Source organism: Chthonomonas sp. (assembly GCA_016788425.1).
Lineage (GTDB): Bacteria > Armatimonadota > Fimbriimonadia > Fimbriimonadales > Fimbriimonadaceae > JAEURQ01.
The window spans coordinates 56039-113464 of record JAEURQ010000002.1 but is presented as its reverse complement, the minus strand read 5'-3'; the positions used below and the strand labels follow the sequence as shown (position 1 = coordinate 113464).

The 57426-nt window shown below is 61.1% G+C and carries 54 protein-coding genes and 2 tRNA genes (2 of these 56 only partly in view); 25 read left to right on the top strand and 31 right to left on the bottom strand.

What is annotated here, in order from left to right; genetic code table 11:
- Positions 1–752 carry the 5' portion of a protease complex subunit PrcB family protein gene (locus JNJ45_02395; protein MBL8047509.1) on the bottom strand. It extends 166 nt beyond the left edge of the window, so the window shows 752 of its 918 coding nt (coding positions 1–752); the start codon lies at positions 750–752; its stop codon lies off the left edge, out of view.
- A gap of 53 nt (positions 753–805) precedes the next feature.
- Between JNJ45_02395 and JNJ45_02390 the strand changes: the two genes are divergently transcribed.
- Positions 806–2314 (top strand): family 20 glycosylhydrolase, encoded by a 1509-nt coding sequence (locus JNJ45_02390; protein MBL8047508.1) that lies wholly within the window; start codon positions 806–808, stop codon positions 2312–2314.
- Positions 2315–2318: 4 nt separating this feature from the next.
- Here JNJ45_02390 and JNJ45_02385 read toward each other — a convergent pair whose 3' ends face one another.
- From JNJ45_02385 to JNJ45_02360, 6 genes are all read right to left on the bottom strand, one after another.
- Positions 2319–2660, bottom strand: coding sequence for a VOC family protein (locus JNJ45_02385; GenBank protein ID MBL8047507.1), 342 nt, complete (start codon positions 2658–2660; stop codon positions 2319–2321).
- Entirely contained in the window at positions 2657–3670 is a 1014-nt protein-coding gene (locus JNJ45_02380; protein MBL8047506.1) for a beta-lactamase family protein, read from the bottom strand. The genes JNJ45_02385 and JNJ45_02380 overlap by 4 nt, the downstream gene beginning before the upstream one ends.
- On the bottom strand, positions 3667–4545 hold the full coding sequence (locus tag JNJ45_02375; GenBank protein ID MBL8047505.1) for a serine hydrolase: 879 nt from the start codon (positions 4543–4545) through the stop codon (positions 3667–3669). Before JNJ45_02375 ends, JNJ45_02380 begins: the two co-directional genes overlap by 4 nt.
- A 22-nt stretch (positions 4546–4567) precedes the next feature.
- Positions 4568–5770, bottom strand: coding sequence for a DUF4349 domain-containing protein (locus JNJ45_02370; protein ID MBL8047504.1), 1203 nt, complete (start codon positions 5768–5770; stop codon positions 4568–4570).
- The gene (locus JNJ45_02365; GenBank protein ID MBL8047503.1) at positions 5767–6261 is read right to left on the bottom strand and encodes a sigma-70 family RNA polymerase sigma factor; all 495 of its coding nucleotides are present in this window, start codon (positions 6259–6261) and stop codon (positions 5767–5769) included. The genes JNJ45_02370 and JNJ45_02365 overlap by 4 nt, the downstream gene beginning before the upstream one ends.
- A 157-nt stretch (positions 6262–6418) precedes the next feature.
- Positions 6419–7039 carry a PEP-CTERM sorting domain-containing protein gene (locus JNJ45_02360; GenBank protein ID MBL8047502.1) on the bottom strand — a complete coding sequence of 207 codons (621 nt, stop codon included), beginning with the start codon at positions 7037–7039 and terminating at the stop codon, positions 6419–6421.
- Positions 7040–7280: 241 nt separating this feature from the next.
- On the opposite strand from JNJ45_02360, the gene JNJ45_02355 reads away from it, so the two are divergent.
- The 5 genes from JNJ45_02355 to JNJ45_02335 all read left to right on the top strand — a co-directional run bounded on the left by JNJ45_02355 (position 7281) and on the right by JNJ45_02335 (position 11712).
- Complete coding sequence (locus tag JNJ45_02355; GenBank protein ID MBL8047501.1) at positions 7281–8381, top strand: hypothetical protein; 1101 nt, start codon at positions 7281–7283, stop codon at positions 8379–8381.
- 30 nt (positions 8382–8411) lie between these two features.
- A tRNA-Ala gene (locus JNJ45_02350) sits at positions 8412–8487 on the top strand.
- Between the two features lie 57 nt (positions 8488–8544).
- Positions 8545–9852, top strand: a complete 1308-nt coding sequence (locus JNJ45_02345) for a B12-binding domain-containing radical SAM protein (GenBank protein MBL8047500.1) — start codon at positions 8545–8547, stop codon at positions 9850–9852.
- 2 nt (positions 9853–9854) lie between these two features.
- Positions 9855–10553 carry a hypothetical protein gene (locus JNJ45_02340; protein MBL8047499.1) on the top strand — a complete coding sequence of 233 codons (699 nt, stop codon included), beginning with the start codon at positions 9855–9857 and terminating at the stop codon, positions 10551–10553.
- A gap of 112 nt (positions 10554–10665) precedes the next feature.
- The gene (locus JNJ45_02335; GenBank protein ID MBL8047498.1) at positions 10666–11712 is read left to right on the top strand and encodes an ADP-ribosylglycohydrolase family protein; all 1047 of its coding nucleotides are present in this window, start codon (positions 10666–10668) and stop codon (positions 11710–11712) included.
- Positions 11713–11714: 2 nt separating this feature from the next.
- Here JNJ45_02335 and kdpC read toward each other — a convergent pair whose 3' ends face one another.
- The 8 genes from kdpC to JNJ45_02295 form a co-directional block, all read right to left on the bottom strand.
- Complete coding sequence (gene kdpC, locus JNJ45_02330) at positions 11715–12299, bottom strand: potassium-transporting ATPase subunit KdpC (protein ID MBL8047497.1); 585 nt, start codon at positions 12297–12299, stop codon at positions 11715–11717.
- A complete protein-coding gene (gene kdpB, locus JNJ45_02325) occupies positions 12296–14341 on the bottom strand; it encodes a potassium-transporting ATPase subunit KdpB (GenBank protein ID MBL8047496.1) in 2046 nt (681 codons plus the stop codon). The genes kdpC and kdpB overlap by 4 nt, the downstream gene beginning before the upstream one ends.
- A 1-nt stretch (position 14342) precedes the next feature.
- Entirely contained in the window at positions 14343–16100 is a 1758-nt protein-coding gene (gene kdpA, locus JNJ45_02320; GenBank protein ID MBL8047495.1) for a potassium-transporting ATPase subunit KdpA, read from the bottom strand.
- Positions 16097–16210, bottom strand: a complete 114-nt coding sequence (kdpF, locus tag JNJ45_02315) for a K(+)-transporting ATPase subunit F (protein MBL8047494.1) — start codon at positions 16208–16210, stop codon at positions 16097–16099. The genes kdpA and kdpF overlap by 4 nt, the downstream gene beginning before the upstream one ends.
- A gap of 156 nt (positions 16211–16366) precedes the next feature.
- On the bottom strand, positions 16367–17122 hold the full coding sequence (locus JNJ45_02310) for a response regulator (protein MBL8047493.1): 756 nt from the start codon (positions 17120–17122) through the stop codon (positions 16367–16369).
- Positions 17046–19670 (bottom strand): sensor histidine kinase KdpD, encoded by a 2625-nt coding sequence (locus tag JNJ45_02305; GenBank protein MBL8047492.1) that lies wholly within the window; start codon positions 19668–19670, stop codon positions 17046–17048. Before JNJ45_02305 ends, JNJ45_02310 begins: the two co-directional genes overlap by 77 nt.
- Positions 19671–19695: 25 nt before the next feature.
- Positions 19696–21834 carry a redoxin domain-containing protein gene (locus JNJ45_02300; GenBank protein MBL8047491.1) on the bottom strand — a complete coding sequence of 713 codons (2139 nt, stop codon included), beginning with the start codon at positions 21832–21834 and terminating at the stop codon, positions 19696–19698.
- Between the two features lie 184 nt (positions 21835–22018).
- Complete coding sequence (locus tag JNJ45_02295; protein ID MBL8047490.1) at positions 22019–23359, bottom strand: hypothetical protein; 1341 nt, start codon at positions 23357–23359, stop codon at positions 22019–22021.
- A gap of 48 nt (positions 23360–23407) precedes the next feature.
- Here JNJ45_02295 and JNJ45_02290 point away from each other — a divergent pair, with 48 nt between their 5' ends.
- Positions 23408–23989, top strand: coding sequence for a PadR family transcriptional regulator (locus JNJ45_02290; protein MBL8047489.1), 582 nt, complete (start codon positions 23408–23410; stop codon positions 23987–23989).
- Here JNJ45_02290 and JNJ45_02285 read toward each other — a convergent pair.
- The 4 genes from JNJ45_02285 to JNJ45_02270 form a co-directional block, all read right to left on the bottom strand.
- Entirely contained in the window at positions 23986–27093 is a 3108-nt protein-coding gene (locus tag JNJ45_02285; protein ID MBL8047488.1) for an efflux RND transporter permease subunit, read from the bottom strand. The two genes, JNJ45_02290 and JNJ45_02285, sit on opposite strands and share 4 nt — an antisense overlap.
- Positions 27094–29259 carry an efflux RND transporter periplasmic adaptor subunit gene (locus JNJ45_02280; GenBank protein ID MBL8047487.1) on the bottom strand — a complete coding sequence of 722 codons (2166 nt, stop codon included), beginning with the start codon at positions 29257–29259 and terminating at the stop codon, positions 27094–27096.
- On the bottom strand, positions 29256–30377 hold the full coding sequence (locus JNJ45_02275; GenBank protein MBL8047486.1) for a TolC family protein: 1122 nt from the start codon (positions 30375–30377) through the stop codon (positions 29256–29258). The genes JNJ45_02280 and JNJ45_02275 overlap by 4 nt, the downstream gene beginning before the upstream one ends.
- Before the next feature lie 156 nt (positions 30378–30533).
- Positions 30534–30923 carry a hypothetical protein gene (locus tag JNJ45_02270; protein ID MBL8047485.1) on the bottom strand — a complete coding sequence of 130 codons (390 nt, stop codon included), beginning with the start codon at positions 30921–30923 and terminating at the stop codon, positions 30534–30536.
- Positions 30924–30985: 62 nt separating this feature from the next.
- On the opposite strand from JNJ45_02270, the gene JNJ45_02265 reads away from it, so the two are divergent.
- The 9 genes from JNJ45_02265 (at position 30986) to JNJ45_02225 (ending at position 39672) form a co-directional block, all read left to right on the top strand.
- Positions 30986–31402 (top strand): hypothetical protein, encoded by a 417-nt coding sequence (locus tag JNJ45_02265; GenBank protein MBL8047484.1) that lies wholly within the window; start codon positions 30986–30988, stop codon positions 31400–31402.
- Entirely contained in the window at positions 31399–32592 is a 1194-nt protein-coding gene (argG, locus tag JNJ45_02260; protein ID MBL8047483.1) for an argininosuccinate synthase, read from the top strand. Before JNJ45_02265 ends, argG begins: the two co-directional genes overlap by 4 nt.
- Positions 32589–33641: a molybdopterin-guanine dinucleotide biosynthesis protein MobB gene (locus JNJ45_02255; protein MBL8047482.1), complete on the top strand. Its 1053-nt coding sequence runs from the start codon at positions 32589–32591 to the stop codon at positions 33639–33641. The genes argG and JNJ45_02255 overlap by 4 nt, the downstream gene beginning before the upstream one ends.
- On the top strand, positions 33634–34683 hold the full coding sequence (gene argC, locus JNJ45_02250) for an N-acetyl-gamma-glutamyl-phosphate reductase (GenBank protein ID MBL8047481.1): 1050 nt from the start codon (positions 33634–33636) through the stop codon (positions 34681–34683). The genes JNJ45_02255 and argC overlap by 8 nt, the downstream gene beginning before the upstream one ends.
- Positions 34661–35809, top strand: a complete 1149-nt coding sequence (locus JNJ45_02245; GenBank protein MBL8047480.1) for an aminotransferase class III-fold pyridoxal phosphate-dependent enzyme — start codon at positions 34661–34663, stop codon at positions 35807–35809. The genes argC and JNJ45_02245 overlap by 23 nt, the downstream gene beginning before the upstream one ends.
- Positions 35806–36798, top strand: a complete 993-nt coding sequence (locus JNJ45_02240; protein ID MBL8047479.1) for an N-acetylornithine carbamoyltransferase — start codon at positions 35806–35808, stop codon at positions 36796–36798. Before JNJ45_02245 ends, JNJ45_02240 begins: the two co-directional genes overlap by 4 nt.
- The gene (gene argB / locus JNJ45_02235) at positions 36789–37661 is read left to right on the top strand and encodes an acetylglutamate kinase (protein MBL8047478.1); all 873 of its coding nucleotides are present in this window, start codon (positions 36789–36791) and stop codon (positions 37659–37661) included. The genes JNJ45_02240 and argB overlap by 10 nt, the downstream gene beginning before the upstream one ends.
- Positions 37637–38854 (top strand): argininosuccinate lyase, encoded by a 1218-nt coding sequence (argH, locus tag JNJ45_02230; GenBank protein MBL8047477.1) that lies wholly within the window; start codon positions 37637–37639, stop codon positions 38852–38854. The genes argB and argH overlap by 25 nt, the downstream gene beginning before the upstream one ends.
- A 68-nt stretch (positions 38855–38922) precedes the next feature.
- Complete coding sequence (locus JNJ45_02225) at positions 38923–39672, top strand: PEP-CTERM sorting domain-containing protein (protein ID MBL8047476.1); 750 nt, start codon at positions 38923–38925, stop codon at positions 39670–39672.
- A gap of 56 nt (positions 39673–39728) precedes the next feature.
- Here the strand turns inward: JNJ45_02225 and JNJ45_02220 are convergent, their stop codons facing one another.
- The 4 genes from JNJ45_02220 to JNJ45_02205 are packed head-to-tail and all read right to left on the bottom strand — an operon-like array spanning position 39729 to position 42739.
- Positions 39729–40367, bottom strand: coding sequence for a hypothetical protein (locus tag JNJ45_02220; protein MBL8047475.1), 639 nt, complete (start codon positions 40365–40367; stop codon positions 39729–39731).
- A gap of 9 nt (positions 40368–40376) precedes the next feature.
- Positions 40377–41042 carry a DNA alkylation repair protein gene (locus JNJ45_02215; GenBank protein MBL8047474.1) on the bottom strand — a complete coding sequence of 222 codons (666 nt, stop codon included), beginning with the start codon at positions 41040–41042 and terminating at the stop codon, positions 40377–40379.
- 15 nt (positions 41043–41057) lie between these two features.
- Positions 41058–41966, bottom strand: a complete 909-nt coding sequence (locus JNJ45_02210) for a ThuA domain-containing protein (protein MBL8047473.1) — start codon at positions 41964–41966, stop codon at positions 41058–41060.
- Entirely contained in the window at positions 41963–42739 is a 777-nt protein-coding gene (locus JNJ45_02205) for an SUMF1/EgtB/PvdO family nonheme iron enzyme (GenBank protein MBL8047472.1), read from the bottom strand. The genes JNJ45_02210 and JNJ45_02205 overlap by 4 nt, the downstream gene beginning before the upstream one ends.
- Here JNJ45_02205 and JNJ45_02200 point away from each other — a divergent pair.
- Positions 42717–43658, top strand: a complete 942-nt coding sequence (locus tag JNJ45_02200; GenBank protein ID MBL8047471.1) for an FAD:protein FMN transferase — start codon at positions 42717–42719, stop codon at positions 43656–43658. The two genes, JNJ45_02205 and JNJ45_02200, sit on opposite strands and share 23 nt — an antisense overlap.
- 1 nt (position 43659) lies before the next feature.
- Here the strand turns inward: JNJ45_02200 and JNJ45_02195 are convergent, their stop codons facing one another.
- Genes JNJ45_02195 through JNJ45_02185 form a run of 3 tightly spaced genes read right to left on the bottom strand, consistent with a single transcriptional unit; the run spans position 43660 to position 47552 of the window.
- Positions 43660–45036 (bottom strand): Gfo/Idh/MocA family oxidoreductase, encoded by a 1377-nt coding sequence (locus JNJ45_02195; protein ID MBL8047470.1) that lies wholly within the window; start codon positions 45034–45036, stop codon positions 43660–43662.
- A 37-nt stretch (positions 45037–45073) separates the two neighbouring features.
- Positions 45074–46090: a hypothetical protein gene (locus JNJ45_02190; protein ID MBL8047469.1), complete on the bottom strand. Its 1017-nt coding sequence runs from the start codon at positions 46088–46090 to the stop codon at positions 45074–45076.
- A 40-nt stretch (positions 46091–46130) separates the two neighbouring features.
- A complete protein-coding gene (locus JNJ45_02185) occupies positions 46131–47552 on the bottom strand; it encodes a DEAD/DEAH box helicase (GenBank protein MBL8047468.1) in 1422 nt (473 codons plus the stop codon).
- A 131-nt stretch (positions 47553–47683) separates the two neighbouring features.
- On the opposite strand from JNJ45_02185, the gene JNJ45_02180 reads away from it, so the two are divergent.
- The gene (locus tag JNJ45_02180) at positions 47684–48373 is read left to right on the top strand and encodes an antibiotic biosynthesis monooxygenase (protein ID MBL8047467.1); all 690 of its coding nucleotides are present in this window, start codon (positions 47684–47686) and stop codon (positions 48371–48373) included.
- Between the two features lie 19 nt (positions 48374–48392).
- Positions 48393–48469 (top strand) — tRNA-Pro (locus JNJ45_02175).
- Positions 48470–48477: 8 nt separating this feature from the next.
- Here JNJ45_02175 and JNJ45_02170 read toward each other — a convergent pair.
- From JNJ45_02170 to JNJ45_02160, 3 genes are read right to left on the bottom strand one after another with little or no spacing between them, the layout of a single operon-like run.
- Positions 48478–49668, bottom strand: a complete 1191-nt coding sequence (locus tag JNJ45_02170; GenBank protein MBL8047466.1) for a DUF1343 domain-containing protein — start codon at positions 49666–49668, stop codon at positions 48478–48480.
- A 3-nt stretch (positions 49669–49671) separates the two neighbouring features.
- A complete protein-coding gene (gene nuoF, locus JNJ45_02165; protein MBL8047465.1) occupies positions 49672–50976 on the bottom strand; it encodes an NADH-quinone oxidoreductase subunit NuoF in 1305 nt (434 codons plus the stop codon).
- A gap of 33 nt (positions 50977–51009) precedes the next feature.
- Positions 51010–51459: a MarR family transcriptional regulator gene (locus JNJ45_02160; GenBank protein ID MBL8047464.1), complete on the bottom strand. Its 450-nt coding sequence runs from the start codon at positions 51457–51459 to the stop codon at positions 51010–51012.
- Between the two features lie 9 nt (positions 51460–51468).
- Between JNJ45_02160 and JNJ45_02155 the strand changes: the two genes are divergently transcribed.
- Genes JNJ45_02155 through folP form a run of 4 tightly spaced genes read left to right on the top strand, consistent with a single transcriptional unit; the run spans position 51469 to position 54512 of the window.
- A complete protein-coding gene (locus JNJ45_02155) occupies positions 51469–51840 on the top strand; it encodes a sulfite exporter TauE/SafE family protein (GenBank protein MBL8047463.1) in 372 nt (123 codons plus the stop codon).
- 30 nt (positions 51841–51870) lie between these two features.
- Positions 51871–52371 (top strand): hypothetical protein, encoded by a 501-nt coding sequence (locus tag JNJ45_02150; protein MBL8047462.1) that lies wholly within the window; start codon positions 51871–51873, stop codon positions 52369–52371.
- Positions 52361–53704 carry an aspartate kinase gene (locus JNJ45_02145; protein MBL8047461.1) on the top strand — a complete coding sequence of 448 codons (1344 nt, stop codon included), beginning with the start codon at positions 52361–52363 and terminating at the stop codon, positions 53702–53704. The genes JNJ45_02150 and JNJ45_02145 overlap by 11 nt, the downstream gene beginning before the upstream one ends.
- A complete protein-coding gene (gene folP, locus JNJ45_02140) occupies positions 53697–54512 on the top strand; it encodes a dihydropteroate synthase (GenBank protein MBL8047460.1) in 816 nt (271 codons plus the stop codon). Before JNJ45_02145 ends, folP begins: the two co-directional genes overlap by 8 nt.
- Here the strand turns inward: folP and JNJ45_02135 are convergent.
- Together JNJ45_02135 and fumC are read right to left on the bottom strand one after the other, a co-directional pair.
- Positions 54466–54801, bottom strand: a complete 336-nt coding sequence (locus JNJ45_02135) for a hypothetical protein (protein ID MBL8047459.1) — start codon at positions 54799–54801, stop codon at positions 54466–54468. The genes folP and JNJ45_02135 overlap by 47 nt on opposite strands.
- Before the next feature lies 1 nt (position 54802).
- Positions 54803–56200 (bottom strand): class II fumarate hydratase, encoded by a 1398-nt coding sequence (fumC, locus tag JNJ45_02130; GenBank protein ID MBL8047458.1) that lies wholly within the window; start codon positions 56198–56200, stop codon positions 54803–54805.
- A 48-nt stretch (positions 56201–56248) separates the two neighbouring features.
- Here fumC and JNJ45_02125 point away from each other — a divergent pair, with 48 nt between their 5' ends.
- Together JNJ45_02125 and JNJ45_02120 are read left to right on the top strand one after the other, a co-directional pair.
- On the top strand, positions 56249–56863 hold the full coding sequence (locus JNJ45_02125; protein ID MBL8047457.1) for an NAD(P)H-dependent oxidoreductase subunit E: 615 nt from the start codon (positions 56249–56251) through the stop codon (positions 56861–56863).
- A 4-nt stretch (positions 56864–56867) separates the two neighbouring features.
- Positions 56868–57426 carry the 5' portion of a DUF1080 domain-containing protein gene (locus JNJ45_02120; GenBank protein ID MBL8047456.1) on the top strand. Its footprint extends 158 nt past the window's final position, so only the first 559 of its 717 coding nucleotides appear in the window; it begins with the start codon at positions 56868–56870; the stop codon falls past the right edge of the window.

The window sequence follows — 57426 nt, the reverse complement described above, 5'->3', positions numbered from 1 at the left end:
TGCAGCGATTCGATGCCGATGCTGTAGCCGCCCGAACCACGTTGCCCCAGGTGGATGGCCACCAGCGATTCCTCGCGGAAGTTCATGCGGGGCTTATCGGGTCGGTCGTCTTCCGCCACTCGGCCAAACACTTGCGACCAATATTGGTTGAGGTCGTTCGTCGAGGAGATCACATACGCGCCCTGAATGTTGACCGGGCAGTACGAGTTGTCGTACTCCACTTCCCAATCCAGCGGGTAGGGGAAATCTGGCATGTGACAGCGACACGAGCAATGCACGATGCGGCACGGGCGGGCGCACGAGCACGGGCTGGGAGTGAACACCGGGTAACCGACGATATCGCGCATTTGCAGCTTCAAATGACCGCCCAAACGATCCAGCGCGACGGCAACCCAAGGGTTGCTGCTGCCGCGAGGGGCGTCGCGCAGGCTCTTGCGCACGGCCTTAACCATCAGTTGGCCGGCTTCGAACGTCATCGTTTCGACATACACCGACGTGCCGCCGACGTTCTGCTTGTCGAGGTTCAGAATCACCATTTCTTGCTTGGTGAAGTCCACGCTCGGCGCGGAGCCGCGTTGGCCCAACGCCTTCCAAATCTGTTGCCAATCGCCCTCGGTTTGAATCTGTCGGAACAGATACTTCCCGACCTGCGAGCTATTCCCTTCGGCTACGGTCCGCCATTTGACGGTTTGGGCCGTCGCCAAAAAGGCGCACAACAGCAAGGTTAGACAGACGAAAAAGCGCGTTCGCATACAACTTGGACGCCTTCTCGCGGGCGAGGTTTCATGGGTCCCATAATCAACGGATGCAGTTGAAAATGTGGATGCTCGATGTCGCCCGCGAGCAGCACCTCTCCTACGAGCACTTGGCGACCTTCGCCCGGCTTAGCCTCGAAGCCGGCTACGACGCGATGGGCCTTTATCTGGAGCACCGATTTGCCTATCCGAGCGTGCCCTGGGTGCACGGCAACGACTGCATTACGCCCGAGATGATCGCCCAGTTGCGGCGCGACTTCCCCGCTCTGCGGCTCATCCCGTTTATCAATTTGCTGGGCCACTTCGAGGGATTCCTCTACACGGAGGGAGGCGCGCAGTTTCGCGAGGCGCCGCTGGAGGGTCTTCAAGCCTGCCCTAGCAATCCCGACTTCATTCGCCTTTGCGAAGGCATGATTGACGACATTTTGGCCGCCTTCGACGACGAGATCATCCACATTGGCGGCGACGAAACCGCGCAGCTCGGCCAGTGCCAGCTCTGCCGCGCGCGGGTGGAGCAAAGCGAGGCTAAGCCCGACGTGGATGGCAAAGCCGAGCTTTACGGCGCGCACTTTGGACCGCTCGCGCACCGTGTGGTGGCCGCGGGTCGAACGCCCGCGCTGTGGGGCGACATGTTTCTGGCCCACCCCTCCGCGCTTCGCTACATTCCCAAGGAGAGCATTATCTTCGACTGGCAGTATTTCAATGGCGTCGCCGAAACCGCGCCGAAGTTCACTGAGCAAGGGTTTCGCGTGGTCGGTTGCCCGTGCGTCATCACGTACAGCGCGACCTGGTGTCACCTCGGCGCGACCGAAACGAACATTCGCGAAGTCGCCGCGGACGTGGAATCGGGCGGGCTCTTTGGTCTGTGCGTCACCACCTGGGAGATCGGCATGTTTGCCGCCTACGATTCGCTGTTTCCGATTCTGCGCTGGGCGACGAGCGACCGGTCGGGCCCCCTTGTGGATTGGTTTGGCGAGGGCCAAAAGTGGGCGCAGATGATGAGCTCCGACCTGGAAAAGTTTGGCGGCGTGTTCACTTCCGGGCGCATCCGCAACTCGCTAAAAACACGCACACTGCTGATGGCGAACCCGTTTTTAGCGTGGGTGCATCACGGCGAGGAATTGCGGGGTTCGCACGGCAAAGCGATACTGGATCACCTGGACCAGGCGCTCTTCCACGCGCAAACCGAGGCCGAGCGCGGCGTGACTCTGTGGGCTCGGGCCGCGGTGGAATGGGTGCGCCTTGCCGACGACGCGGCCGCTGAATATGCCGCTGGCAGCCCCGAGCGCGCCATTGCCAAGCTCACCCTCACGCGGCAACTGTTTGACGACTTGGCCAAGGTCGCGCGCCGTACGCACCAGCGCATCGGCGGATCGCTCGCCGATATCGAGCGTTGCCGCATTGCGCGCGAACATGTCGAGACCGTGATCAAACGGCTGCGGCAATATGGCAGCGGCCAGCTTGGCTATCGGCCTGCGTTTGAGGTGCTCACCCACCCGCGGTTCTGCCCCTATGACCAGGCATCGTGGTGGCTGATCAACAAGTGGGCGAACCAATAAGCGGCTAACGGTTTGAAATCTGAATCGGGTTCCCCGCCGGATCAACCGCATCGGCGAACTGCAATTCGCCGTACGAATGCGTTTTGCCAAACACCAGCCCTTGTTCCGAGAAACTCTGCTTCGCAGCTTCAATATTGTCGCAATAGAACACGATTTTGACCGGCGATGCCGGGCCCGGATGAGCGCCGCCATGCGCCTTGTGAACGGCGATATTGCCCCCGGGCCCCGCAAGTTCAACCCAATCCGCGCTCGCGCCCGGCTGCGGCTCCATCGCAAAGAACTTCTGATAAAACTCGGCGACCTCCGCCACGTTGCGAACGAACAGGATGATGCGCGCGAGTCTCATTGCGCATCCATCCAGCGGATCACGGCCTCGTGGAGTTGTCCAATTTTCTGGTCGCGACGGTCGGTGTTGATGAGAATCACCGCGCAATCGTTGCGCTCAAAATCGCTCACCACAATCGTGGTTGTGCCCACCCAGCCGCCGGTGTGGAACACGCGCCCTTGCAGCCCGGGCCGGTTGATGGCCCAGCCGTAGCCGTAGCTGCCATCACTGTGACTCGTCCACGCGAGTTTGCGCATGTTCGCCGGAAGCACCGCATCGGTGCGCAACGCGTTGTGCCAGCGGAGCAGGTCGCGGGCGCTCGCCATGACCATGCCGTCGCCGAAGGCGCTCCATTTGGCGTGCACATATTGCTCGTTGCGCCACTGCGATCCGGACCATTGGTAGCCCATCGCGCGGTTCGGAATGATCGCTTCCGGGTTGGCGATGGTTGCCTTTGTCATGCCGGCTTTGGCGAAAACATCGGACTTGAGGACGTCGCCAAACGGCCGCTTGGTCACGTTCGCGACGATCGCACCGAGCAGCATGTAGCCCGTGTTGGAATACTCAAACTTTGCGCCCGGCGCAAAGCGGACCGGCTTGTCTTTCAGGGCCACGATCTGCGCTTGCTCGCTGGTGGTGAGCGCCAGATTGCCGGAGCCGATGTAGTCGGCGAGGCCACCCGTGTGGCTAAGCAGGTGGTGAATGGTCACGGGTCGCCACGATTCGGGCGCGGTGGGCAGCAAGTCGCAAATGGAGTCGGTCAGCTTCAATTTCCCCGCGGCAACCAGTTGAAGGATCGCCGTGGCGGTGAACTGCTTGCTCACGGATGCCATCTCGTGCACCGAGTCGAGCGTCATTCCGGTGTTGGTTTCGAGGTTCTGCGCCCCAAACCCGCGACCGTAGACCATCTTGCCGTTTCGCTGGACGGCGATGGCGACTCCTGGGACAACCCTATCGGCGACGAGTTGCTTAGCGAGGGGTTCGAAACTCGGCGGAGGCGCGAGGATGGCGGCGGCGATGAGAGCATTCATTGCAGTTGATCCACCACCATTTTGGCCATGGTGGGGACGATTTTGTCGTTCCCGCCATAGTTGGTGAAAATCGCCAGCACGTACATTCGGCCATCCGGAAGCTTGAACGCGGCGACGTCGTGGCGGTTGAGGCTGGTCCAACCGGCCTTGCTCCACAGCTTCGAGCCGCTCGGCAACGCCGAGCCGATGTACTTGGATTGACCATCGGCTTTGGGATCATCGGCGGGGACGTTGCGACTTAAGCGGGCACGCATCCATTCGCACTGCTGCGGGCTCACCACCTTGCCCTGCATGATCTCTGTCATCATGCGCACGGTTGCATTTGTAGTCAATCGGTTCCTTAACTCCAGATCCTTCCCAAAGGCTTGTCGTTCGCGCCCGTACGCTCCTTCGTTGTAAGTCCGATGAATGACATTGATATTTTGGTACCCTAATGATTTGAACCAACGATTTGCCGCCTGGCGCTTGCGGTTCCAATCGTCGAGTTGCTTTCCGGCGAGTTCGGGGCCGGGTAGAGCGCCAGTCGTCGCGTTGACGATATAGCCGGTCGCGTCGTTGCTGCTGTCCACAATCATGTCGCGGACGGCTCGCTCGAATTCCTCCGACTTCTTGATGCGCCCCGCGTTTACCTCATGCGCGGCGAAGGCAAGCCAGAACAGCTTGACCACGCTCGCCGTGATGAACGACTCTTCACCGCGAAACTCAGCTTTATCAAGAACCGCGTTGTCGTCGATCTGCCAAAGCGTCATCGCCACATCCTTTTCGGAAAACGGCTGCTGCACCTTGGCCGCCGCAACCACGGCAGCTTCCAAGACTTTGGTGAGATCGAGCGGGGCAGACATGGCGGAAAGGATGATCATGGCTTGCGCGATCATCCTTTCACCTTACTCTACGGCGCTACTTCTTGGCGGCGCGATTCTTCCACCAGACGATGAGCGCAAACGGCAGCCAGATGGGGCTGAACACAAGGATGTTGACGGCCACTGCGCCGAGTCCGCGGCCCACCACCGTGAAATTGTTAGCCGCTTGGTTCCAAATGTTGTTCGACCAGTTTTGATTCTCAGGACTAAGCGCGATCTTGTCCTTTTCGTAGAGGTTCACGACGATCGTCGAAATCGCGGTTTCACCGGCCAACTGCTTGCTGGCTACTTGCTGCGAGTTCAACTGCCCCTGCAGATCGCTCAATCGCCAGCGGATCTCACTTGCCTCTCGGCCTCGAGCCGTGCGCAAACGAGCGTCCAGCGCGTTGATCTTTCGCTTGAGTTGGTCGATTTCGGCGCGATACGCCACCGCCTGTTTCGTCACGTCGTCGGCCGCTTGCGATTCTTCGCGCACTTCGCCGAGTTCCCGCACACGCTCCATGGTCATGTCGTACTTCGCCGCTGGCACCTTGATCGTCGCCATGGCCACCGGCGCGCCGCCCTCATTTTTGTTATAGTTCTTGTTATCCAGGTATCCGCCATTTGAAATCGCAATCGCGTTCACCTGATTCAGACCCTTGTACGCAGATTCCACCGCGACCCCGATGCTGGCGGACTGTATGACTTCTCGCTCCGAGCGCAGAGTTGGGACCTCGCCGCGGGTTTTGCTCGGTGCCACCCGCGCTCTTTCGGCGATCCGACCGTAATCCGCTGTTGCTTTGGCTTCCGATTCGGCGGGTGCGTTCTGGACGCCTAGATCCATTTCGGTCATCGGCATTGCCGGGGCCGATGCCATTTCCATACTTGCGCCGGCAGTAGCAACTCCTCCTCCGGCCCGGCGAGTTTGTTGGTACGTTGGCACGAATGTCGCAAACAGCGCGATGCCCACCGCCATTGCGGCAACCCATCGATAAGAGCCCATTCGGCTCCAAACTCCTTTTCGAGCGGGCGCTTCCCGCAACTTGGAAATGAGCTGGGCCTTGCGCGGATCCACTCTGGCCTCCCGGAGCATCAGCTCCTTATCGGTGTGGTCAACAAATGATTCTTTAATTCGTTTGAGCATATTCGCCTCGTCCAAAAGGGCCGGATCCGCCTTCATGGCTTGCTCAAGTTCCTGCGTGCGCGCTGGCGAAAGTTCGCCGTCGACGTATGCTTTCAGGTCTTCTCGATACTGATTCATGCGGGTACAGACACTCCTAGATTTTTGCGGAGATGCACAAATGCGTGGTGCAAACGCGACTTGACGGTGCCGGACGGAACGCCCAGAACACCGCTGATTTCATCGTAAGTCAGGCCATCAAGCTCGTGCAGCACCACCACTTCGCGGTGCTCCAAGGTGAGCTTGAGAATCGCTTCTTCTAACACGACGCGCTCCACGAGTTCGGGGCCGTTATCCGGCAGCTCGAAAACTTCCGGATCAGCGAGAATCTCGCGGCCGTGGCGGCGACATTCCTCGCGGCAGTGATTGTTGGCAATGCCCAGCAGCCAGGTTTTCACCGTGCTTTTGCCCTGGAACTTGCCAGCAATCCTTTGCGCCGTCAGGAATGTTTCTTGCGCCATGTCGCCCGCCCGGTCGTAGCCAACCCGGCGAGTGCAAAACGCCACCACGTCTTCGTAGTATCGCTCGGCGAGCTCTACGATATCGATGTTGGCCTTGCCTTGTTTACTCATTGCGAGCACCTTCATTGCGCATCTCCGTCACTGAGTGATGGCGGGCGGCCCGAGGGTTCAAAGAATTTTCACTTTGCGGTTAAGACGCGCGAGAACCCCGCAAAAAATCAGGGTGGCCATGCGGCCACCCTGACGAAGTTTGCAACTTAAGCGGGGCTTAGCTGCGGCGTCGGCGAGCAAGGAGGGCAAAGCCACCCAAGAGCGCCATCATGGAACCCGGCTCGGGAACCGTGCTGAGTTCGAAGCTGTGCTGGTGCGTGGTGGTCGAACCAACCGAAGACACGTGGCTGCCTACGGTTGCGGCCGAATTGCTCAGGAAGAATTGACCGGTCGTTGAGCCGAGAGCAGTGATTTGCATAACGCCCGAACCCGGAAGCGTGATGCCCAATGCGCCCAATCCGGTGATACTCCAAATGAAGTTGCCGGCCGTGCCAAAAGTGGACGTGAAAGAGGTCACAAACACGGAAGCCGAGTCGAAGAAGTCGAATCGGAGTTGCCCGCCCGCTGCCGTGACGCCACCAATGAAGCGCATTTCAGTCAGCGCGAAGCTCGCGTTCGGTGAAGCCGTGTAGTCATCAAAACCGAGCCCACCGCCGCGTGCCGCGAACGCCACGTAGGGGCTGTCCATGTGGCTGTAAACCGGGGTTGAGGTGAGTTCGGTGCCAATGCCCGAACCCATGTCGAGGGTTCGCTTTTGCAGTTGACCGGTGAAGGGGACTTGTGCGAAGGCAACGGCGCTAGCGACCGAAAGCCCTGCGATGAGGGTAATTTTCTTCATATTGCTCCTTTTTGGCGAGACAAAAACTCTCGCAACGCCCTTAGCTTAACACTTGATGAACAAATTCCCAAGGGGGCAAGCGGAAAACTCGTGAAAATACGGGGCAGAGTCCGTGCCGAGCGGGCCCATGCAGGCCGAGAGCACCGTACATCTGCGTGTCTCATTCCGCTAAGTGACTGAAAACCCTGGCAATGCTGTGAGAAACTTGTCCCAACGGGAGAAAGCCCCTTATAATAGGTTTATGTTGAGAAGAATTGTGGCTCTCGCCACGTGCGGATGTTTGTGTGGACTCGCGAGTGCCCAGGTGCAACTGACCGGAAGGCTAAGCGAGGCTGCCCTCAGTTACGTTTACGGCTTTGGGGGAAGTGTGAACAGCGGCACGCCCAGCACAAGTGATAACACGCTCGCGCCTTTTGCAGAGTTAAACTTTCCGTTCAGCGGCTCTTCGCTCCCGCCAATCGCGGCGAGCGTGAACGCGGTGAACTCTCACGCCTACGAAATCAGTGGCCTGCTCACCGACGTGGAAAGCATCTCGGCACTTGCGTTGAGCATTTCGACCGCGAGTGCCGATGGTGCTGCTTCGGCGGGCATCTCCACCAACAATAATCAGCTGCGGTTGGAGTTTACGGTGCCGAACCTTACCGCCTATCGCATTTCGGGCAACGTGAGCTTCTTGCCTCAGGCGTCCCGCTATATCCGGTTGCAGCGCTTTAACGGATTCGGTTGGGTGGACCAGTTCAGTTCGTTCTCTCTTAGCGCGACGGGCGCATTTAGCAATACAGGAACGATGGTGGCCGGATCCTGGCGCCTGATCACCGGCATAAATTCGAATGCGACTTCGACAACGGCGAATCCGACCGCCACACAAAGTCACCAATTCGACTTCCTGCTCGATATCGGAAATCGCTGTTCGGGGACGGCCACGCTGCAGGGCTATGTGGGCACCGACCCTGTGCCGGCAACGGTGGTGATTAAACAGGGTGCGAACACCGAGACCCGGGCGACGACGATCAATCCGGTGACCGGTGAGTTCCTGTTCAGCACGAACTTCTCCGGGCCGGTTGATGTGTATTTGAAGGGGCGGACATTCTTGCGCAAGGTGCAAACCGGCGTGACGGCCGGGCTGAATTGCTGCTCGTTCGCACTGAATAACGGCGACTGCGATGGCAACAACATCGTGGACATTGCGGATTACTCTCTTCTCGCGGCCCGATTTGATCGCGTTCTGGGCGATCCCCTTTACGATGTGCGCGCGGACCTGAATGGCGATGGCATTGTGGATATTGCCGACTACACGCTTTTGGCGCTCAACTTCGATGGTGTGGGCGTGGATTTGCCGTAAGGTGGCCGTGGGTATGATGGGTTCGACGGCGGGGGTATAGCTCAGTTGGGAGAGCGGTTCGTTCGCAACGAACAGGCCAGGGGTTCGAGTCCCCTTACCTCCACCAATCAACATTCCTTGGCCTCTGAGGGCTCTACTTCACCACCCAGGTAACCTGCGCGGTATGCCACACCTCATGCTGATCGCGATGAGCGGGGTGCGGATTGTCAATCCCGAGCTTCGCGCCCTCGGGCTCACCCTGCCTGGATTCATCGAGCGCGGCAAGGTCATCGCGTCCATTCCCAGCCTGGGGTTGCTCACCATCGCCGGGGCCACGCCCCCTCACTGGACTATTTCCTACCACGAGGTTGACGACATGGCCGAGCTACCGCAGGTCGAGGCCGATCTCGTCGCCATCAGTTCCCTTTCAGCGCGCATCAACGACGCCTATGCTCTCGCCGATGCCATCCGCGCGCAGGGCATTTCGGTCGTCATCGGGGGTCTGCATGCCAGCGTGTTGCCCGACGAGGTCGCGCTCCACGCCGATGCGGTGGTGGTGGGCCAAGGAGAGTGGGTCTGGCCGAAACTCGTCGCCGACTTCGGACGGGGTGAACTGGCCAGACGCTACGACGGCATGCACGTGACCGACGACCTCGCGACAACCCCGATCCCGCGATTCGACCTGCTAGACCCGGCGAAATACAACCGAATCCCCCTGCAAACCACGCGCGGCTGCCCGTTGGATTGCGCCTTTTGCGCGGCGAGCCGGCTCATCAGCCCCTACAAGCGCAAGCCGATCGCGCGCATCCGCCAGGAGCTTGAGGCGATTCTCAACATCTGGCCCGATCCGTTCATCGAACTCGCCGACGATAACTCGTTTGTCAACAAGAAGTGGGCGCGCGAACTCGCCCAACTGTTAAGCGAATATCCGCAAGTCAAGTGGTTTACTGAATCCGATATCTCGTTGGCCGACAACGAAGAACTTCTCTCGCTCCTCGCGAAATCTGGTTGCGCCCAAGTGCTCATCGGGCTTGAATCGGTTTCGCCCGAAGCCCTTGCCGAAACTGATTCCGGCCTTTGGAAGCGGCGGCAGCAACCGCAATATGCGGAAAAAGTGCGGCGAATTCAAGACCACGGCATCTCTGTGAACGGATGTTTCGCCTTTGGCTTTGATAGCGACACGCTAGGAACTTTTGCTGCCACCCGCGAGTTCATCGAGGAATGCGGCCTCAGCGAGGTTCAGCTCACGGTGCTCACTCCGTTTCCGGGCACCGCACTGCACCGTCAACTGCGGGCGGAAGGTCGGTTGCTCGCCGAAACGTTTTGGGATCAATGCACGCTTTTCGACGTCACGTTCAGGCCGAAGAACTTTACTCCTTCTCAACTAGAACAAGAGTTTCACAACATGATCGAGAGTGTGTATTCTATTGAAGCCGCCGACAAACGGAGGGCCATGCGAAACTCCATTTTTCGAAAGAGATTAACAGGTTAGCCATGAAGGAATCCGCGCAAGACCTATTCAAGTTCCTAACATTCCGGGCGACAACTGAGGATTACGATCGATTCGGCAAGCCGCATTTTTTGCTCGGACTGCTCACCACGTGGCTCGTGGGTATCGCGCGAAACTGGGACTTCCCGTCGGCCCCATGGTTTGCGAAACTTGGGCTTGCCTCCATCGCGTACATCTTTATTCTCAGCCCGGTCTTATGGCTTTTCCTCCGACCAGTTTCGCACTCGCGACCATCACTCATGAAGGTGCTAACCGTGGTCTCCTTGACCGCCGCACCGGGCTTGATCTATGGCATTCCGGTGGAAATGTTCATGGATACCGCTAGTGCGCAAGGAGCAAACACTACGTTCTTGGCCCTCGTTGCAACGTGGCGAGTTGCGTTGGCGCTGCACTTCTTTTGCCGAGGTTGCAAAAACTCGTGGCCAATCTCGGCGTCGGTTTTGCTGGTCCCAATCTGCCTGATCATCATCACGCTCGTCATCACGGGTCGCGCTGGATATGTCATCGAAGTTATGGGCGGAATGAATCGGAACGAACCTGCTCGCTCGCAAACGGATGACATTGTTGCCAGCTTATTCTGCTTCTCCGGGCCCGGGCTGGTGGTCGGCGGCCTCATCTACATCGGAGCCATCACGCACCTGCGGTTCATGCGAAAGTGGGAGAAGGGTTCTGGCAAGGGATAGCAGTTCCTTGACGCCATTCCAAAGACATCCTAAGAGAAGGCGTTCACTCCAAAACCCTCAACAAACTAAACGTGCGAGAATCGCAACCACCTCAGTTTAGTACACTAAACCCATGCAAAACGATAACCGCCACGAGTTTCTGCGCGACCGAGCCCGAGCCTGCCTGCTCGCTGGCGCGATGGGGGATGCCCTGGGCGCGGCGGTCGAGTTTGATAGTTGGAGCGAGATCCAGCGCAAGTATGGGCCGGCTGGAATCCAGCAGTACGACGTGGCCTACGGCGTGCGCGGCGCCATCACCGACGACACGCAAATGACCCTTTTCAGCGCGGAGGGATTGATCCGCGCGTGGGTGCGTCAGCAACTCAAGGGCGTTTGCTACCCGCCGGGAGTGGTGGCCTATGCCTACCAGCGGTGGCTGCTCACCCAGGGCGAAGAGCCGCATAAGTTTGCCATGGAAGCGCCGGGCTGGCTGATCGGCGAGCGCGGCCTGCACCAGCGTCGCGCGCCGGGCAACACCTGTTTGGCTGGTCTGCGCGAGTGGAAAAGCACCCGCCACGCCGCGACAAACAACAGCAAGGGGTGCGGCACCGTCATGCGCTCCGCCCCGTTCGGATTCTATCCGGCGGTCGAAGAAGTGGCCGGGAAGAGCTCCGACCTCACCCACGGCCACGTTGAGGCTCGCACCTCGGCCATCGCGCTGGCCCAAATTGTTCAGGAACTGGTGTACGAGGAAAGCACGATTTTGGCCGCGGTCGAAGCAACTCTTCGTTTGATCGATGCGGAAACGCTCACTGCCAAGGCGCTGGTGCGAGCGTGCGAATTGTCCGCCAGCGATGCGTCGGCTCTCGACGCCATCACCGAGTTGGGCGAGGGCTGGGTGGCCGAGGAAGCCTTGGCAGTCGCCGTGTTCTGCGCGCTGCGCGCTCAAGACGATCTGATCGCCGGCCTGCGCATGGCGGTCAACCATTCCGGCGATTCAGATTCGACCGGAAGTATTTGCGGCAATATTATTGGCGCCGCGTTTGGCATGGCCGTCCTCCCCGAGACTTGGCTCCGCGACCTGGAACTGCGCGACGTGATTGATCAAGTCGCGCAGGATCTAGTGGACGTCAAGTTTGGCAGCGCCGACGACTTCTGGAAGCGCTATCCGGGCGGCTAAGCCTAGCCCTTGGCCAGCGCAATATTGAGCTTGAGCACGTTCACCATCGGCTCGCCGAGCACGCCCGCAAGTGGCTGAGCGGTGTTCGCCGCGATCAGCGCCCGCACGCGGCTCTCATTCAAGCCGCGCGCCCGCGCAACCCGAGCCGCCTGCAGTTCGGCGTTTCGTACCGAAATGTGGGGGTCGAGCCCCGAAGCCGATCGAGTGACGGCGTCCACCGGAAGTTTCACATCGGCCGCCACGCCGTTCAACTTGCGATAGGACGCGGCCAACTGCTCAACGCCATCAAATCCGTCGGCGCCGGTGAGAAGCTTGGGGTTGGTGGGGCCAAGGTTGGTGCCACTAGAGGAATTCGCATCGTATCCGCTGCCCGCCGCCGAGGGCCGCGGGTGGAAGAAGCCAGCACCCGCGAAGGCTTGGCCGATTAACTCGCTGCCCACCACCTTGCCGTTCACCTCCAACATCGAGCCGTTGGCTTGTTTTGGCAAAGCCACTTGGGCGATCGCGGTGACAATAAACGGAAATAGCAATCCGGTGACAACGATAAAGAAGAAGGTGAGAACGAGAGCAGGTCGAAGGTGTTTCATGCGAGTTTCAAAAGGACGAGGGCTTTGTCAATCAGCCAAATGCAAGGGAACGGAATCACCACGCCCACCAGGCCATACAGCAGCAAGTTGCGCCGCAGGGCCTTAGCCGCGCCCATGGGCCGGTACGCCACGCCGCGAAGGGCAAGCGGAATCAGCGCGATGATGACCAGCGCGTTGAAAATCACCGCCGCCAGCACCGCCGACTTTGGGTTGGTCAAGAAGTTGAGCCGCTGCAACTCGGGGTAGGTGACGATGAACATGGCCGGGATAATCGCAAAGTACTTGGCGACATCGTTGGCGATGCTAAACGTGGTGAGCGCGCCGCGGGTCATCAGCAGTTGCTTGCCGATCTCCACCACCTCAATCAGCTTGGTGGGATTGCTGTCCAGGTCCACCATGTTGCCGGCTTCCTTTGCCGCTTGGGTCCCGGTGTTCATGGCCACGCCCACGTCGGCTTGCGCCAGGGCCGGAGCATCGTTGGTGCCGTCGCCGGTCATCGCCACCAAGCGTCCGCCCGACTGTTCTTCGCGGATGTAGGCGAGCTTTTGCTCGGGCGTGGCCTCAGCGATAAAGTCGTCCACGCCTGCTTCGGCGGCAATCGCCGCCGCGGTCAAGGGGTTGTCGCCGGTGATCATCACCGTCTTGATGCCCATCTCACGCATCTGCGCGAATCGCTGCTTCATGCCGCCTTTGACGATGTCTTTCAGTTGCACCACGCCCAAAATCTTCGCGCCGTCGGCCACGACCAATGGCGTCGAACCCTCCTTGGCGACCCGCTGCGCGGAAGCTAGAACCTCAGCCGGTACCGAGCCGCCGCGCTCCTCAACAAAGGCGCGGACCGATTCGGCCGCACCTTTGCGAACCTCGCGATCTCCCGCGTTGATCCCGCTCATGCGGGTTTGGGCGGTAAACGGAACGAACTCGGCGCCCATCGCCTCCAAGTCGTGTTCGCGGATGCCGAAGCGCTCTTTTGCCAGCACGACGATGCTACGTCCTTCGGGCGTCTCGTCGGCCAGCGACGAGAGTTGCGCGGCTTCGGCAAGCTCTTGTTCACTTACGCCAGGCGCCGGGTGAAAAGCGCTCGCTTGCCGATTGCCCAGCGTGATCGTCCCGGTTTTATCGAGCAGCAGCGTGGTCACGTCACCGGCGGCTTCCACCGCGCGGCCCGACATCGCGAGCACATTGCGCTGCATCACCCGGTCCATCCCCGCAATTCCGATTGCGCTGAGCAGCCCGCCAATCGTGGTCGGAATCAGGCAAACCAGGAGCGCGGCCAACACCGGCACGCTCGGCGTTTCGCCCTTCCCCGCCTGGTTCACCGCGTACTGAGCAAACGGCAGAAGTGTCACCGTTGTGACCAAGAACACGAGCGTGAGCCCGCTCAGCAAAATAGAAAGCGCAATCTCGTTCGGGGTTTTTTGGCGCTTCGCACCTTCGACAAGCGAAATCATGCGATCCAAAAATGAGTTGCCGGGGTCTTGGGTTACTCGCACCACAATGCGGTCGCTCAGCACGCGAGTGCCCCCGGTGACGGCGCTTCGATCTCCGCCCGACTCGCGGATCACGGGCGCCGATTCGCCGGTGATGGCGCTCTCGTCCACGCTCGCTATCCCTTCCACAATCTCGCCGTCAGCCGGGATCGCGTCACCCGTTTCGCAAACAAAGAGATCGCCCTTGGCCAAGGCCGGAGCGGGCACACTTTCTTCGCGTCCGTCGGGCAAAAGCCGACGAGCCGACATGGTGGTTCGCGCCTTGCGAAGCGAATCCGCTTGCGCCTTTCCCCGTCCCTCGGCCATCGCCTCGGCGAAGTTGGCAAACAGCACCGTGAACCAGAGCCACAATGCGAGTTGCCCGGTAAACAGCGCGTCACCTTTGCCCGAAGCGACATCGCGGAAGAAGAAGATCGTGGTCACAACGCTGCCGACCAAAACCACGAACATCACCGGATTCTTGGCGACAACGCGCGGGTCGAGTTTGCGGAAAGCATCGCCGGATGCCCGGCGAATGAGTTCAGGTTGAAAAAGAGATGTTGATTGAGCCATGTTAATGACCTCCCGTCATTTGAAGGTGTTCGACCACGGGGCCGAGAGCAAGGGCCGGGAAGAAGGTGAGGGCACCCACGATAATGACCACGCCGACGAGTAGCCACGCGAACGTGCCCGAATCGGTGGGGAAAGTCCCCGCCGAGGCCGGGCTCACTTTTTTGCGGGCCATGTGGCCGGCAATCGCCAGCACGGGCAGGATCACCAAGAACCGCCCAATGAGCATCGCGACACCGAGCATCGTGTTGTAAATCGGGGTGTTCGCGGTGATTCCGGCGATGGCCGAACCGTTGTTGCCGGTGGCCGACGTAAAGGCGTACAGCATTTCCGTAAAGCCTCGAGCGCCGGGGTTATTCAGGTTGCCCGTCATGGCCCCGTACGCGCTATCGGCTCCGCCGTAGGCCGCTCCGGGGAAGGTGTTGAGGGCCGCGATCGGACCTTCCTTAGGCAGCTCGACAACGCTCCCGACGGCGGACATCCCGAGGATGCTAAAGGCCATTGCGAGCACCGCCACCATGGCCATTTGGACCTCGAACTTGCCGATCTTTTTGCCCAAGTACTCGGGGGTTCGCCCGACCATGAGGCCCGCAATGAACACCGCCAGAATCGCGAAGATGAGCATGCCGTAAAGGCCCGCACCCACGCCGCCGAATATCACCTCCCCGCTGAGGATGTTGAACAACGGCACCATGCCGCCGATAGGGGTGTACGAACCGTGCATCGAGTTCACCGCGCCGCAACTTGCTCCGGTTGTGACGCTCGCAAACAAGGTGGAAGCGGCAATGCCAAACCGGACTTCCTTGCCTTCCATGTTGGCGGTCTCCACGCCGAACTTCGCGAAGGCGGGGTTGCCCGCTTGCTCTGCCGCGTGGCCAATGAATGCGCCCGCCAGGAACAACACCGACATCGCGGCAAAAACTGACCAGCCTTGGCGGGAGTTGCCCACCATGCGACCGAACATGGCCGTGAGACCAGCCGGGATCAGGAAGATGAGAATGAGCGTGAACATGTTGCTCAACGCGGATGGATTCTCAAACGGGTGAGCGGAATTCGCATTGAAAAACCCACCACCGTTCGTCCCAAGCTGCTTGATGATCTCTTGCGAGGCGACCGGCCCGAGCGCGATGGTTTGCTTCGCACCCTCCAGGGTCTGCACCACCCGCGATCCGTCGAATGTTTGCGGCACACCCATGGCCACATAAGCCAGCGCACCCACCAAGCAAATTGGCAGGAACACGTACAGCGTTCCGCGCATAATATCGGTCCAAAAATTGCCCAAACCGCCCGCCGACTTGCGGGCGAGACCGCGGACCAAAGCCACGGCGACCGCCAACCCCACGGCGGCCGACGCCCAGTTGTGAATGGCCAGCGAGACCATGTTGCTGAAGGTGGACAGCGCCAACTCCGGCGAATATGACTGCCAGTTTGTGTTGGTCGTAAACGAAGTCGCGGTATTAAAGGCGAGATTCGCCGGCATCTGCGCGGCACCATATCCCTGCGGATTGAGCGGCAAAACCCCCTGCAACCGCAGCAACCCGTACGAGATGAGCAGCGACACCAGCGTGAAGGCGAGCAGGCTCCCGGCGTAGGACTTCCAGTTCTGGTCCTCGTCCGGCTGAATGCCAAGCAGCCGATAGATTCCTCGTTCGACCCGAGCTAAGAATCTGATCTCACCGGAGAACACGCGGAAGAGGTAGTTGCCCATCGGCACGGTCACCGCGAGCACAATCAGGAAGTAAAGAACGATGAGAAACATCAGAACTTCTCCGGTTGCAACAGGGCGTAAACCAAGTAGGCGGTGAGGGCCAAACAGACCACGCCAAGAATGGCGAGCTCACTCATGCGAGGCTCCATGGCGGAGGCGCTCAAGGCCGTTGACGAGGGCGACCAGCAGCGCAATGCTGCCAACGATGAGAAGTACAAATAGTGAGTCCTGCATAACATTTCTCACGTTGAGTGTTCCCGCGAACGGCGTCAATGCCGTGTCAACGGACCGGGTCAACCGACCTCAAGATTTTATCAAGACTATTCCGCGCGCAATCGGTAACCCACGCCGGTTTCGGTGATCAGCAGCGTGGGCAGCGTGGGGTCATCCTCAATCTTCCCCCGCAACTGCTGAGCGTAAACCCGCAAGTAGTGCAGCTCATCCGCGTATTCCGGCCCCCATACTTCGCGCAGGATTTGACCGTGCGTCAAGACCTTTCCCAAGTGGCGAGCAAGCAAGGCGAGAAGCCGAAACTCAGTGGGCGTCAGACGCACTTCGACCCCTGCTTTCGTCACGACATGGGCTTCCAGGTCAACCCGGATGTTGTTGAATTCGATCACCGCTTGCGAGGCCTCGCCCGGCGAGTTTCGAAGCGCCACCCGAATGCGGGCAAACAGTTCGGGCAAGCCAAACGGCTTGGTGAGATAGTCGTTCGCTCCGGCGTCCAGCGCTTCCACCTTGTTCATCTCGTCGCCGCGGGCGGACAAAATGATGATCGGCACCGCCGACCATTCTCGAATGCGACGCGTGACCTCGAGCCCATCAAAATCGGGCAGTCCCAGGTCCAGGAGCACCACGTCGGGGTGTTCGGTCGCGGCGAGTCGCACGCCGGTTGCCCCGTTCTCGGCTTCCACGACTTCAAACAAAAGGGGATCGACTCCAGCTCGCAGAAACTTGCGAATCGGCGCCTCGTCGTCAATCACCAACAGCTTGGTCGGCTTAGCCAACGGGCGCCTCCGGCTGCGAGTCGGGCAGGGGCAACGCAATCTGGAACTCAGCGCCCGAGCCGGGCACATTGCGCGCCGAGGCGCGGCCACCGTGCAGATCGACGATCGCCTGGACGATCGCCAACCCCAACCCTTCGCGGCCTAGACGGAAGACTTGGCTCGGGTCGCCAGGTAGCCCGGGTCCGGAATCGGACACAGTGAACACGAGATCCTTGGTACGCCGAGTGACCGCGATTCGCACCGCGGCGGTCGCTCCGGAGTAACGAGCGGCGTTCTCCAACAGATTCACGAGTGCTTTTTCGACGAGCAAGCCATCCACCCAAAGCAGTTCGAGCATCGGCTGAAGGTCAACGTCCACCCTTCGCGACCCCAGACTCGGCGCAATCTGGCGAAGAGCAGAAGCCACCAAGTCGCCGGGCGCATGCCACTCCCGGTTGAGCTTTACCTCCTCGCCCTGCAGGCGGGTCATATCGAGCAAGTTTTGAATCTGCTGATTGAGGCGCACCGACTCCTCAACAATCGTGCCCGCCAATTCGTGCGAGTTTGGGCTGCCCGCCAAAATGCTGCTCGCCGCACCCGTAATGCTGGTGAGCGGGGTTCGCAAATCGTGCGAAATGGAACTCAGCAGCGCGCTGCGAATGCGCTCGGATTCCGCCTGGACCCGCGCGTCGTTACTCGCTTTGGCCAGCACCGCCCGCTCTAGCGCGAGGCCCAACGCGTTCGCAAACGTTTCCAGAAGTTGCCGCTGCGCGAGCTTCGGTAGCTCACGTTCGGGCCGAAACGCGAGCACCCCGATGGTTGCTTCGGCCGTCGCGAGCGGCAGGTAGAGCGCCGACGCACCCGGCAACGTATCGGTGTCGCGTCCCGCCTGAACCCCGTGTTCGGCGACCCATGTCGCCACCGCGACTTCGTTGGACTCGGATTCGAAGCCCGTCTCCGACCGCTCGATAAGGCTGAGGCTTGCGCCCTCGGACAAAAACACGGCGACATCGCCCTGAAACACGCCGCGAATCTCCTTGGCCGCCGCCGCCGCAAGTTCCCGTTTTCCGCGCTGGGCCGTGAGCTGGCGACTCAGAGTGTAAAGGCTCTGCGTGCGCCTTTCGCGCTCGGCGGTGGCCTGCAATTGCCCTCGCAATTGGTGAGTGAGGGAGCTGATGACCAGCGCCACAATCAGCATGACGACGAACAGCAGAAGGTACCGGGCGTCGTGGACGGCGAACGTGTAACGAGGTTCGACAAAGAAGAAGTTGAAGCACAGAACGCTGAGCAGGGCGCCGGCCATGGATTCGATCCGCGAGACGCGGGTCGCTCCTAACGCAACCCCCAACAAGTAGATCATCGCCACATTCGCCAGACCAAACCCCTGGATCAGCAGCAACCCGACGCCGGTTGAAAGCGCGGCTGCGGCAACGACGATCGAGACGCCTGTGGGTGTAACCGCGGAATCACTGCGACGGGGTGCGCGCCGGGCGACTTGCGGTTCGCGATCCGCCGTGATCACATGGACATCAATGTCACCGCTCGCGCGCACCAACTCGTCCACGACCGAGCCAAACAAAATCTCTCGCCAGCGGGGCCGAATCGGCTTGCCGACGATGATCAGCGTCGCGTTGCGGCGCTGCGCGAACGCCATGACCTCGGCCACAATGTCGTGCCCGCTAAGCGTAGCCACCTCCAAACCAAGTTGCGACGCGAGTTCAAACGCTCCCTGCACAGCCTCGTGCTCCTCGTCGGTGCGACCCACTTGGCGGTCGCTCTCGACATACACCGCGATGAGTTCGGCATGCGACGAACTGCCAAGGCGGGCTGCCGCTCTCAACACGCGCGAGGCCATGCGATTCGGCGCGATGCAAACGACGATTCGCTCGCGAGTTGCCCAGGGGCCGGTCGCTCCCTCTTTGGTTTTGAGGCGCTGCACTTCGGCGTCGATTGTGTCCGCGGCTTTGCGCAACGCAAGCTCCCGCAAGGCAGTGAGGTTCGACGTCTTGAAGAAGCCTTCCAGCGCGTGGTCCACCCTTTCGGGCAGATAGACCTTGCCTTCCTGGAGTCGCTTTCGCAGTTCCGCGGGCGGAAGGTCAATCACCGTGATTTCATCCGCTCGGTCCAGAAATGAGTCCGGCACGGTCTCGGATACACGAACGCCAGTGACCTGGGCCACCACGTCGTTGAGGCTCTCTAAGTGCTGAATATTAAGCGCCGTGAAGACATCGATGCCGGCATCCAACACATCCTGCACATCCTGCCAACGCTTGGCGTGGCGCGAGCCGGGCGCATTGGTGTGAGCGAGTTCGTCGATCAAAACCAGGGCTGGCCGACGCGCAATGACAGCCTCCACATCGACCTCGGATAAGACGGCACCGCGGTGCTCAAGTTCCAGCAGAGGCACTTGCTCCAACCCCTCGACCAGGGCCTGAGTTTCTGCTCGTCGATGCGATTCGACGTAGCCGAGCACCACATCCACGCCGTTCCGCCGCAAATCCTGCGCTTCGGTCAGCATGGCGTAGGTCTTGCCGACGCCTGCCGAAGCGCCAAGGAAGATCTTTAGGCGACCGCGCGCCGAAGTTTCGCGTTCGACCGCTTGAAGCAGATCATCCGGGTTGGGTCGCTGAGGAAACACCGTTGCCGCAGTCTACCGGCCCGGGCTAGCGCGGCCAACGGCGGATCTCGCCAAGCAAAAAGTCCACGTCGCTAAACGGGTCGCCGCCGGAGCGCTTCCAGCGCACGCGGCCCTGCGCGTCAATCAGCGTCGTCGAGTGCAGTTCGATATCCTCAAAGTCGTCGTAACTCGCGAATCGCCGCGCGTTGACGTGGTTCGTGTCCGACAACAACTTCGCGTTGAACGGAGAAAGCTTCACGGAATCTTTGTTCGCTTCCGGCGACGTCGCGCTCACCGCCAACACCACCGTGTTGAGGTCCTGGAAATCCTTGTTTCGCTTGTCAATCGCGCCGAGCTGCTCGACGCAGTGGATGCACTGATCCGAAAGATAGAAGACCAGCAGCACGTTTTTGCCCCGAAAGTCGGTGAGGCGAACGCGCTTGCCGTTCATGTCCAGGCAGTCGAGCTCCGGCGCGTCGAATGGTTGCCAGTTGCTGGGCCCCCACTTCGCAAGGTCGGCGGGCCGATAGACTCGCTCCGGACGGAAGGTCTCCGCCCGCGGCTTCGCATTCAGGTTCAACGCGAGGACCTCGTTCATGAGCTTGAGGTTCGGGTCGGCCCCACTCCATACCGCCATAAATCGCTCGGCAAAAGGCATCGCCATGGCGGGCTTGCCCTGCGCCACATAGGCCTTGGCTAGCCCGGCCAAACTCCATGCATCGTTTGGCACTTGGGAGAGAGATTCGGTGTAGGCGGAAATCGCCTTTGCGGGGTCCTTCGCCGCCAGGTAGGCATCGCCAACAAGTCGCATCGTCGGCCACGCTTCAAATGGCGGGTCGTTGGGGTATTCACCCTTGGCTCGCTGCTTGCGTTCGTTGGTCGCCGCCTTCAGCAAAATCCCCAGCCCCTCCTCGTGTTTGCCTTCGGCGAGCAGAAGCTTTGCTTCCAAAATATCGAAGATTGCGGGCGCGGGGAAAAGCCCCATGCCAGGGGGAGCCTTCACCGACTTCTGCAATTCGCGCCCTTTGGCCGGCTGGCCCGTTTCCGCGTAGGCAACCGCTCGGACCATCGCCACCATTTCGGCCACGTCCTTGTCCTCGGGGGTCGGCAACGACTTCTCGTCAAGGATCCGATCCCACATTTCGAACTTCGTGTACGCTCGTGCGAGCGCCATAAGCCCTTGATAAACTGCTTCCTTATACGCGGGATCGCGGGGCGAATTCAGAATATCCAGACTGCCTTGAATGCTCGCCTGGGCATGACCCAATTGCTCCTGAATGTAGCAAAGGTAATCGCGATTGTGGGCGTAGTTCCAGTTTTCAAAGGGGAGCGCGAGGCGCTCGTTCATGTGGCGCAATTCCACCCGGGTCGCGCTATCCATGGCAATCGCCGCCTCGTGCCACATACCGATCCCCGAATAGATGTGCCCGGGCATGTGCAAGGCATGGCCCACGCCCGGTGCCGCCTTGCCATAGAGTTCGCAGCTGGCCAGGGCTACGCCGCCATCTTGACCATCCCAGTTGTGAATCCGCGCGTGGTGCGCACCGGGATGCATGGGGTTTACCTTAAGCACCTGCTGAATGAGAAACTCGTTGGCCAACGTGCTCCCCTGCCCGATGTTGTAGAACGCCAACTGAGTTTTAGCTTCCAGGTCGTCGGGGTAGAGAATGCACAGCTTTTGCAACTGCCGCACCATCTCTTTTCTGGCCTCTTCGTCCTTCAGGGCAAAGGCGGCGTCCCACGCTTCGATGTAAAGGCTTTCTCGGTTGCTGACCGTACTCTTGCGCTTGACTGCCTCCTTCAAGAAGTCATAAAATCGCTTGTTTCCTTCGCCGGGCGAGGAACCAATGGTGAACCAGTTCAGGCCGCAACGCGCCAACCCAAAGTACACCATCGCGTTTTCGCGGTCGAGCTTTAGGCACCAGCGAAATGTACGCTCGGCCTCCTCAAACCAAAAGCTGTGGAGCAGTTCGTTGCCCTGGTTGTACCAAGACTGCATCTCCTTGACTTTGGTCGAGATCGGAAATGGCGCCGACCCCAGCCCTTTGAACTTCCACGGCTTACTCCGCAAGCCAGAGTCGAACGCGGATCCTAAGTGCGAGTGCCCGACTTCGGGCTTATCCTGGGCGGCGGCGACCCACGACGAAACAACCACCAGCGCAACGGCGAGCTGACGACCAAACATAGAGGCACGTTACCCGGTCTAATCGCCAACCGCGTCGAAATTCGCGGCGAGGATTGAATAATCCGCAATATCGATAATTCCGTCGCCGTTCAGGTCCACTCGCGCTTCCGGCCCAACTTCGGTCCATGGATCAAGTGTAACAGTCAAGGGCCCTACCGCACACGTTTTGCACAATTTTTCCCGACTATCTCGCCATTACCTCGGCCATCCACGCCTTCAGCATGGTCGTGAACTCAAGCGTAAACGTGCCCTTGCTAAAGTTCTGCATGCTCTCCTTCTCGGTCGCGAAGCGATGGAACAAGTGGTCCGAACTCGGCACCATCACAAACTTGCCCGAGCCTGGCTTGGCCCGGTTGGCGATATCGGCGATCAGCTTGTGGTCGGCGTCATAAGTGACAAAGTCGGAAACCCCGCGCGCGGCCAACACATGCGAGCCGCACTTCGCCCAGAACTTGGCGAAGTTCGTGTCGTTGAGTTGACGCCAAAACGGGAGCGCCTTGCCATTGAACAAACCGCCCGGGAAGTACGCGTCCACCAGCGGCGCGAGCTCCGGATGCAGCTTCTTGATCTCGGCAAGCTCCTTCTTTTCGAGAATGGCCAGCGCCATGATGTGCGACACCTGCCGCACGCTGTCGTCGGCGTTTTCAAACGAATCGCCCGCGACCAACCCCTGATAGCGGATCACGTCGATGAGATACTCAAACCACGTGCGACCGGCGGTGCCGTAGGTGGCAATGCCTTTCACCGGAAACTCGCACGCCATCATCGGCCCAAACGAGCCACCCATGCTGTGCCCGAAAATGAATAGGTTGCCCTTGTCAATGCCCGGATTGGCGACCAGTTGCTTCATCGCCTGGCGGTAGATGTCGGCCTCGGTCATAAAGTCCAGCGTCTCGTAAGGCCCGCCTTCGCTATCGCCGACACCGGGCTTCTCCACGCGCATCGTCACATAATTCGAGTTCGCGATCTCGTGAAGTAGCGGGCCGTCAATGGTCGCGACATCGCCCTTCGAGGTGGCGAGATTGAAGTCATAAGAAAGCGGTGAAAGTCCCTGGATGAACATGAACGCCGGATGCTTGCCCGGCTTCTTCGGCGTCGTGATGATGGTGCGCATCCGCCCGGCCGCGGTGTTGACCGAGCTGTAGGAGACGGTGTAGTTGTCGCCGCCCGGGTCGCGTGGCCGTTCCACCAGCTTCGCCGTCAGTTCCACCTTCTTACCGTCGCGGATCACGCTAAACCTGGTCTTTCCGCCGCTCGGAAGCGTACGAACCCACGCCGAAAGCCCTTGCGCCTTGGCCGTGCGGCCGTTGATGCTGATCACGATGTCGCCTTCGCGCACGCCCGCCAGTTCACCGGTCCCCCCGGGCACGGGCTTCGCCGCCAGCAAGCCTTCGCCCTCGCCCAGTTTGTGCTCCTTCGCGATCTCGGGGGCCAAGGGCGTGAACCCCAATCCCAGCGATCCGCGCCGAGGCAAGTCGGGCTGTACAATGAGGTGAGCGATGAGAGCGGAGGCAGCAATGACCATGGTAGATATTACATTTTGTAATAATCAGAGAGTTCCAGGATTTTGACCATGGCTGCCAGAAAGTTTTCGACGATCGAAATGACCGTGCTCGGCATGACGTATCTGCGCGGACCCAGCACCACCTACGCGGTGATGATGGAACTCTCCTCCTCGGCGAGCACCTATCACAAATCGCGGGCCGGAACCGCGTATTCGGTCGCGAAACGCTTGCTGAAACTCGGCCTCATCGAGTCGCTCGAAGATGGCCGGGTTCAGATCACGCCCGAAGGCCAGCGAGTCTTGGCCGATTGGGTTGGCCCCGACGTGCCGATGATGGATGTCGCCCACTCCGCCGATCTGCTGCGCCTGCGGTTCTTTTTTCTGGAGGCACTTTCGCCCGCCGATCGGCTCGCCTTCATCGATGTATCGATCCGCAAGCTCCAGGAGTTTGAACGGCGCTGCGAGGGTTTGATCCCGCAAAACGAGGACATCGGCGACTACTTTGGGGCGCTCGCCACGGTGTCGTCGGTGCTGGAAACCCGGGCCCGCATCGCCTGGCTGCGGATTGTCCGCGAGTGGGTTGTTCAACCCATAAACGCCGAACCCGGTTGGGCGGAGCGCATCCTCGACACGCTCCGCCCACAGCCTTAGACGAAGTCCGGTTCGGTCGGCCGCTCGTGGCGTCCGAACACCCAAAACATCGCCGGCATCACGACCTGATCCAGGAACGTGCTGAACAGCAAGCCGCCCAAAATCACGACCGCGATTGGCTGCAGCAACTCCTTGCCGGGCTGACCAAAACTAATGGCCAGCGGCAGCAACCCGAGCGCGGCGGCGAGCGCGGTCATGAGCACCGGCGCAAGCCGCTCCTGGGTGCCCCGGACAATCATGGCCTCGCTGAACTCCTCGCCTTCCTCGCGCATCAGGTGCATATAGTGCGCCAGCATCATGATGCCGTTGCGCGTGACGATGCCGAACAAGGTGATGAACCCGACCATGGACGCCACCGAGAGGATTCCGCCGGTGAGAAGCAGCGCGACCACCCCACCGACCATCGCCATGGGCAGGTTGACCATCACCTGGAGCGCAAGCCGCCACGATTTCAGCGCCAGTTGCAGTAGCAAGAACACCCCGATGACGGTGAATCCGCCGAGCAGAAGGATCCGGGCCATCGCGCTCTGCTGCGATTGGAACTGCCCGCCGAACTCGACGTAGTAACCGCGCGGCCACGCCTTTTGCTTGGTCCCGAGGTTCGATTGGAGTTCTCGCACGACGCCGTCGAGGTCGCGCCCCTCCACATTCGCCTGCACCACAATTCGTCGCGAGGCGTTCTCACGATTGATCGTGTTGGGGCCAGTTTCGCGACGCACCGTCGCCACTTGCGAAAGCGGAATTGCCACGCCGGCGGGTGTGTTGATGAGCATGGACTGCATAGCCGCGAGGTCGCGCCGAGCCTCAGGCGCAAACCACACGGCGAGATCAAAGGTCAGCTGACCCTGCAACACCTGCGAAACCACGTGCCCGCCGATCGCCACTTCGAGCGTCTCCGCCAAGTGCTCCGGCGTGACGCCGTAGCGACCCGCCGCCGCGCGATCAATGCTGATGCTGTACTGCGGCACCTCCACTTGCGGCTCAATCTGCAGATCCACCACGCCCGGAATCGTGCGCATCGTGGCTTCAACGTCCTTGGCCAAGCGGCGCAATTCATCGAGATCCGGCCCGAAGACTTTGACCGCCAAGGCTGCCCTCACGCCCGAGGAAAGGTGGTCGAGTCGGTGACTAATCGGTTGACCAAATGCCATATACACGCCGGGAATCTCGCCCAGCTTTTCGCGGAGTTCCTTCGCCGCCGCGTCCTTTCCTCGTTTGGAGTTTCGGAGCCCGATATCCAGCTCGGAGTGGTTCACACCTTCCGCGTGTTCGTCGAGTTCTGCCCGCCCTGTGCGGCGTCCAACGTGCGTCACCTCCGGCACCGTGAGGGCCGCTTTCTCAATGATCGTCGCAATCCGGTTGCTCTCGCCGAGACTCGTGCCGGGCGGTAACGTAGCGGCGATCGCGAGCGAACCCTCGTTGAACTTGGGCAAGAATTCCCGCCCCAGCAGCGGCAGGCAGGCGAGCGCGCCAATCGAGATCACCGCCGTCGCGCCCATCACTGTCCAAGGATGTCGGATCGACCAACGAACCAACGGGGCGTTGAGCTTTTTGAGCCACGCGACCAGCTTGGGTTCGTGCTCCTCGGCGGCCGGACGCGAATGCCGCAGTAGCAACGCACAAAGTGCCGGCGTGAGGGTCAGCGAGACCAACAGCGAGGCCATCATCGAGAAGATAAAGGCGAGTCCGAGCGGCAAGAACACGCGCCCTTCCATGCCTTCTAGCGAGAGCAGCGGCACGAACACGAGCACGATGATCAGCGTCGCAAAGACGATGCTGTTTCGCACCTCGGCGCTGGCATGATAAATCACGCGCAGCGGCGACTGCGGCTCCGCCGAGAGAGCGTTCAACCGCAAGCGGCGCACCACGTTCTCCACGTCCACGATGCTGTCATCCACGACCAAGCCGATGGCGATGGCGAGCCCGCCCAGCGTCATCGTGTTGACGCTGATGCCGAACCGGTCGAGCAGCAACATGGTGACGATGAACGAGACCGGGATGCTCACGAGCGAGATGAGCGTGGCACGGACGTTCAGCAAGAACCCGAGCACGATCACCAGCACGATGAGTCCAGCCTCAACCAGCGCCCGAACCACGTTGCGGATCGCGGTGTTAATGAACGTCTCCTGCCGGAACAGGTTCTTGTTCAGCTCGATGTCGTCGGGCAAGGTGGCGCCCACCTCGGCTAGCGCGCGATCCAGGTTCTTGGTCAGCGCAAGCGTGTTGGCGTCGGGCTGCTTCTGCACCGAAAGGATCACCGCGGCCCGCCCATCTACGCTGGCGTCGCCGCGAGGCTGCCCCTTGGCAAACTGCAAATCGGCGACTTGGCCGATCGTAACCGGCACGCCATCCACCGACTTGATCGGCGTCTGCGCGATGTCGTCCAGATCGCGCACTCGACCCAAAATCCGAACCACCGACTCTTGATGAGCCTCCTGAACGAAGCCGGCCCCGGCGTTGACATTGCTGTTTTTCGCTGCCTCAACCAGTTCGTCCACGGTCACATCGGCGCTCTTAAGACGCTCGGGCGTGGTGAGGATTTGATACTGCTTTGTTCCGCCGCCGATCGGCACCACCTGCGAAACTCCGGGCACCGCGAGCAGCCGCGGACGCACCACAAAGTCGGCTTGCGCGCGTAGGTCGAGCGGTGTGGTTTTGCCCGATTTGCTCGAGAGCGAGACCAGCATGATCTCGCCCATGATCGAGCTGATTGGAGCCAGCGACGCCACCGATCCTTGCGGCAACCGCGCCTGCGCGAGTTGCAGCTTTTCGCTAACAATCTGCCGCGCCCGGAAGATGTCCATCCCCCAATCGAACTCGACAAACACGATGCTGAACCCGGCGCTGCTCGCCGAGCGGACCCGCTGTACGCCGGTCGCGCCGTTCATCATGGTTTCGATGGGGAACGAAACGAGCGCCTCGGTTTCCTCCGGCGCCATGCCGTGCGCCTCGGTCATCACGGTGACCACCGGCCGGTTAAGGTCGGGCAACACGTCCACGTCCATGCGCATGACCGTGGCGACCCCGCCAAGGCACACCATGATGGCGAGTACCACCACCAGAACCCGCTGGCGCAGGCTCAATTCAATCAGTCGGTTCAACATTTACCGACTCCCGGCAATCGCCGCCAACTGGTAAGACCCGTCGGTGACCACAACGCTCGCGGGCGGTAGCTCCGTCCGCAAAATCGTCTTGTCGCCGAGGGTGCTCTGCACCTGCACGATGTGTTTGCGGAACACGCCTTCACCCTGCTTGAGAAAGACCATGGACATGCCCTTAACGATCTGAACGGCGCTCGTGGGAACCGTCACTTGGCGGCCCGATTCGATGCCGATTTGGGCTCGCACGAACATGTTTTGCTTCAGCCGCTCGCCGGGATTGTTGATCGCCACGCGTACCTTGGTGGTGCGAGTTTTCTCCTCGACCTCGTTGTGGACAAACGCGATCTCGCCGGGGAAAGTCAGCCCTGGCAGCGCATCGGCCACGACGTCCACATGCTGACCGATCTGCACCCGGCGAATGTCTTTTTCGTAGATGTCGCAGATCACCCAAACCACGCTCGCATTGAGCAGCTCAAAGAGTTGCTGCCCGCTCGCGATGGTCTCGCCGAGGCTGACCGACCGCGATTCCACTTCGCCCGAAATGGGCGCCGTGATGCTAATGCGATGGCCGCCGCCGGGTCGCCCGCCAAGCAGGCGAACCTGATCGCCGCTAATCCGCAGCGCGGTTGCCGCGCGAGCCTGATCGGCGATGGCCCGAGTCAGGTCACTGCGCCGACTCGTGAGTTCGGCCCGAGCTTGGCTCAGGTCCGCCGCGGCTTGTTCAACTTCCTTCGCGTCGCGCAAGCCTTGCTTGGCGATCCCTTGTTCGCGGGCGAGCGCCGCCTTCGCCACGGCATCCTGGCGATGGGCATTTCCGAGCGCGGTATTGGCCAACGCGACTTCGGCGCGCGCGGCATCAAGTTCGCGCTGAGCCACAACACCGCTCGCCACGCCACGCGCCAACCGCCCCACCGTCGCCTCAGTGGCCATCAATCGAGTCCGCGCCGAACTGAGTTCTGCGGCGACCCGAGATGCTTCGGCTTTGGCTGCTTCAAGCGTCGGCGAACTAAATTCTCCCGCCTTTGCAAACTGTCGTTGCCGAGCGAGGGTTCGCTCCGCGGTCGCTACGCGACTCTCGGCCGCGGCAATCGCCGAGCGAGCGCTTTGCACGGCGGCCGCCACTTGCCGCTGGTCGGCAATTGCCGCACTCATGGAGGCTTGCGCATCGGCCAATTCGGTGCTTTCAAGCACCGCCAGAACCTGGCCCTTTCGCACCTCGGTGCCCGGCAACGCGCTAAGCGTCAGCACACGACCGCCGGTTCGCGAGTTTACAATCACCCGCCCGTTCGGGTTGGCCTGCACTCGCCCGGTGGCGTACATGCCGCCCGCGGCAGGCGACACCTGCACCTGGGCAGTTTTCAGTCCGGTGAGCCGGACTTCCTGCTCGGAAAGTTGCACGACGTCGGGGTCGGGGACAGTTTCTTCGTTCTCTATCGTGAGGGTGAACTTCACGCCCTCAACAGTTTTCGTTTGGGATTCCGAACCCGCTTGGCCCACGTAAGCAGGCAGTTTCGGCCCGACCGAACCCTTGCTGGCCATCGGAATGATGTGCCGACCATCGGGTCCGTGCGCATGCGCCGCCTCGGATTCCTGCGCGCGTGGCCCAGTGACCAGCACGCCGCTGAGCAAAAGCATGGCCACCATCGGGCCGCGTCCGCTCCGTTTACCCATGCGGAAAGCGATCACTAGAGCCGCGCCAACGCCGAGAATTCCGCCGACAATGGCCAGATAGTTCGGCCCGTGAGCATGCTCGTCTTCGGCGGCAGCGGCTTGTTCCGCCGCAACAATAATCGGAAACTCGACCGTCGTCTTACGGCCATCGGGGAATGTAATGCCCTCCGAAATCACGTACTCGCCGGGCGCGCGATAAGTCATGTGCGAGCCGTAAACCTCGTTCTCCGCCTCATAGGCGTTCGCCTCGGTGTGCACGATTTCGCTCGGCTTGTCCTTGCGCCAAATCTTGCTCTCCACGGTGCAGCCGAGCATGGACTTGCCGTCCGCGCCCTCAATCCGAAGGTCGTGGTGACTCAGCAGTTGCGATTCCGGATTCGAGGTGGTCTGGGTGGGCGGAAGGTGCCGACCGTCCGGCCCATGCGCGTGATCTTCCTCGCCCGCTCGAGCCATGGTCGCCGCAAGAAGCAGCGATGTCAACAGTAAGGTTCGTTTCATCGCGTCACCTCCGTGCCCGGGACTTGCCCCAAGGCGGTCATGAGTTTGAGTTGGGCCAACTGGAATCGGAGCGTCGCCGCCGAGGCTTCGGTTGCGGTTTCGGCGAGCGTGTTCTGCGCCTCAAGGAGTTCCAGAAGGGTCACGAATCCCTGCGTGTAGCCGTCTTGCATGGCTCGCACCAGTTCGGCGGCTCGGGGCACAACCCCGCTCGCGTATCGCTCCCGTACGGCTTGGGCGGCGGCCAGTTCGGCTTGCGCCCGCGCCACCTCCAAGGCAATGCGGCGGTCGATTTCGACAAGCTCGGCCCGGGCGGCGCGGGTGGCCGCCTCCTTGGATTGCACCTGCTTGCGGTTGGTGCGACGGTCAAACGGCTGCATCGTCAACCGCGCTTGCAGGCCAATGTTCTCGCTACGAAAAGGTCGTCGATCCAGACTCCACGTGTCGGCGGCGATACCGACGAAAAGCTTGGGCGCCGACTCCCGTCGGGCGACCTGCTCGTCGGCTAGCGCAACCCCGACGTGAGCCATGGCGATCGCCGACTCGGGCCGATTGGGCTTGCCGTCAACCGTGTTGTCGAAGGTCAGTTCGTCTTCCAGGCTATCGGTGATCGAGGAGTCGAACCAAAATCCCAGCGCGAGTTTCTGATCGGCGACCTGCGCCTGCGCGATGGCAAGGGTCTGCTCGGCGCGGATCACCTGAAGCTCGGCGCGACTGGTTTGAATCGCTGGGACTTCGCCGATCTCCTGCCGCTTTTTCACGGCGTCGCGCGTGGTCCGTGCGAGGTTCAGCGCAGTCTGAGCCAGGGCCGCCTCGCGGCGAGCCGCGGCGTGTCGCATCAACTGCTCGACCACCTGCGCGCCGACCTCAAGCTCCGTTTTGCGGACCTCGGCCTGGGCCAGCGACACGGACGTCAAGGCCATCTGGGCAAGCGCGCGACGCTGGCCCGAGACATCGAAGCTTTGCCCCAACGCGAAGCCAGAGTTGGTGAACCCCACCCCCGGGGCGATCTCGAGTTCGGGGTTGAGCGGGGATCGCAGCGATCCGGCCGCCAGTTCGGCCTCCCGCACCAAGTGGCGTTGAGCCGCGATGCGCTGGCTCTTGCTGAGCGCGACTTGCACCAGGTCACCCAAGTCTTGGCCGAATGCCAAGGCATGGAAAGACCCTGTTAAAATTACGAGGGAAAATATTCGAGTTGCTTTCATTGAAGGGATTGGTCATCGGGGCCGAACATGCCGAAAACGGCGACGTCGGCCGGCCAAAACACCTTCGTCGCGCTAGCTAAGAACTAGCGCGGGCGGGCCACGATTGGGCCGATGCTCCCCTTCTCCACTGGCCACCTGAGCGACCGGATCGATGAAGGGCTCGCGAATTGTGTGGCTCGGAAACGCGATGCCCAACGCCACGACGGGGTTGCAAGTGAAGGGCTCAACCACCAGGTTGCGCGACCGAGTTTGGGCCGCGACGCGATCTTCGTGCCCAGAAATCTCCTCGTGGCAGCCATGGTCTCCACACTCAATATTGGCCTGATGAGGACCGTGAACCTGCGTGAAGCAAAGCTCGGCGCTCACCGCGCCCGCCGACCCGTGATGATGGTGCGGCAAGAGGTCGTGGACGAGACCCACGAGCAGGCACCAAAGCATTAGCCAGGGCGCAACCTTCCTCATGCTGCGAGTATAACCCAAGTCTGGGGGTTGACAATTTTGCATATTATGCACATAATATGCACATGTCACAGACAAAGGACGCACGGCTGCAGCTCATCCGCTCCCTGCTCACGGCGCAGGAGGTGCGCTCGCAAGAGGACCTGCAGACCAGCCTGACCCAGGCGGGCTACGCGGTCACGCAAAGCAGCGTCAGCCGGGACCTGGCCGACCTGGGCGTACAAAAGCAACGTGGCCGCTACATGCTGCCGACGCCGCCGCAGAGCCAGGAACTGGGTCTGGTGTCGCTCAAACCCGCCGGGCCGAACCTGCTCGTACTGCGCACGGCGATCGGCGCGGCGCAGTTAGTCGCGGTGAGACTGGACAACTTAGGTCGCTCGGAGATCGTTGGCACCGTCGCGGGCGACGACACAATCTTTGTGGCCACCGCCACCGCCGCCGACCAAGCCTCGCTGATGAGCGCGCTGGGAGCGACGGCATGAAGCTCGCGCTTGCTTTCTCGGGCGGGCTCGACACCTGTTGGTGCATCCCGGTTCTGCGCCAAGCCGGGTACGAAATCACGACCGTAACCGTTGACGTTGGCGGATTCTCGCCGGACGAACTCGGCCAGATCGCCGAACGCAGCGCGAAGCTCGGCGCGGCGGAGCACATCGTCGTGCCCGCAACCGAATTGTTCTATCGTGAGGTCGTTCGCTGGCTCATCGCCGGCAACGTCTTGCGCGGCGGACTCTATCCGCTGTGCGTGGGAGCCGAGCGCGCGCTGCAGGCTCGCGAAACCGCGAAAGTCGCCGCCCAAATCGGAGCCGGTGCGGTTGCCCACGGGTGCACCGCCGCCGGAAACGACCAAGTCCGATTCGAAGTCGCCCTGCGCACGGTGGCGCCGGGCGTCGAAATCGTGGCTCCAGTTCGCGACCAAGCGCCACGACGCGACGAGCAACTCGCTTTGCTGGCCAGCGAGGGGCTCGACTTCCCCGGCCAGAAGGCGACTTACAGCATCAATTCGGGGCTGTGGGGTGTGACGATTGGCGGGGCGGAAACCACCGGCACCGAGCTCAGCATCCCCAACGAGGCTTGGCAGCGCACCCAAGGCGCGTTCGAACAAGCCCTGCGACCGAGTACTCACACGCTGGAGTTTCGCCAAGGCGAACCGGTCGCGCTCGACGGCGTAACCGGCTCGCCGGTGCAGATTATTCTGGCCGTTGACCAGTTGGCCGCGGCTTATGGCCTGGGCCGCGGCATCCATCTTGGCGAAACCATCCTGGGTATCAAGGGCCGTGTCGCCTTCGAAGCCCCGGCGGCGAGCGTCATCCTGCCGGCCCACCGCGAGCTCGAAAAGCTGACCCTCACGAAGCGCCAGATCGCGCTCAAGGACACCGTGGCGGCGAGCTACGGCGAGTGGGTCCACGAGGGCCTTTTCACCGAACCCGCGGCCCGCGAAATCGAGGCGCTTTTCCTGAGTTCGCAGCAGCGCGTGACCGGTGAGGTCAAATTCGAACTTCGCCCCGGCAACATGTTCGTCACCGGAGTTTCTTCGCCGCACTCCTTGCACGCCGCCTCGCGCGCCGTGTACGGCGAGGCCATGGGCGAATGGACCGCCGATGACGCCAAGGGCTTTAGCCGCCTCTATGGCCTAGCCGGAATCCTCCATGGCCGCGCCGGAGGCGATTCGTGAGACCGGTCACGCTCGACAAAATCGCCAGCGTCACGCTGAACTGTAACCTGCGACGCGAGGCTCGGCTGGACGATCAGTACCCTTGCCGCGAGGGTGATGTCATTGCCGTCCGCGTGCTCACGAGCAAGTCGCAGTACAACTCGCTCGAACTCATTTCGGGCCGCATGTCCACGATCAAGCCGGGCGATATCATCGCCGGGGCGCTTGGCCACCGAAACGCGGTTCAGGGCTATGCCGGTGTCATCCCAACGTCGCTCAAGACCGGCGACCAGATTAACCTACTAAACCTTGGCGGCGTGCTCGGCACCTGCACGAGCTATTCGCCGATGGTCGGCCAGCCGCACGTGTGCGAGGTCATCGGGAACGTCATGGCGTTCCCTGACCTCAACAGCCGACGTGGGGTTCCGGCCAACATCGCCGCCGACCTGAGCCTTCCATCAACGCAACTGCGCGACTTGCCACCGATCATCGCGGTGGTCGGCACGAGCATGAACTCGGGCAAGACCGAAGCGTGCCTCACGGTGATTCAGCAACTGACGCACCGCGGACTCAAGGTGAGCGCAGCCAAAACCACCGGCGTGAGTCTGCGCCGCGACATCCTCGGCATGCAGGACGCGGGCGCGAGCGAGGTGGTCATTTTCACCGACCTGGGCGTTGTCACGACCCAGGCCAGCAACGCGCCAACGCTCACCAAGCAGATGATTCACCGCCTCGCCCAGGCTCGGCCGGACGTGATTGTGCTTGAACTCGGCGACGGGCTGATCGGCGACTATGGCGTCGGCGCGATTCTGGACGACCCCGAGATCGCGCCGCACCTGCGCTGCGTCATTCTCGCCGCCGCCGACCCCGTCGGCGCGCTCGGCGGCGCCAACCTCGTGCGCGATCGGCACCAGCTTCCGCTCGCGCTCATCACCGGGCCGGCCACCGACAACCTCGCCGGCGTCTCGGCGATCGAACGCGAAACCAAGGTGCGCAGCATCAACGCGCGCCACGATCCACAGGACCTGACCGACCACCTGCTCCACACCATTTCCCTTGCACATGCTTAACAAATCCATTCCCACCATCGTCCTGGGCGGCAGCGGCTACGTCGCCGCTGAATGCCTTGGCCTCTTGCTCAATCACCCTTATTTCCGCATCGAATCGGTGGTATCCACCAGTCAGGTCGGCACGCGCATCGACGAAGTGTTTCCGCACCTCACCGGTGTCGCCGAAGACCTGACCTTCACTGATCTCGAATCCGCCAAGCCGCGATTGGCGGGCAAGCGGCAAGTGGCCCTGTTCAGCGCGATGCCGCATGGCGAAACGGCGCGCGTGCTAGAAGAACTCTTGGCCGGCGGAACGTCGGCTCGCGTCGTGGATATCTCGGCGGACTTCCGCACCAGCGATGCCGCCGAGTACGAGCAGATTTATGGCAAGCCGCATGAGGGGCCAACGCTCTTGCCGCAGTTTCATTTCGGGTTGCCGGACCTGGACAAGGAAACGCCGGAAGCGATGATCTCGCACCCAGGCTGCTTCACCACCGGCATAACACTCGCAATCGCGCCGCTCGTCGCGAACCAGCTCATTGAGCCGCAGGTTCAGGTCAGCGCCATCACGGGGAGCACGGGCGCGGGGCGTCAACTTGGCGCGGGCACTCACCATCCGCATCGCCAAAGCTCTATGTGGGCGTATCAACCGCTGGTGCACCGCCACACGCCGGAGATCCGCCGGCTTCTGCAAGCCCACGCGCCCGACCTGACCGTCGCCTTTGTGCCGCACTCGGGGCCGTTCGCCCGCGGGATTCATGCGACGTGCTTCGCGACTCTTCGCAAGCCGATGTCCACCGCCGCTGTAACCGACCTCATTTCTGCATTTTATGCACATACGCCGTTCGTCAAGGTCGCGGCGGGAATGCCCACTCTCAAGGAAATCGTGGGCAGCAATCGCTGCCACTTGGGCGTGGCCGTCAGCGGCAACCAGGTCGTCATCACGTCGGTCATCGACAACTTGGTGAAGGGCGCGGCGGGCGGCGCGGTGCAGTGGATGAATCGCCTGTTTAGCCTCGACGAAAAGGAGGGCCTGGTCAATGCCGTTCCTGGCTGGATCTGACGCGCCCACCGAGCTCGACGTCTACGCCCGTCTCCCGGTGGAGATTGTGCGCGGCGCGGGCTGTCAGGTGTGGGATTCGAACGGGAAGGTGTACCTTGACTTTTACGGCGGTCACGCGGTGACCGCTCTCGGTTATGCGCATCCGGCGCTCACCGCGGCCATCCAAAGCCAAGCGCAGCAACTGATTTTCCAAACCAATGCCGTTGACGTCGCGATTCGCCGCGAAGCCTTGGCGACCTTGGCGTCGGTGGCACCGCTCGGCCATGCGTTCTTGGTTAACAGCGGTGCCGAAGCGAACGAAAACGCCCTGCGCCTGGCGTTCTTGCACACCGGACGCACTCGAGTGACCTGTTTGCAGGGCGGATTCCACGGACGCACTGCGGCCGCGGGTGCCGTGACCGACCACAACGCGAGTTGGTACGCGTTTCCGCAGACGCCATTTGCCGTAGACCGCGTGCCGATCAACGACATTGCCGCGCTCGACCAAGCCATGACCGACGACACGGCGGCAGTCATTTTTGAGCCGGTGCAAGGCGTCGCCGGAGCCGTGGAATGCGAAACCGCGTTTCTGCAAGCGGCGGCTCGCCTGGCCAAGGAGCGCGGCATTCTCCTCATCGCCGACGAAGTCCAAACCGGCGTCGGACGCTGCGGCACGATGTTCGCCGTCGAGCACGCGGCGGTGCAACCCGACATTCTCACCGTTGCCAAGGGCCTCGGCGGCGGCATCCCGGTCGCGGCGGTGCTGTGCTCGGCACCCGTCGCCGCAGTGGCCAAGCGCGGCATGCTCGGCACGACCTTCGGCGGCGGACCGGTCGCGTGCGCGGCGATGCAAGCTGTACTCCACGCCGTGAGCGCGCCCGGGTTCTTGGGGCAAGTTCGAGAGCGGTCCGAGCAACTCATCCATGGCTGCTTGCAGGCCGGAGTTCGACAGGTCACGGGTCGTGGCTTGCTCCTTGGGTTGCATTTGGACACACCCGCGGCTCCGGTTCGAACCGAGTTGCTACAGCGCGGATTCCTCACCGGAGACGCCAAAAACCCCAACATCGTCCGATTACTGCCGCCGCTCATCATCTCGGCGAGCGACGTCGGGGCGTTCACGACCGCGCTCCGCGAGGTGCTGGCGTGAACCATTTCCTTTCTCTTCGCGACTTCTCGCGCGAGCAGATTCAAGCCTTGGTTGACCTCGGGCGCGAACTCAAAGCGAATCCGCATGGGGACCGCCTCCACAAGCGCGTGATCGGCCTGCTGTTTATGAATCCCAGTCTGCGGACGCTAGCCTCGTTTCAGGCGGCGGTCGGGCAGCAAGGCGGAACGTCCGTCGTCATCCAGCCCGGCGCGGGTTCGTGGACGCTCGAGTTTCATGACGGCGCGGTGATGGATGGAGCGGCCGTGGAGCACGTCCGGGAGGCGATCCCGGTTCTGGCTGCCTACTGCGACGTGCTTGGCATCCGCTCGTTCGCCGACCAAACCTACATCGCCACCGATTTGGCCGACCAGCGCATGCGGCACTTGGCCGCGCTGAGTCCCAAGCCGGTGATCAACATGGAATCCGCCAGCGACCACCCTTGCCAGGCGCTCGCCGATTGGATGACGCTGGACGAGTTGCAGGTGCCCGCGAACGGCAAGTTCGTCCTGAGCTGGGCTTGGCACCCCAAGCCGCTGCCGTACGCGGTTCCGCGCGCGGCGCTCAACATGGCCGCACTACGAGGCATGGACATCACAGTGCTATGCCCCGAGGGCTACGACCTGCCCGAGGCGATGATGACCGAAGCCGGAGCGCACATCCGCACGTCTCACGACCGCGCGGATGCGATGGACGGCGCCCAGGTGCTCTATTGCAAGTCGTGGTGCAGCCCGGAATTCTACGGCCAACCCGAAGCCGAACTGGCCAAGCGCGCCGACCTACGCGACTGGTGCGTGCGCGAATCGTGGTTCGCCACCGCCGACCCGCAAGCCAAGTTTATGCACTGTCTTCCGGTTCGCCGCAACGTGAAGGTCGCCGACGAAGTGCTCGATGGGCCGCGCTCGGTGGTCATTCAGCAAGCCGAAAACCGACTCCACGCCCAAAAGAGCGTCCTCATTTCTCAACTCGAAAACCTGACTCCATGGAACTAGCCAACCTTCTCTCCCTTAAGACTGCCGTGCCCTACCTGCGGCTGTTTCGCAATCAGCTGCTCGTCGTCAAGGTCGGTGGCGAGGCCGTGGAGGACGAGTCGCGGCTTCGGCAGTTGGTGGAGCAACTCAACGTGTTGCACCAACTCGGAATCGGGTTGGTGATTGTCCACGGCGGCGGCCCGCAAGCCACGGCTCTCGGCGAGCAACTCGGCGTCGAGTCGCACTTTGTAGCCGGGCGGCGGGTGACCTCGCCCGCGATGGTGGAAGCGATGGTGATGGCGCTCAACGGAACCGTTCGCACCAAAATTCTTGCCGCATGCCGAGCGCAACACCTCAACGTGTTGGGAGTGAGCGGCATTGACGCCGGCATTGTGAAAGCCACGCAGCGACCTCCGCGCAAGCTACCCACCGGCGAGACGGTGGACTTCGGGCAGGTTGGCGATATCGCCTCGCTCGATGTGTCACCGCTACGGATGATGGTCGAGCAGGGTTTCGTGCCCGTGGTGAGTTCGCTGGCTGCCGACGACGCCGGGACGGTGCTCAACATCAACGCCGACGATGTCGCTTCGGCGATTGCCGTCGCGCTCGGCGCGAGCAAACTGATTCTCATCACGAAGCCGCGCGGGATTATGGGCGACGTGGACAAGCCGGAGACGCTCATGAGCGAAATCACCATTGCCGAGCTCGAGGCCCTGGAAGCCAAGGGCGTTGTCCACGCAGGGATGCTGCCCAAGTCCGGCGCGGCCAAGTCCGCGCTCACCGGCGGGGTCGAGCGGGTGCACGTGATTTCGTACGAGTATCCGGACAGCGTCTTGGCCGAGCTATTTACCAACGAAGGATGCGGCACGATGGTGACGCCGTGAGTTCGCCGCGACTTTGGGGGCAGGGCAAATCCACCGACCAACAGATTCTCGAATTCACGGTCGGCCACGATTACCTGCTCGATCAGCGGCTTGTGGCGCACGACATCCGCGCCAGCCGGGCGCACGTGCGCATGCTTGCGGCTAAAGGGTTGCTGACGTCCGAGGAGGCGCAGGGACTGCTCGACGGCTTGGCTCAAGTCGGCCTGGATCACGAGGCGGGCGGATGGCAGATTTCGCTCGATCAGGAAGATTGCCACACCGCGATTGAGGCGCAACTCACCGCCCGACTCGGCGATCTCGGCGGCAAGGTTCACTTGGGCCGCAGTCGCAACGACCAGGTGCTCACCGCGATTCGGCTGTACCTGCGCGCCGAAATCGAGCAGTTCACGGCTCAGCTCGAACAGGTCGCCGTGGCGTTCGACAAGCTCACCGCTACGAGTGGCGAGATTTCGATTCCGGGATACACGCACTTACAACAGGCGATGCCGAGTTCGGTAGCGCTTTGGGCGGGCGGATTCGCGAGTAACTTGCGCTCCAACTTGGCCCTTCTACGGGCGGCGGATGATCTTGCCAGCTTGTGCCCGCTCGGTTCGGCGGCGGGCTATGGCACGCCCGGGCTGTCGCTCGACCGAGATCGTACGAGCGAGGAACTCGGATTCGCCGCACCGCAACAACCGGTGACCGCCTGCCAGACCAGCCGAGGCAAGGCCGAGTCGGCGCTCGCCTTTGCGCTGACGCAAATTCTCCACGACCTCGGGCGAATGGCGGCGGATGTATGCCTCTTCGCCAGCCAAGAGTTCGGTATCATCCGCCTCGACGATTCGATCTCGACCGGCTCCAGCATCATGCCGCAGAAGCGCAACCCCGACGTGTTCGAACTCATTCGGGCGCACGGCTCGCAGGCCACGGCCGACCTGATCGCGATTCTCACGCTCACCGAAAAGCTGACTTCAGGCTATCACCGCGACTATCAACTCATGAAGGAGCCCTTGTTCCGCGTGATTGACCGCGCGCACCTGGTGCTTGATGTGGCCGCGTATGCGCTGGGCAAAATCACCTTCGATGCCGCGCGGGCGAAAGCGATCACCGACCCGAGCATCCACGCCGCCACGCGCGCTTTTGAGTTGGTTCAGAACGAGGGCCTGAGTTTTCGAGCCGCGTATCATCGCGTCGCGCAAGAACTTTCAACGTAAATCCGCAATTCACCGAACCTTAACTGTGTTCTAACGGCGACTTAACTTAGCCCTTGCACACTATTTCCGTGCGGAACTTCCGCGCAACAAAGGAAAAGGTGATGACAATTAAGAACATTCTCGTGGTGGCCGGTCTCGTGGCCGTCGCCTCCGCACAAGCCGTGGTTTACACGCAATGGAACTTCAACACGCTCGATGGTAGCGGCACAACCGGTACGACGACCCCGAGCATCGGCCTCGGCACCGCTTCGCTGCTCGGCGGCGTGACGGCAACCTTCGCTTCGGGCAACTCGAACGGTGGTTCGACCGACCCCGAACTGAGCACCGACGACACCGCATGGAACCTCACGACCTGGGCCGCTCAAGGCGCGGGATCGGGCACGCGCGGCGCTAACTTCGCCGTCTCGACCCTGGGCCAGAAGGACATCGTGGTCAACTGGGACAACCGCCATAGCAACACCAGCAGCCGCTGGCTCCAGTTCCAATACACCACCGATGGCACTTCGTTCTCGTCGGCTGGCCTGCTCAACAGCGGCCTCTTCGAAGCAACGGCTGGCGACACGTGGTTCAACAACCGCTCGGTTGACCTCAGCACCATCGCGGCTGTCAACAACAACGCCAACTTCGCATTCCGAGTTGTGGCTGTGTTCGCTCCAAGCACCACGGCTTACGCCGCGGCCAGCACGACCGGTACCTACGGAACGGCCGGTACGGTTCGCTTCGACATGGTGACCGTCAACGCCAACCCCGTGCCGGAACCCGGTTCGATCATGGCTCTTGGTCTGGGCGCCGTCGCTCTCCTGCGACGCCGCAAGTAAGAGCTCTTACCTACTTTCTCCGTGGAGTGGTATCGCCCCCAGTGATGGGGGCTTTTTTATTTCTCGCCGATTTCCGCTTTGACCTTGTCCATGCAGAACTGAATCACCGCATTCGACTGAGCGCGGGGACGAGATTTTAGGCTCTCACAGACCGCCTTGTAACTCGAAACAAGGGCTTCGGCGGAAGCCTTCACCGCTTTCGGGTCCTGCCCCATCTCTTGATCGGATTTCCCCGCGAGGGCCGGGCCGACCACTTTGAGAATCGCGTTCGTTCCGTCGCTCACAACCCGGCTACCTGGGTCTTTGAGCTTGCCTTCGAGCAGGTCGCGCATCAGCACACGCGCCTCGGCGTAGCGAAAAGCGTGAAACGTCAGATACATCGTCCCGCCTCCGGCAGCCATGGTTTCGTAGCCGTTGAGATTGATTAAGAACTGGTCTAGCGATTTTTGCAAGCCCGAGAGTTGGCCGCGGCTGGTACTGCTGAGGCGTGCCATTGTCGCCGCGTTGCGACCATCGATCGCCAACGAAAAGGTGTACAGCGCGGCCCGCACTTCGTACTCCGGCATCGCTACTTTGCGTACCTTTTCGGCGTGCGCCAAGTAGCCGTCCACCGACATGCCCGAGGCCTGAGCGGGCGTGAGCCCGTAGTTGGGCGTTTGGACGAGCACAAAAGCCGAGATTGCGATTGCAAGCATGGCCGCAGTTTATCCCGCTCGGCGCGCTAATTCGCGGATGGCAATCGGCGCGAAAGGCGAAGTGCAACCGGGCGACGTGGGATAGTCGCGATAGAAGCCAAGTCGGTCGCCGAGAGCAATGGCCGCCTCGCGGTGCTCCGCCGATTGCGTGCCAACCGCGATGAGGGCAAAGTTCATCAGCCACCGCGCGGCCTCGGGAGCGGATGGCATTTTTTCGGCGAGCGTGGCGAGGATTGCATCAAGGTCGAGCCCCTCCGCCGCCTTGTTGATGCGTTCGGTCGTGAGACTCCATGAGGTTCGCTGGAGCATCGGGTCGCTCTCGGTTTCCCACTCCAGGCGCATCGTCTCCTTGTCCGCGTGCTGCTTGATGACGTACGAATTCAGCCAGTCCGCGAGTTGCGGCAGCGTGGCTTCGGTGACCATGGCTCTGAGTTCGTCCATGGTGAACTGCTTGGGCTTGCAAACCAAGGTCGCGAGCAGCCGGGCGTCCAGGTTGCCGCTCGCCCAGAGTTCCTTCGCCAGCGCGTGGTCGGTTTTCACCTCTTTGGCGACCACGCGAAGATCGCCCATTTTCAGCCCGAATTGCGCTCCCTGGTAGCCGTTCTTCACGTTGAACTGGCGCATTCGCTCGGTTCCGGTCGCCTCCATCCGGTCGAGAACTTCTTGGCATGTCATGCCGAAATCCTACCCCTAGTGATCGGCCACCGGAACGCCCACGCGGTGCTTGCCAAAACACCATTCCGAGGGCCGGTAGTCGCCCACCAGGCCGACGTCTTCCTTGCCATTTGCGGTGCGACCGACCGCCCAGGCCGCCGCGTTCAACAGCAGCCGGCGAAAGTTTGCATCGAGTAAATCCCGCGAGCTGCCCATCGTCGTCGTGAGCACACGGGCCCGCACCGCCGGAATCCACGCCACGGGCATCGGGCCGCGCTTCGGATCGTTGACGAGCGGGCTGCCCGCCGCTAATCCCGCCATGTTTGCGCCGCGCAACAGCACCTGCGCCGACGCGGGCGGATGCGCCTCGTAGGCATCGGTGCTCACCTCAATCGGCCCAACTCCGCGCAGCACGGGATGGTCACCGACCGGCGTAGCGCGGGTGCCTTCGGCGCCGTGCCGTCCCCAGTGGGCGACCCAGGTTTCGCCCAAAACCCGGCGACCGAACCCACCGTCCGGCTGATCCCAACTCCATGACTTGAACTCGGATTGCGAGTCCGCCGGATAGGCGAACGCGTGGGTGCTGGTTCGAAGCGCGATGAGTGGCTTCCCTGCCGCCACGTACTTCGCAAAATGGCGCATGTCGCGGTCGGCCCAATGCTGAAATCGCGCCATCAGCACGCAAAGGTCGGCGTTCTCCAGCTTGCTTAAGCCGGGGACCAAACCCGTGTGCGTCGGATTGACGGTGCCCGCCGGGTCTTGCGCAAAGAGCACCGTGCACTGAAACCCGTGCCGCGCGAAGATGCGCGCCAACTGCGGCATCGCTTGTTCGGACCGATATTCGGGGTCGGCGGCAATCAGCACAACCCGCTTGTCGTCGCCCACGCCGTGCCCGGTCGGCTCAATCTCCAACCAAAACATGCTGAGGGCGGCGAGCAGGATCACGGCTCACAAACCACGCGGAACCCGACAAACGAGCCGTCGCTGAGCCACCAGCGACTCTTCGGAATCTGCGGATCGGTTTCCTGCCAACTCTTGTTCCAGCGCTGACGGCGCGTCGGGCTCGAATCCTTGAAGCTATCCAGGTAGGTCGGGCCGCACAACACGGGCTCGCCTTTGGCATCCATCGCCCACTCGCCAGCGTTGCCGAGCATGTCGTAGAGGCCCAAGGCATTCGCGGCTCGCTTGGCCACCGGGTGCGTGGTATCCGCCGAGTTCTTCGCGTACCAAGCCTGCTTGGCGTAAGCCGCTTCGTCGAGCTTCCACGGCGCGGAACTCGCTCCCCGGCACGCCCATTCCCACTCGGCTTCGGTCGGCAGGCGATACTTTTTGCCGGTCAGGGAAGCCAGCCACCGCACAAACATGGTCGTGTTGGTGATGCTGGAATTGATCACCGGGTAGCCGTTATGGCCCCAACCAAGGTCGGGCAGGATATAGCTCCGACTCGGGCGAGCGATGGCGTCGGCGGCAAACGCGGTTTGGTCGTAAGCCTTGCTGGGAGGACCGCTCTTTAAAAACAGGTCAAACAACTCCCACACCGTTTCAGTCTTGGCGATGTAAAACGCTTTGATGTCCTTACCGGCAGGGACCGCCACCATGTCGAGCTTCACCACCGACTTAGGTATCGTCTCGGTATAGGACTTGAGGTTGGACACCTGCGCAAACGAGGTGGCCGCCGAACCGAGAAACAGCAAAATGAGAGCACTTTTGGGATGCATGATGGTGATGGCAAACGGAGCGTGGCTCCCCCAAACCCATCTTACTCGGTACACCTATTCCGAGGTTCACATGGGCATGGAAGCGCGCATTGTGGTCTACGCCGAGACCGAGCAACAAGCGCAAGAAGCATGTTCCGCAGCATTTAGACGTATCGGCCAGCTCGATGCGATCATGAGCGACTACAAACCTGACAGCGAACTCAACAAGTTGTGCGCCGCGCCCGCCAACCAACCGGTGCGCGTGTCTGCCGACCTGTGGCGAGTCTTGACGAAAGCGAGCCAAGTCTCGCGCGAAACCAAGGGTGCGTTCGACGTCACGGCTGGACCCGTGATAAGGCTGTGGCGAGCCGCCCGCAAGAGCAAAAAGTTGCCTGATCCCACCGCGCTCCAAGCCGCGATGCGCCTCGTAGGTCGGGACAAGATGCGGCTTGACCCGACGAGCCGCACGGTCACTCTCTCTCATGCCGGGATGCAGCTAGACCTCGGCGGAATCGCCAAGGGTTACGCGGGTGACGCCGCCCAACGCGTGCTCAAGCAGCACGGAATCAGTCGGGCCCTGGTTGAGTTTGGGGGTGATATCGTCGTCACTGGACCTCCGCCGGGCAAGGCTGGGTGGACGATTCTTGTGCCGAACGCCACCGCCGACGGCGCGAAGGAACTGGAGTTTAAGCACTGCGCGGTTTCGACCAGCGGAGATACCGAACAATTCACGATCATTGACGGCGTGCAGTATTCCCACGTGGTGGACCCACGCACGGGTCAGGCGCTCACGAACCGGATTCAGAGCACGGTCATCGTTCAATATGGGCTCGACAGCGATCCGATGAGCACCGCCCTGACCGTGATGTCGCCGGCCGAAAGAGGCGAATACCTCCGCCTCCATACGAAGGCGAAGGTATTCATCAAGAGCCTGAAGTAGCTCAGTATTCGCGATCGGGCTTGTGACCAGGCATCGGCTGATCGTACTTGCCGCTCGCATCGCCGGTCAGCGGGGCCGAGCTCATGGTGAGCTTGTCGAGACCCGGGGCAAACTCGTGCTCGCAGTTGAGCATCGCTTCGTAGGTGATCTCCTGCCCCGTGTGAGCGGCCATGCGGCCCATGCTCGTCATGACGCTCGTTTCCACGCCACGGCGCACCTCGTTGTGCGGCGTATTATTGCGGATCGCGGCCACCAGCGCATCCCACTCGTTTTGATAGGGGTTCGAGCGATCGCTGGATTGCCAGATGAGGTTGCCCTCGCTCATGCTGCCGCCCTTAAAGGTGGCCGAAGGTCCGCCGCAATCGTTGGCGCGGCTGGCGATGGCGCACCCCTTGGTGCCGTGCAGATAGCTGGAATACACGCCTTGCGCACCTTCGACACAGCGACCGTCGAAGTAGAACTTCGCGCCATCCGCCCAGGTGTACTCAACCGAGTACGAGTCAAAGTTTTGGTCAACAAACTGAGCGCCCTTGTCGTCGGCCTTGTAGTGGCGTCCGCCGGAGGCTCGCGCTGAGACCGGCAGGGCATTCTTCATCCAACTCATGTGGTCAATCAGGTGAATGTAGAAGTCGCTGTAGCAGCCGCCGCTGGCCCAGAGGAAGCTGTGGAATCGCCGGATTTGGTATTCCACTTCCGACATTCCGGCCGGCTTGGCCGTGGATTGCGAGGTGCCGGCGGGGCCGTGCATGCGGTAACCGCGCATCAGCATCACGTCGCCGATTTCGCCGTCGCCCACGCGCTTGTGCAGTTCTTGGAGGTTGCGGGCGTGACGCGACATGAGGCCGACGCCCACTTTTAGGCCCATTTTCTCGGCCTTGGCCGCGAGTTCCAGCATCTTCACGCTGGTCGGGCCATCCACCGTCACCGGCTTTTCCATAAACACGTTGAGCTTCTTCTCGATGGCGTACTGGAAGTGCACCCAGCGGAACGCAGGCGGCGTGGCGAGAATGACGATGTCGCCGGGGCGAAGACAATCCATCGCCTTTTTGTAAGCGTCCAGGCCGACGAACTGCCGTTCTTTCGGCACGCTCATTTGGTCCTTAATCTCGCTCGAGACGTACTTGTGGCTGTCATTCAAGCGATCTTGGAATGCATCGGCCATCGCGACCAGCTTCATCGGACCGGTCTTGGTGCGCATGGCGTTGACCGCCGCGCCGCTACCGCGACCGCCGCTCCCGACAAGGGCGACTTGGATGAGGTCGGCGCTTTCGGTGTGATAACCAGCGAACGAAGCGGAGGGTAAGGCAGTGGCCGCGACCAGCGAGCCAGTGGCGGTCAGGACCTTCCGACGAGAAAGGGAGGAGTTGTCAGTGCTCACTCCTCCCTTTTACCCCACCGCGCGGGTTCGAATGTCCTTAGAAGTTCGCGCTAAACGTTACACGGAAAATCGTATCTGACTTGGGCTTAATGCCACCGCTGCCCCGGCGGTACGAAATGTTGGCGATGTTCGGCACGATCTCAAAGTTCGGGTGAATCTTCATCCGCACTCCGACCATAAAAAGGGTCGGCTTGCCCTGCGGGCTCATTCGATAGAATTCGATCTTGTCCGCGTCGGGAAGAGCGTCCGATACCTGATCCCAGCGAAGGAAAGGCCGCGCCTTTTCGCTTGCTTTGCCTTCAACGTAAAGGGACAAAAGATTCAGGTTCAAGTCGCTTGCGTTGGGACGCGAACGCGCCTGATTCGCGAAGACCAACCCACCTTTGTAGTCTCGGCCGACGACAAAGAACTCGGCTTTTGCCGACCGCCAATACTCCTGGTTGGGACGCTTCTGGGCATCGGCATACAGATTCACGGTCATCACGTTGTTGAGGTCGTGAGTAATGCGCGCGTAGGCGGCGGCTGATTCGCCGTCCGAACTTCGTTGGCCATTGCCATTCCCCACCGCCAGCATCAGGGCCGTCTTGCCGCTCTTGTCGAGGTTCGTATTGTAGGAAATGCCGATATCGCGGGAGGAGCCCATTCGATACAGTTCCATGGGCGCCTTTTCGATCGGGCGATACCCCAGTTTCTGCTCCGTAACACCCCAAGTTGCCGTGGGGATCAAACCGAGTCGCCATGTGTCGCGACCATCCTTGAACTGCACCCAGGCGTCGCGCATCGTCACTTGCATCGCGGTGTTATTCGTGAAATCACCGGGATCCTTTGATTCGATTTGGACTCGCGCGCTCAACTTCGCGTCGATTTCGCGATCGTATTGCAGGGTTATCCGGCGCAACCAAAAGCCCTGCTTGCCCTGAATCGCGGCGTCGTTATGCTTCCCGAAGAAGTACATGTCGCCGAACATCACGCCCGACAACTTTCCTTTGTCGTCAGCGAAGGCCGGGGCGAGCGCGGAGAGCGCAATCAGGGCGAAAGCGGGGCGGAATTTCATAACGAATTGTTAACATTATGCTCGCCCCCTTTGCGGAAAACTACCGGGCCGGGCGACCCTTGCCGCGGCGATTGAAGCGACTCTTTGCGCCGGCACCACCACCGAACCCGCCAACCCCACCCGTACCTTGCGGCTTGGCGTAGTGCTTGGGCTTTGGCTTGGCGTTGTGAGCCACCTTTGGCGCTTGGGCGTGCTCCACCTTCGGCTTGGGATTGTGCGAAGGATGCGGGTGAGCGCGTTCCTTCGATTCAAAGCGAACCTTTGGCTTCGGCGCGGCCATGGGCGGGGGAGCCGGAGCCGCCTTGGCGACCTTGCGATGCACGCGGCTGGGCTTCGGAATCGGCGGCAACACCGGGCGAATCGTGCTTTCTTGGCTGATCGGCATTTCCTTGCCCATCACCTTTTCAATCTGTCGCACCAACTTGCCTTGGTCGCCCAGCGCCAGCGAGATCGCGCGTCCTCGGTGACCAGCTCGACCGGTGCGGCCAATGCGGTGCACGTAGTCTTCGGGCTGGTCGGGCAGATCGTAGTTGATGACGAGCGAAATTTCCTTGACGTCAATGCCGCGGGCGGCGATATCCGTGGCGACCAAGATGCGGTAGCGACCCTTCTTAAAGCCTTCGAGCGCTTCGCGGCGTTGGGCCAGCGAGCGGTCGGAGTGAATCTCGGCGACTTTGTGGCCGCCCTTGCTGATCCATCGAGCGAGTTTGCGCGCGCCGTGACGAGTCCGCGAGAAAATCAAAACCGTGCCCTGATTCTTGTAGAGCAACATGTCGAGGTACTCGGTCTTTTCACCGACCTCAAGGAACACCAACTCTTGCTCGACGAGCTCGCTGGGTTCGCCTTCGCGAGCGACTTCCACGCGCTCGGGATTGCGCAAGAAGCTTTCGGCCAGCGACTTGATTTCGTCGGGCATTGTCGCGCTAAACAGCATGGTTTGGCGATCGGTCGGCAGGCTGCGCATGATGCGCTGAATCGCTGGTGCGAAGCCCATGTCGAGCATGCGGTCCGCTTCGTCGAGCACCACGCACGAAACGCGGTCGAGCCGTACCGTGCCTTGCTCCATGTGGTCAATCAATCGGCCCGGAGTCGCGACGATTACCGTCGGTCGCTTCTTGAGCTCGTTAAGTTGGTTGCGCATGGACGCGCCACCGACCAAAAGCACGCTTTGCAAGCGCAGCTTTTGCAGGGTTTCTTCAATTTGTTGGGCCAATTCGCGGGTCGGCGCAATGACCAAACCTTGGCGTTGTTGGTCAAGTCGCATGGCCATCGGGATGCCGAAGGCGAGCGTTTTGCCGGTACCGGTCTGCGCCACGCCAATGACGTCGCGACCCATCATGCCAAGCGGAATTGCGCCGGCTTGGATGGGGGTGGGAATAGTGATGCCTTGTTCGGCGAGGCGGTCGCAAAGCGAAGCCGGAAGCGCGAGGTTACGAAAAGTTGTTGGGGGAGAGACTTGCATGAGGGAAAAAATCGCTCATCAAGGGGTTGCATGTGAGCAAAGATTGCGGACTTTTCCGCGTTATCATCAATCAGTCTACCTTTTTCGGGCTTCATCTCGTACAACACTATTGGTAGGTCTTAATGCCTAGCATGATCTTGTCGCCCGGGGAAGAGTGGCTAACGTTTGTTGGCGACTACAACTGTGCGCCGACAAACATCGCCCGCATTGAAGAGCTTTTGCAAAACTACTATGCGGAAGTGGGCCCCAATCTGATCGGTTTGGTGGGAGTGGCCATTCACCGAAAAATTGAAGGAAATGGCATCTGCACCATTTCGCAGTGGGAATCAGAAGAAGCCGTCATCCAAGTCACGCGCGACACAAAACTTCATCCCTATTTTCAAGAGTTACGCACGCTTTGCGAGGTGACCTACACGAGTTGCCGCACCGAGAAAATAGTCCTGCCACCATCACGAGCCAAGGCCCCGCTCCTCGCCGCGAGCGGCCTTGTGATCGGCGACAAGTGTTGCCAAACCAGCTTTACGGTGGCCAACCATTCGCCGGATGATGCGGATGAGGTGATGCGGCTCTACCTGCAGCTCCACGATGTGACAGTGCGAAATGTTCGCGGATTTATGGGCGCGGCTATGCTTAGCGCGACCACCCGCAGCCAAACGTTTTCGTACGCGCAGTGGAGCGATGTCTCGCTCGTGGAGAAGGCACTGCAACTGCCGCAGTATCAGGCCGCACTTTCCCAACTCACTCGTCTGGCCAGCTACCAACGCAACTGGTTTGAGGTCGTGCACTCGCTCCGCATCCCCAAACAGCGCCGCCTTCTCTGAGGTACCATGATGGCTCCTTCGGGATGTAGCTCAGCTTGGTAGAGCGCTGCGTTCGGGACGCAGAGGTCGTGGGTTCGAATCCCGCCATCCCGACCATTCTCCCACTACTTGTACAGCAGGTATTTCTCGCGCTTGACGCGAAAGTCCTTGGCGGCCGAATTCCAGTCGTTGTAGAGCTTGTCAATGCTCTCGCCTGCTTCGAATCCTTTCCTGAGCGAGGCCGTGCCACTCACCTTGTCGAACATGTCGCCGCGCCCGCCGACAAAGAAATCATAGCCCGGTTTGAGCTTGCGGATCGCGCCCATCACCTCAAAGTTAATGCGCGTGAGCGGCGCTCGGCGCGGATCGGTGAGATGTACCTGCACGCCGCTGCAACTCTCGCCTTTGAACGCCGCGTAGTAGGGCGTCCACCAAGTTTGCCGGAAAGTAACGCCCGGCAACTTGCGCTTCGTAAGTTCATCCGCCAGCGCCTTCGCTAACAATCCGGGCGCGCCGACCAGTTCGAACGGCGATGTGTAGCCAACGCCGATCGACACCGATTTGAGTTCGCCGACAATGCCGGTCGCGGCATAAAAGGCCGAGGTTTCGGCATGCGGAATGTGGGGTGACGTCGGCACCCACGGCAGGCCAGTTTCGCTCCAGAGCATGTCGCGCCGCCAGCCGCGCATCTTCACGACGCGCACATCGGCTTTGCCCGCCCGATTCCAATTCTCGCCCTTGATCATCTGCGCGAGTTCGCCGATGGTCAGGCCGTGGCAATACGGGATCGCGTAGGGCGAAACAAAAGTCTGAAACGCAGGTTCCACCAAGTTCCCTTCGATGCGTTCGCCGCCGATGGGGTTCGGGCGATCAATCACGTAGATCGGCTTTTTGAACTTCGCCGCGGACTCCATGCACACGCCGAGCGTCGCAATGTAGGTGTAGCTCCGCGAACCGATATCCTGAATGTCGAACACCAAGACATCCACGCTCTTGAACATCTCCTCGTTGTGGCGGCTAAGCTTACCGTACAGCGAAAACTCGGGGATCCCCGTATAAGGGTCGACCGTATCCTCGACCTTCACGCCGGCGGGCGTGCCGCCGCGCACTCCGTGCTCCGGCCCGAACAGCGCCACCACTTTGATGCCGGCTTTCAGCATCAAGTCCACATTCGCATCGAGGTTGACGTCTACTCCCGTGGGGTTAGTGATGAGGCCGACGCGCTTGCCTTTGAGCTCGGCGAACTGTTGCGAACGCCACACGTCGAGGCCGGTTTGCACCGGCGCTAGAGTAAGAACGGCAATGGCGCTGAGCATAAGTTACACCGGCAACAGGTCTTTGGCCGACTTCACCATGCTCTTGCCGTTTGCAATAAAGTAGTCAAATTCCTCGGGGAAAACGCGAATGGCGGCGGCCACGGGCCACGCGGCGGCGTCGCCCAAACCGCAGAACGAACGGCCATCAATCTGGCTACAGATATCTAGCAGCAGTTCCTTGTCGCCCGGTTGGCCGTTGCCCTTGACGATGCGATCCATGATCTGCAGCATCCACTTGGTGCCCTCGCGGCACGGCGTGCACTTGCCACAGCTTTCCATGGCGTAAAAATGCGCGGTGCGCCAGATAAAGCTGACGATGCACGTGTGCTCGTTGAGGAACATGCAGCCACCCGACCCGACCATGCTCTGCACGTCGGACATTTCTTCGTAGCCGATAATCGCCTTGTTCACGGCTTCGGCGTTGATGATCGGCACCGAGCTTCCGCCCGGAACGCACGCCTTGAGCGCGCCGCCCTTCATGCCGCCCGACATTTCGAGCAGTTCGGCGAGCGACGTGCCGAATTCGATTTCGTAGTTGCCCGGCTTGTTCACGTGACCGCTCACCGAGAACAGCTTGGTGCCGCGCGAGTTCTTGGTCGAAGCGCCGAGCGTGGCATACCACTCGCCGCCCTTGTTGACGATAAACGGCGCGCACGCGTAGGTCTCGACGTTGTTGATGAGCGTAGGCGAATCCCACAGCCCGGCGATCGTCGGAAGCGGCGCGTGGGGGAACTTCAGCCGCGGCATGCCGCGCTCGCCCATGAGGCTCGACATCAGCGCGCTTTCCTCGCCGCACTCGTAGGAGCCCGCGCCAAGGTGGATGTAAAGGTCAAAATCGCGGCCCGAACCCTGGATGTTCTTGCCCAGATAACCGGCGGCGTACGCTTCGTCAATCGCCGCCCGAAGGTTCTTAGCGGCGTCAATAAACTCGCCGCGAATGTAGATGTATCCGGCGTCACCCTGCGTGGCGAGTCCGGCGATGGTCATCCCTTCGATGAGCAGGAACGGAGTTTCCTCCATCAATTGCTTGTCTTTAAACGTGCCGGGCTCGCCTTCGTCGGCGTTGCACAGCACGTAGTGCTTTTTGAAAGTCTTCTCTTTCGGAATGCCGTTCCACTTGATCCAAGTAGGGAATCCGGCGCCGCCGCGACCGCGAAGACCGCTCGCCTTCACTTCGTCAATGATCGCCTGACGCTCCATCTTCAGCGCCTTTTCCAAGGCCTTATATCCACCCTTACTTTTGTAGCCGTCAAGGGTTCGGTAGCTCGCGTCGTGAGCGTGTTCAAAAAGCAGCTTGTATTCAGCCATGGACCTTCGCTATTCTACCGCTCCATTTCGGGGTTAATCCAGCCAGCCGGGGCGAAGTTTGCGCAGGATCTCGGTGGCCGCCTTCGCTTCTTCCGGGGTGAATCGCTCTTTGAATCGCGAAAGAATCGCCTGGCGATAGCTACACCAGGACTCCTTGCGGGCGGCTTTGCCCGCCGGAGTGAGCACGGCGAGAGTCGCGCGGCCATCGGTCGCATCGGCTTCTCGCTGCACGTAACCCAGCTTCTCCAGGCGGTCAATGGCGCGGGTGATTCCGCTCGGGCTGAGCAACGCGCGTTCGGCCAAGTCGCTCATGCGCAGAGCCATGCCGGGCGACATCTCGAGTTGCAAGAGAAGGTCATAGGCTTCCAGCGAGAGACTGCCCGCCTGATCCATGTCGGCGCCGATTTCCTTGATCATGGTTTGCAGCCCGACGAAGGCGTACTTCCACAACTCTAGATAGCAAGACTCCTCTTGAGACGACATACTTTGACCGTGGAAATTATACTTGGGCTCATCATTGGCCTCTTCGCCGGCGTCGGCGGCGGCCTCTTCGGCATCGGTGGCGGCATCATCATCGTGCCGTGCCTCACCTTCGCGCTCGGCTTCACCCAGCATAAGGCGCAAGGCACCTCGCTCGTGGCACTGCTCATGCCCGTGGGCATTCTCGGCCTGATGAACTATGCCAAGGCGCAGAACGTGGACTACAAAATCGGCGCGCTCATCGCCGCTGGATTTTTGGGCGGGGCGCTGCTCGGCTCCAAGCTGGCGCTCGGCCTCAGCCCCATCGTCATGAAACGCTGCTTCGCCGGATTTCTGTTCGTGGTCGCGAGCTACATGCTGTATACAACAAAGTCGCCCGCTTAACCGGGCATTTGGTATGATGGAGGGGCCGAAATGTCCCTCCACACCACGGTTGCCGACCAGCTAGAAACCGCATTTGAAAAGCGACGAGGAATCAGCCGCCTCGAGATTCGCGACAACCTCGCCCAAATCCACATCTCCCAGCTTGATGGGAACCTCGCCGACGCCCGGCTTGAAGTTCTCAAACTCGTGGCCGACGCCAACTTTAGCATTGATTTTGTCAAGCTCACGCCGTCTGGCTTTAGCTTCTTGGTGGATGGCTCGATGGCCACGCAACTGGACGACTTGCTCAAGCAAGGCGGCGTGCACTTTTCTATTGCCCCGCGCCAAAGCATCGTGCTGGTGACGGCGGTAAACATGCGCGACGAAGAAGGATTGCTCGCCCGCGTCGTGTCGCTCGCCATTGCGACCGGCGCGCCGATCGCCCACCTCGCCGATATGCACGACCAGCTGCTCGTGGTGACCGATCACGATGGCGCGCGCACCATTGCCGACCGCCTGAAGCAACTGATGGAGGAGCAGCTTGAAGGTTAAGGTGATGAAGTTTGGCGGCACGAGTGTCGCCACTCCCGAAGCCCGCCGCCAATCCGCCCTGCGCGTGATCTCGGCCAAGGAGCAAGGCTATTCGCCGGTTGTCGTGGTCAGCGCCATCGGTCGCCGAGGCGCACCTTACGCGACCGACACGCTCATCGGCTTGCTCAAAGAAATGGACGACACGGTCGAGCCCGATCCGCGCGAAATGGACTTGATGATCGCTTGCGGCGAAATCTTTTCGTCGGTGATCTTTGCGCACTTGCTTAAAACGCTCGGTCATGGGGCAATGGCGTTTCGCGGCGGCCAGGCTGGCATCCGCACCGACGGCATCTATGGCAACGCGCGGATTGTCGCGATCAACCCGCTGGCGATTCAACGCTGCATTGAGGACCGCTCGATCCCGGTGATCTGCGGATTTCAGGGCGTGTTCGTGCCCGAGCCGGGTCACCCTGGCGGCGAGCTCACCACTCTGGGCCGGGGTGGAAGCGACACCACCGCCGCCGCGATTGGCGCGGCCCTAAAGGCCGCGGCGGTCGAGATTTTCACCGACGTGGAAGGCGTGAAAACCGCCGACCCAGACTACGTGCCGAAAGCCAGTACATTGCGGCGCATCAGTTACGAAGAGGTCGCCGAGATCGCGCACCTTGGCGCGAAAGTTTTGCATCCCCGCGCGGCGGAGATCGCGATGAAGTACGGCATGCCGCTGTGGGTCAAGAGCACGTTTAGCGATGCCATCGGCACCGAGGTTGTGCCCAGCGATCAAGTCGAGCGCAACCGCGTCACCGGCGTGACGCACACCGGCAAGCTCGTGTACTTGCAGTTCGATCTGCACGAAGCGCCTTCGGACCATCGCACCCTCATTGAAAGCCGCGTGTACGAGATGATGGCGCGCTACAATTTGAACCTGCACATGATGAATCTGTCGCCGAGCGGCATCGGATTCGCGGTGCCGCGCGACCAATACCCGACCGCCCTCGACCTGCTCGATGGACTCGTGATTCCGGTGCAAGGCAGCATGTATATGTTCCAGATCGGCGCCAGCCCGTCGCTGGAAGCCGAAACGCAGGCGAAGCTTTTGGAACCACTTGGTCCCTTATCCACGTTGCCGATCAGTTTGACCGAAGGTTGCACGATGGTGAGCGTGGTCGGCCAGGAATACATGAGCAATCCCGGCGTCTTCTATCGCGTTCTCCGCGCCCTCCACGAAAACCAAGTCCCCGTTTTGCAAACCACCGACTCGAACTTGAGCCTTAGTTGCCTCATTCCCGAGTCTGAACTTCACCGCGCCGTCAAAACGCTCCACGACCTGTTTGAATTAGAAACCGTTGAGTAACCAATTCGCCGCCAAAATTCTGGGCATCGTCAATGTGACACCCGACTCCTTTAGCGATGGAGGAAAGAGCTTCGGGATTGACCAAGCTGTGGAGGCCGCGCAACAGTTGCGCGCGGAAGGCGCCGACTACATTGACATTGGTGGTGAGAGCACGCGCCCCGGCGCTGAGCCGGTGGAACTGGAAGAGGAATGGAAGCGGGTTGAGCCAGTCATCACGCGCCTCATTGAACTCGGCATCCCCGTGAGTCTCGACACACGCAAAGCAGAAATCGCGCGCCGCGGCATTGTGCTGGGCGTGCAAATGGTGAACGACGTTTCCGGCGGCGATGACCCGCGTATGGTGGACATTATCGCCGCCAGCGAGGTGAAGTATTGCCTGATGCACCACCAGGGTGACCCGCAAACCATGCAAATGTCGCCGGCCTACACCGAGGTGGTGACCGACGTTCGCAGTTGGCTGAGCGACCGTGCCGAAGAGCTAGTCGCCGCCGGAGTCAACCGCGACCACCTGATCGTGGATCCCGGGTTCGGATTTGGGAAGACGACCGAACACAACCTACAGCTACTGCAAGAGCTTCGGCAGTTCCGCCGGTTGCGATTGCCCATCATGGTTGGCCTCAGCCGCAAAAGCTTCATCGGCCGCTATCTGGGCAACGAAGAGACCCCGGCTGACATCAACGACCGCTTGCCCGCCACGCTGGTCGCGCAACTTTATGCGGTCACGTGGGGTGCCGAATATGTGCGCACGCACGACGTACGCGCTACGGTTGCGTCTCTTCGGATGGCGGCTGAGCTTGAGCGAGGTTAGCCTCGATTTGGCTGCGCCGACCGCTCAGCACGGCGTGGAACATCCCCGACCCTGAGCCCAAGAACAGCGCGCCAAAGAACACCAAGAACGCAAACGACGCCTTGGTGTCGCTGAAGTATCCGCCCAGAAAGCTGGTGAGCCCCAGCAACTCGGTGACCATGCCGCGCAAAAGTTTGCCTAGGCGCTTGGTTTCGGGTTTCGTGCGATCGAAGAACGCACTCATGATCGCCCAACTGCCCCACGAAATGAGGACAAAAGCGAGGCCGAGGAGAATGTATCCGAAGTTCATGTTAGGCGCTCGGGTGGGTCATGTCCATCGGCACCACCCATTCGTCAAACTCTTCGCTGGTCAAAAAGCCCAAGGCCAAGGCCGCCTCTTTGAGCGTACTCCCGTCCACGTGCGCCTTCTTGGCGATCTTGGCCGACTTCTCGTAACCGATGTGCGGATTCAACGCCGTCACCTGCATGAGATTACTCGCCAGGTTTGAATCAATTTTTGACCGATTGGGTTCTAATCCCACTGCACAGTTATCGTTGAACGCGCGACACGCATCACCGATGAGCTGAATCGAGGTCAGCACGTTGTGCACCATCACCGGCTTGTATACGTTGAGTTGGAAGTTGCCCTGCGAACCCGCGAAGGCCACCGCCGCGTCGTTGCCAAACACTTGCACGGCGACCATCGTAATCGCCTCGCATTGGGTCGGGTTCACCTTGCCCGGCATAATCGAGCTGCCCGGCTCGTTCTCCGGAATCGTGAGTTCGCCGATGCCGTTGCGCGGGCCGCTCGCCAACCAGCGCACGTCGTTCGCCATCTTCATCAATCCGCCCGCGAGCGTGCGCAACGCCGCGCTGGTCTGCACCAGCGCATCGTGAGCCGAAAGCGCGGCAAACTTGTTCGGGGCCGAAACGAACGGGAACCCAGTTTCTTCGGCAAAGTACTTCGCCGCCAAGTCACCGAACTGCGGGTGCGCGTTGAGGCCCGTTCCGACGGCCGTGCCGCCGATGGCCAATTCGTAGAGACCCTGCTCGGCGTGCGCAACCTCGGCCATGGCGTAGTCAATTTGCGCCACCCACGCACCGATTTCTTGACCCAGCGTGATGGGCGTTGCGTCTTGCAAGTGGGTGCGCCCGACCTTGCAAATGTCCTTAAACTCTTCGGCCTTGGCCGCGAGCGTGTCGCGCAGAACCTGAACGCCGGGGATTAGGTGCCGATGAATCTCTTCGACCACGGCGATGTGCATCGCCGTCGGAAACGTGTCGTTGCTGCTCTGACCGCGGTTCACGTGGTCATTCGGGTGGACGGGCTCCTTGCTGCCCAGCTTGCCCTCCGCCAGATCAATGGCGCGATTCGAGATCACCTCGTTCGCGTTCATATTGCTTTGCGTGCCCGACCCGGTTTGGAACACGACCAGCGGGAAGTGGTCGTTTAGCTTCCCCGCAATCACCTCGTCCGCCGCTCGAACAATCAGCTCGGCGACCTTGGGGTCGAGCTGCCCCAAGTCGGCGTTGGCGCGGGCGGCACCTTTCTTAAGGATGCCCATCGCGCGAATCACGGCCGGCAACATCAGATAGCGGTCGCGCCCAATTGGGAAGTTTTGAATGCTGCGCTGGGTTTGGGCGCCCCAGTATCGCGAGGCATCCACCTCAAGCGTGCCCATTGTGTCGGATTCGGTCCGCGTCGTCACTCTATAAAGGTACCCGCGCGCGCGGAACGCCTGAGTACAATACAGCTTGTGAGTGACCTCCTGCAGATTGGCAGCCCCAACGACCGACCACGCGCGCCCCGGAGCGAGGAAGTAGAACTTCGCTTTAGCGATCTAGCCGTGCGCGAACTGGAGCAGCTCCTCACCCACTACCCCGACAAGAAGTCGTGCATTCTGCCCGGACTTTGGATTGCCCAACGCGAGTACGGCGGCTACCTGAGCGGCGAAGCCATCGCCGAGGTCGCCCATCGCCTCAGCCGCAGCTACGCCGAAGTCGAAGGCGTGGCGACGTTCTACTCGATGTATAACACGGCCCACGCGGTCGGCAAGCACATGATCGAAGTGTGCACCTGCCTAAGCTGCCAAGTGTGCGGCGCATACCCCATCGCCGAATATCTCAAAAACAAACTTGGCATCGGCTTCGGCGAGACCACCGCCGACGGAATCTTCACGTTGCACGAGGTGGAATGCCTCAACGCCTGCGACCGCGCGCCTTTGATTCAGGTCGGTTCCGAATACCACGGTCCGGTTGATGGCGCCTATTTGGATGCGCTGATCGAAAAACTTCGCACCTCGGAAGGCTCAACTGTTACCCAAATGGCCGACGATATCGTTAAGGTACAAGTAGGCCCTCTTGAGAACTAAAGAAATGCTCACCGCCCTTGCTCTCGCCGCGACGATCTTGATTGACGACCGACCGGGTTTCAGCGACACGCCGATCATCCCCGGCACCAAGTGGCGCGTTCACGATAAGGAGCGTCCGCATCCCAGGAAGAAGAATCCTGTCGCATGGGATGGCAAGCCGGTACCGGCCCCGATGGGCGCGGTCGTACCCACATGGAGCAACCCGAGTTGGAAGCTGGCCAACGGCGACTTGCAGGTGCAGCAAGGAGCAAACCTGACCAAAGAAGCGTTTGGCAGCGGACGGTATCACATCGAATGGCGCACGCCGGTTGACAACTACAAGGATCAAGGCAGCGGCAACAGCGGCGTCTTCCTCATGGGCGAATACGAGATCCAGATTCTCAACTGCTTTAACAACGTGACGTACGCCGATGGTCACGCGGGGTCCATCTACGGACAAACTCCGCCGAGCTCGAACCCGTGCCGACCGCAAGGCGAATGGCAAACCTACGACATCGACTTTGTCGCGCCGGTCTTTGCCATGGATGGCTCGCTGAAGAGCCCGGCCACGGTGACGCTCGTCT

Coding starts and splice junctions, on each gene's coding strand:
- JNJ45_02390 (MBL8047508.1), top strand. CDS start 806: ATGCAGTTGAAAATGTGGATGCTCGATGTCGCCCGCGAGCAGCACCTC.
- JNJ45_02170 (MBL8047466.1), bottom strand. CDS start 49,668: ATGCTCAGCGCCATTGCCGTTCTTACTCTAGCGCCGGTGCAAACCGGC.
- JNJ45_02300 (MBL8047491.1), bottom strand. CDS start 21,834: ATGTTTGGTCGTCAGCTCGCCGTTGCGCTGGTGGTTGTTTCGTCGTGG.
- JNJ45_02270 (MBL8047485.1), bottom strand. CDS start 30,923: ATGAGGAAGGTTGCGCCCTGGCTAATGCTTTGGTGCCTGCTCGTGGGT.
- argC (MBL8047481.1), top strand. CDS start 33,634: ATGCTTAACAAATCCATTCCCACCATCGTCCTGGGCGGCAGCGGCTAC.
- JNJ45_02180 (MBL8047467.1), top strand. CDS start 47,684: ATGATCTTGTCGCCCGGGGAAGAGTGGCTAACGTTTGTTGGCGACTAC.
- JNJ45_02220 (MBL8047475.1), bottom strand. CDS start 40,367: ATGCTTGCAATCGCAATCTCGGCTTTTGTGCTCGTCCAAACGCCCAAC.
- JNJ45_02345 (MBL8047500.1), top strand. CDS start 8,545: ATGCCACACCTCATGCTGATCGCGATGAGCGGGGTGCGGATTGTCAAT.
- argG (MBL8047483.1), top strand. CDS start 31,399: ATGAAGCTCGCGCTTGCTTTCTCGGGCGGGCTCGACACCTGTTGGTGC.
- JNJ45_02280 (MBL8047487.1), bottom strand. CDS start 29,259: ATGAAACGAACCTTACTGTTGACATCGCTGCTTCTTGCGGCGACCATG.
- JNJ45_02205 (MBL8047472.1), bottom strand. CDS start 42,739: ATGCATCCCAAAAGTGCTCTCATTTTGCTGTTTCTCGGTTCGGCGGCC.
- JNJ45_02380 (MBL8047506.1), bottom strand. CDS start 3,670: ATGAATGCTCTCATCGCCGCCGCCATCCTCGCGCCTCCGCCGAGTTTC.
- JNJ45_02310 (MBL8047493.1), bottom strand. CDS start 17,122: ATGTGCCCGGCTCGGGCGCTGAGTTCCAGATTGCGTTGCCCCTGCCCG.
- JNJ45_02335 (MBL8047498.1), top strand. CDS start 10,666: ATGCAAAACGATAACCGCCACGAGTTTCTGCGCGACCGAGCCCGAGCC.
- JNJ45_02245 (MBL8047480.1), top strand. CDS start 34,661: ATGCCGTTCCTGGCTGGATCTGACGCGCCCACCGAGCTCGACGTCTAC.
- argH (MBL8047477.1), top strand. CDS start 37,637: ATGCGGCACGATGGTGACGCCGTGAGTTCGCCGCGACTTTGGGGGCAG.
- JNJ45_02295 (MBL8047490.1), bottom strand. CDS start 23,359: ATGGTCATTGCTGCCTCCGCTCTCATCGCTCACCTCATTGTACAGCCC.
- kdpC (MBL8047497.1), bottom strand. CDS start 12,299: ATGAAACACCTTCGACCTGCTCTCGTTCTCACCTTCTTCTTTATCGTT.
- argB (MBL8047478.1), top strand. CDS start 36,789: ATGGAACTAGCCAACCTTCTCTCCCTTAAGACTGCCGTGCCCTACCTG.
- kdpB (MBL8047496.1), bottom strand. CDS start 14,341: ATGGCTCAATCAACATCTCTTTTTCAACCTGAACTCATTCGCCGGGCA.
- JNJ45_02355 (MBL8047501.1), top strand. CDS start 7,281: ATGTTGAGAAGAATTGTGGCTCTCGCCACGTGCGGATGTTTGTGTGGA.
- JNJ45_02150 (MBL8047462.1), top strand. CDS start 51,871: ATGTCCCTCCACACCACGGTTGCCGACCAGCTAGAAACCGCATTTGAA.
- JNJ45_02375 (MBL8047505.1), bottom strand. CDS start 4,545: ATGATCGCGCAAGCCATGATCATCCTTTCCGCCATGTCTGCCCCGCTC.
- JNJ45_02370 (MBL8047504.1), bottom strand. CDS start 5,770: ATGAATCAGTATCGAGAAGACCTGAAAGCATACGTCGACGGCGAACTT.
- nuoF (MBL8047465.1), bottom strand. CDS start 50,976: ATGGCTGAATACAAGCTGCTTTTTGAACACGCTCACGACGCGAGCTAC.
- JNJ45_02215 (MBL8047474.1), bottom strand. CDS start 41,042: ATGACATGCCAAGAAGTTCTCGACCGGATGGAGGCGACCGGAACCGAG.
- JNJ45_02365 (MBL8047503.1), bottom strand. CDS start 6,261: ATGAGTAAACAAGGCAAGGCCAACATCGATATCGTAGAGCTCGCCGAG.
- JNJ45_02265 (MBL8047484.1), top strand. CDS start 30,986: ATGTCACAGACAAAGGACGCACGGCTGCAGCTCATCCGCTCCCTGCTC.
- JNJ45_02135 (MBL8047459.1), bottom strand. CDS start 54,801: ATGAACTTCGGATACATTCTCCTCGGCCTCGCTTTTGTCCTCATTTCG.
- JNJ45_02160 (MBL8047464.1), bottom strand. CDS start 51,459: ATGTCGTCTCAAGAGGAGTCTTGCTATCTAGAGTTGTGGAAGTACGCC.
- JNJ45_02340 (MBL8047499.1), top strand. CDS start 9,855: ATGAAGGAATCCGCGCAAGACCTATTCAAGTTCCTAACATTCCGGGCG.
- JNJ45_02200 (MBL8047471.1), top strand. CDS start 42,717: ATGAGAGCACTTTTGGGATGCATGATGGTGATGGCAAACGGAGCGTGG.
- JNJ45_02285 (MBL8047488.1), bottom strand. CDS start 27,093: ATGTTGAACCGACTGATTGAATTGAGCCTGCGCCAGCGGGTTCTGGTG.
- JNJ45_02385 (MBL8047507.1), bottom strand. CDS start 2,660: ATGAGACTCGCGCGCATCATCCTGTTCGTTCGCAACGTGGCGGAGGTC.
- JNJ45_02185 (MBL8047468.1), bottom strand. CDS start 47,552: ATGCAAGTCTCTCCCCCAACAACTTTTCGTAACCTCGCGCTTCCGGCT.
- JNJ45_02290 (MBL8047489.1), top strand. CDS start 23,408: ATGGCTGCCAGAAAGTTTTCGACGATCGAAATGACCGTGCTCGGCATG.
- JNJ45_02360 (MBL8047502.1), bottom strand. CDS start 7,039: ATGAAGAAAATTACCCTCATCGCAGGGCTTTCGGTCGCTAGCGCCGTT.
- JNJ45_02190 (MBL8047469.1), bottom strand. CDS start 46,090: ATGAAATTCCGCCCCGCTTTCGCCCTGATTGCGCTCTCCGCGCTCGCC.